Here is a 57285-nt window from a genome sequence, read left to right as displayed (position 1 = left end):
GATCGGGTGGGTTATCCACAAGCAGCAGCCCTGGCCGCCGCGTAGCACCGGGGCCTATGGAATCGGCCTTTGCCGTCTCCAAAAAATCAGCGGCGGGGTGCGGCGCCCACGGGCGCTTCGGCGGCCGATGACGAAGCGCTCTGGGGCGCAGAATCCTTCGGGCCGCCTTCAAGCAGGGCGTTCGAAGCCGCCTCCAGCCGCTCCTGCGCCAGCGCCTGAAATTCCGGGCGGCCCATGCCGGGCGGGATCGGCTCGAGGAACTGGATCACCGCCGTACCGGGCCGGCGGACGAGGCTGTTGCGCGCCCAGAACTGGCCAGTGTTCAGCGCCACCGGCAGGCAGGGCACCTTCAGGGCCGTGTAGAGATGCGACAGGCCCTGCTTGTAGGCCGGCGGCGCCCCGACCGCGCGGCGCGTCCCCTCCGGGAAGATGATGAGCTGCCGGCCATCCCGGATGGCGTCGGCCGCGGCCGCATTCATCAGGCTCATCGCACGGGCGCCCTTGGAGCGATCGATCGCCACCATGCCGCTGCGCGACAGGTACCAGCCGATCAGCGGGATCAGCAGCAGCTCGCGCTTGAGGATATAGGCGAATTCCGGAAACACCGTGCAGAGCGCCAGGGTCTCCAGGGCCGATTGGTGCTTGGCCGCGACCAGCAGCGGCCCCTTCGGGATGTTCTCGAGGCCGCGGAACTCGACCCGCATGCCGGCGACCACGCGCAGCAGCCACAGGGTAATCCGGCCCCAGAGCCGGGCGAGCCGCAGCACCGCGCGGCGGGAGACCAGCGTGGGCAGGCCGCCCAGCGCCAGCAGCGTCGTCACCGCGTAGAAGCAGACGTTGAAGGCGAGGGAGCGCAGGGCGAGCATCGGAATCCGCTTCGTGACGGCTTTCCTCTACCGCGCGGAGGCGCCCGCGGCCAAGCGCGGACGGTCCGACACCGGACCAAGCGATCATGCGCCTCCGGCATGCCGTTCGGGCCGGGAGAACCCGGCGCAGCGTCCGGCGACCAGCCAGTAGACCAGGCCGGCGCTGGCGCCGACGACGAACAGGATCAGCGTCAGCCGCGCCTCGGCGGCGAGAAGCCCCGGGTCGGCGCCCGTCGCCGCCGGGCGCACAGCACCGCGGACGAGCCAGGGCAGGGCGGCGGTCAAGAGGCCGCCCCCGGCGCCGTACCAGAGGAAGCCGCGGCGCGAAAACATCTCGCCGGCGAACCCGACCAGAGCCGGCGGCACGAACAGCAGGACGAACAAAGCCTGGGCGAGGCCGGCGATCAGCAGTGCTAGCCCCTCCGGCGGCAGCCCCGCCGAGAGATCGGACAGGGCCATGTCGACGCTCGCGAGCGCCCCATTGGTCAGCCAGGCATTGGCGGTCGGATCGACGAGGAGCGCCAGCAGGAGAATCGCTGCGCCGGCCGGGACGGCGAGGAGGAGCGCGAAGGCTCCGAGGAAGAGGCGGCCGAGCACGTGCATGACACGCCTCTACACGGGACTCGGTGTGCCGTCACAAACGAAGCCGCGCCCGACCGGTCAGGGTCGGGCGCGGCTCCAGGATCGCGTCATCGCTGAGGGCCGGGCTCGCCTCAGCCGTGAGCTGCGGCCGTTCCGCCATGGTCGCCGTGGGAGGACTTGCCCCGCAGGCGGCCGAGCCAGAGCGAGAAGTGACGGATCACCACGTAGAAGACCGGGGTGAGGAACAGGCCGAAGAAGGTCGCGCCGATCATCCCGAAGAACACCGCCGTGCCCAGGGCCTGGCGCATCTCGGCGCCGGGGCCGGTGGCGATCACCAGCGGCAGGGTGCCGAGGATGAACGCGAAGGCGGTCATCAGGATCGGGCGCAGGCGCAGCCGGCAGGCTTCCACCGCCGCCTCCACCGGGCCCCGGCGCTCGCGCTGCTCGATGTCGTGCGCGAACTCGACGATCAGGATCGCGTTCTTGGCAGCCAAGCCGATCAGCACGATCAAGCCGATCTGGGTCAGGATGTTGTTGTCCTGACCCCGGAACTGCACGCCGGCAAGCGCGGCGAGCACGCCGGTGGGCACCACCAGCAGGATCGCCAGCGGCAGAGCCCAGGATTCGTACTGCGCGGCCAGCACCAGGAAGACCAGCAGCACGCCCAGGGCGAAGACGGCGCCGGCGGTGCCGCTCGCAGCCTTCTGCTGGAAGGCGATCTCGGTCCAATCGTAGGCGTAGCCCTCGGGCAGCACCTTCTTGGCGATCTCCTCCATGGCGGTCAGGGCCTGTCCGGTCGAGACGCCGGGCTTGGCCACGCCTTGGATGGGGACCGAGTAGTACAGGTTGAACCGCTGGACGATCTGTGGGCCGGTCACGTCGCGCACCGAGGCGAGGGTGCCCATCGGTACCAGCGCACCCGTGGAGGAGCGCACCTTGATCTGCGAGATGTCCTGGATCGAGGAGCGGAAGGCGGCGTCGCCCTGCAGGCGCACCTGGTAGATGCGCCCGAGCGTGTTGAAGTCGTTCACGTAAGTGCCGCCGAGATCCGCCTGGACCGACGAGAACACGTTGGCGAGCGGCACGTTCAGCATCCGCGCGATGGTGCGGTCGATGTCGAGGAAGAGCTGCGGCGTCGCGTTGTCGAAGGTCGTGAACACCCGCTGCACATCGGCGCTCTGGTTCGCCTGGCCGATCACCTCGCCGGCCGCGGCCATGAGCGGGCCGATCTCCGAGGATTGGCGGCTCTCGATCTGCATCTTGAAACCGCCGCCGTTGCCGAGGCCGCGCACCGGCGGCGGCGGGATCACGATCACCCGGGCTTCCTGGATGTCGGAGGTGGCTTTCAGCACCTCGCCGGTGATCACCCCGGCGCTACGCCCCTGACCGGCGCGTTCCTTCGCCCCCGTGAGGGTGAGGAACATCACGCCGGCATTGGTGGTGTTGGTGAAGGTCGCTCCGTCGAAGCCAGCAATGATCACCGCGTTGGCGACGCCGGGCACCGTCCTGGCCTGCTTGGCGGCCCGCAGAATCACGTCGGTGGTGCGATCGAGCGAGGAGCCGGAGGGCAGCTGGACGACGCCGATCAGGTAGCCCTGGTCCTGGTCCGGAATGAAGCCCGTCGGCGTCGTCTGCGCGAGGTGCAGGGTCCCGGCGATCACCGCGGCGTAGACCACCAGCATCGCCGCCAGTCCCACGAACCCGCCGGTGAGCACGCGGATCGTCCGGCCGTAGAAGTCCGACGTGGCGTCGAAGGCTCGGTTGAAGCCGTTGGCGAGCCAATTGACGAACCGGGTCAGGAAGAACTTCGGCTCCTTGCGCGCATGGTGCGGCACGAGCAGCAGTTTACACAAAGCCGGGGACAGGGTCAGCGAGTTGAACGCCGAGATCAGGGTCGAGGCCGCGATCGTCAGTGCGAACTGCTTGTAGAACTGGCCCGAGATGCCCGGGATGAACGCCGTCGGCACGAACACCGCGGCGAGCACGAGGGCGATGGCGATGACCGCGCCGCCGACCTCGTCCATGGTCTTGTGCGCAGCATCGCCCGGGGACAGCCCCTCGGCCATGTTGCGCTCGACGTTCTCCACCACGACGATGGCGTCGTCGACCACGATGCCGATGGCGAGCACCAGACCGAACAGGGTCAGGTTGTTGAGCGAGAAGCCGAACGCCGCCATCGCCGCGAAGGTGCCGATCAGCGAGACGGGGATCGCGATGACCGGGATCAGGGCAGTGCGCCAGCTCTGGAGGAACACCAGCACCACGATCACCACGAGGCCGACCGCCTCGAACAGCGTCTTGTAGACCTCCTGGATCGATTCCTCGATGAACTCGGTCGGGTTGTAGGCGATGCGGTATTCGACGTCCGGCGGGAAGTTTTTCTTGACCGTCTCCATCACCTGCTTGACCGAGGTGGCCGCCTCGAGCGCGTTAGTGCCGGGCCGCTGGAACGCGCCGATGCCCACCGCGGGGGTGTCGTTGAGGTAGGAGTTGGTGGTGTAGTCCTTCTGGCCCATCTCGACGCGGGCGATGTCCTTGACCCGGACGAGGCGCCCGTCCTGGGCCTTGATGATCACCTCGGCGAACTGTTCCGGCGTCTTGAAGCGGGCCTGTGACTGCACGACGAGCTGGAACGCCTCGCCCTTGGCGGCGGGCGGCCCGTTGAGCTGGCCGGCGGCCACCTGGACGTTCTGCTCCTGCAGGGCCGTGGTGACGTCGGTGACCGAGAGGCCGTAGGCGGCGAGCTTGTTCGGATCGACCCAGATACGCTCGGCATACTCGTTACCGCCGAACACCGTGATGTCGCCGACGCCGTCGAGGCGCAGCAGCTCGTCGCGGATGTTCAGGTAGATGTAGTTGGCGAGGTAGTTCTGGTCGTAGGTCTTGTTCGGCGAGAGCAGGTGCACGACCAGCATCAGGTCGGGCGAGGCCTTGCGCACGGTGACGCCGAGGTTGCGCACGTCCGGCGGCAGGCGCGGCTGCGCCACCGACAGCCGGTTCTGCACCAGCACGTTGGCGATATCGAGGTTGGTGCCGACCTTGAAGGTCACGGTCAGCAGCATGTTGCCGTCGTTGGTCGACAACGACGTCATGTACAGCATGTTGTCGACGCCGTTGACCTCCTGCTCGATCGGGGTCGCGATCGTGGCGGCCACAGTCTCGGCGTTGGCGCCCGGATAGGAGGCGCGCACGGTCACGGTCGGCGGCACGATCTCCGGGTATTGCGAGACCGGCAGGCTCTCGTAGGCGACGAAGCCGAGGATCAGGAAGACGATCGACGTGACCGACGCGAAGATCGGCCTATCGACGAAGAAGTGGGCGAAACGCATCGGTCAAACCTCTGAGGCCCGCCGGTCACCCGGTCGGGGCCCTGCGTCGTCGGTGCGGCGCACGCGGCGCGGCGCGCGCGGATGCAGTCGTATCGAGCCGGTCCGGCTCACGTCTTGCTCGGGGGCAGCTCGACCGTCTCTGGGGTGACCTTGGCCCCCGGACGGACGCGGGCGATGCCGTTGACCACCAGGCTCTCGTCGCCCTTCAGGCCGCTGCGGATCACCCGGTAGCCGTCGACCTTCGGGCCCAGCACCACGTCCTTCTGCTGGATCACGTTGTCGGGCCCGAGCACGTAGACGATGCGCTTGTCCTGGTTGGCGGCGACCGCCTCGTCGGGGATCATCACGCCCTGGAACGGCTTGGTGGCCGGCATCGACACGATGCCGAACAGGCCGGGCTTGATGTATTGGTCGGCGTTCGGGACCGTGGCGCGCAGCAGGATCGTGCCGGTGGCGTTGTCGACGCGGTTGTCGACGAAGTCGAGGGTGCCCTTGCGGGTCGGCTTCGCCTCGCCGGACAAGGCGATCATGATCGGCACGCCCTTGCCCTGCTGGGTCTGGCCCATGCCGATGCCGAGGCTGCTCTGGTACTTCAGGAACGACTTCTCATCGACGGTGAAGCTGAACCAGATCGGGTCGAGCGACACGATCGTGGTCAGCATCGTCTGGTCGGCGCTGACGATGTTGCCCTCGGTGACCAGCCGCCGGCTGATCCGGCCGTTGACCGGCGCCTTGACCTCGCTGAAGTCGTAGTTGAGCTGCGCATTGTTCAGCGCCGCCTGGGCGCTGTCGACATCGGCCTGGGCGGTCAGCGAGGCCTGCCGGCGCTGGTCGGTGACCTGCTCAGAGATGTTGCCGCTCCGGGAGAGGGTCTGGGCGCGCTCCAAGTCGGTCTGCGAGAAGGACTGGCGCGCCTTGGCGGAGGCGAGGGCGGCCTGGGCCTGCTCCAGGGCCGCCTTGTAGGGGCGCCGATCGATCACGAACAGCAGATCACCCTTCTTCACCGTCTGGCCGTCGGTGAAGTTGATCTTCTCCAGGTATCCGGTGACCCGGGCCCGGACCTCGACGTAATCGATCGCGTCGAAGCGGCCGGTATACTGGTCCTGCTCGACGATCTCGCGCACCACCGGCTTGGCCACGGTGACCTTGGGCGGGGGCCCGCCCGGTGCCTGGGCGTGTGCGATCGGTGCGAGAGGACCCGCAACCAGGAAGCCGGCAGCGAGACCGGAGAGCACGGGGAGGAGGCTGGAAAGCCGGCTGCGCATCGGGTCCTGCTGTCCGTTGGCCGACCCGTCGGTCGAACCGAAGCTTGACGATGAGTCCTGGTGGACGCGCCCTAACCCGCGCGCCCTATTGCTTCTTGTGCGAGAGCGCACATCGCGGCCCGAAGAGGGCGGATTGTTTTATACGGCTACTCGATTGCTTCGCCGGCCGCGTACCAATCCTTAAAGCCGCCCTTGTAGTGCTCGGAGATGTCGAGTCCGGCCTTCCGGGCCGCCATAAGAGCGTGGACCGAGCGGACACCGGAGCCGCAGGACAGGACCGGTCGGCGGCCATCCGAGGCGATCAAGGCCGCCACGGCCTGCGGATCGAAGGTGGAGAGCGGATGCGAAACGGCGCCGGGAATGTGTCCAGCCTCGTATTCATGGTCCTCGCGCACGTCGATGATCAGCATTGTGCCATCGCTCAACCCGCGCTTGACCGTCTCGCGATCGAGATCGACCACCTGCATCGACTGGATCTCCGTTCCGCCCAACCCGGGGCCGACCCTAAGGGCTGACGCTTTCCCTTATTCGTCAGGCCGGAGCGGCGCAACTCGCGGCGCTGCTGCCGGTCCGGTCAGATCGCCGCGAGCGTCGGGCCGACGGCCGCGAAATGCGCGTCCCAATTCGGCGGCGCATAGCCGTCGAGCCGCCCGGCGAGCTCGGCCCGCAGCGGCGCGTCCGGCTGGGCGAGCGCCTCGATCGCCGCCAGCCAACCCGGGCCGTCGAGGGGATCGCGGAACAGGGCGAAATTGCCGGCGATTTCCCGATGGACCGGGATGTCCGAGGCGACCACCGGCAGGCCGGAGGCCGCCGCCTCGACGATCGGAATGCCGTAGCCCTCCGTGAACGAGGGCATCAGCAGGGCGGTGCAGCTCCGGGTCAGCGCCGCGAGGCCGTGCGTCGAGAGGCCCGTGACCTCGACCGTATGGGCCCGCACGCCAGGGCAGCGCTCGAGCATGTCGATGGCGCTCTCGGCCTCCCAGCCCCGGCGCCCGACCACGACCAGACGCGGCGTCGCGGCCCCGTGCCGCTCGGCCAGGACGCGCCAGAGCTGGAACAGCAGCAGGTGATTCTTGCGCGACTCGATCGTGCCGCAGACCAGGAAGGTCGGACGGTCGGGCTGGAACCGCGGCCCCGCACGCCCGAAGGCCGGCTCGACCCCGAGATGGCCCACCGCCACCGGCGGCCGGCCGAATCCCTCGGCGGACAAGTGATCGAGGGTGCGGGCGCCGGTATCGGCGGAGTTGACGAGAATCGCGGCGGCGTGCCGGCCGATGGTGCGCATCCGGACCCGGTGGCGGTCGGCCTCGCCGGCGCGCCCGTATTCGGGATGGGTGATCGGGATGAGGTCGTGGACGAAGAACGCGGCGCGCACGTCCCGCCGGTCGTAGAGCCAATCGAACCGGCCCGGATTGTCGAGGCGCAAATGCGAGGTGTGCAGGTAGAGCGCGTCGCGGGGCAGGACCGAGAGCGGGCGCCCGCGCAGGGCGATGTCGGCCGCCGTCCGGGCCTGGATCCGGCGCCGCTGCGTGCTGCCGGCCCGCGATGCCGGAGCGGACGAAGCAACCGCCACCGGGGCACCAAGCCGCGCCGCAAGCCCGCAATAGATTGGATCCGCCAGCGCGTCCCGGTCCTCGACCCAGCCGGCCGCCACGGCCTCGACGATGGCGAGGGCGCGCGCGCGGTCGAGCACCCGCGGTCCGTAAGCCGTGGACACCACGCCGACGCTCGGCCCCGGGCGGCCCAGGAAGTGACGCGCATAGGCGAGATCGACCCGGTCGATCCCCGACGGGCTCGCGTGGCGCAGCCGCGTGACGAGGCGCGTGAGATCGAAGGCGATCGGTCGGTCCGTCATGGTCCTCGAAGGCGTGGCGCGAGCGTTCGGCGCGCTGGGAGCAGCGGACGCTCCCCGTAACCGTCTCAGGCAAAGAGGGCCAGCGCCGCCGATCCGGCGTGAAGGGCTTGCGCGGGCGGGGCGCGACGGCTAAGAGCGCCGAGCCCATGGGGCATCGGAGTGTAGCGCAGCCCGGTAGCGCACCTGTCTGGGGGACAGGGGGTCGTCGGTTCAAGTCCGGCCACTCCGACCATAATTTTTTCGGACCGCGCGACCATGATGGCGCGGGCGACGATCCCTCGATTTTCAGTCCTCGAAACGCGGCTTCGCGGAAAAATCTCGCGCCCGCGTTTCAGAGCCTATTTGACTGCGTGATCGCAGTCGCGTGACGGTTCTGACTGACGTGTATCCCAATTGTCCCCTCATCTTGAGGTGCTGCGCAGCAGCCTCGAAGGAGCCCTCCAACCTGCCGCGCGATCCCTGGAGGGCTCCTTCGAAGGCTTCGCTCCGCTACGCCACCTCAGGATGAGGTCGAGAAGAGGAAAGACCGGTCAAACAGGCTCTCAGTCCGGCAGCGCGTAGGCCGAGCCGTCCGCGGCCCGCAGCGGTGCCTCCACGTAGCGCCCGTGCTTCGGCACCGCGACCCGGTCGAAATCCGCGGCCAGAGCTTGGAGCGCCCGGCGCATTTCGGCGCCCTGGAGCGGGCGGCCGTGGCCGGTGATGACGCGCTCGGGTTCGAGGGCGGCGAGCGCCCGAACCGAGTCGCGCGCCGCGCCCCAATCGATCGTCAGATACATCGGCGGCCCGTGCAGTTCCGGCTCCTGCAACGCCACCGCGTAGGCCGATTCCTGCGCCGTGGTGACGAAGGCATCGCCGACGATCAGGGTGCGGTCGGACTCGCGCCAGAACGAGACATGGCCCGGCGCGTGGCCGGGCGTGTGGATCCAGCGCCAGCCGGCCATCGGCGGCACGGAGCCGTCTTCCGGCAGGAGCTGCAGGCGCGCGGATACGTCGACCGGTTTCGTCGGGAAGAGCGGCGACAGGCGGCCCAGTAAGCCACCGCCGACGCTGGGATCGGGAGCCGGGTAAGCCGCGCTGCCGTCGAGATAGGGCCGCTCCAGCGCGTGCGCGAAGACCGGGACGTCCCACTCTTCGGCGAGGTCCTCCAGCACGCCGACATGATCGAAATGGCCGTGGGTCAGCACGATCGCGGAAGGCCGCGCGCCCGCGCCGAACCGTTTTTCGGCGGCCGCCGTGATCGCGCCCTTGCCGCCCATCACGCCGGCATCGACCAGCACCCAGCCGCGGTCGCCGGCCCCGGGCTCCCCGACGAACACGGCGTTGACCAGAACGAGCCGCCGATAGGCGACGTCGCCAGTGATCGCGTGGGTGGAATCATCGCGCTCGGCATCGCGCACCGGATCGTCGGCGCGGGCCTTCGGGTCGACGGGGATCTGCTGGGCCATGCGGGGCGGCTTCCATGCGGGTTGCCCGAGGAAGCCGGCCTCGGCCGAGCCCGCTCAGGTCGTTGCGGCGGCAGAGGTTTTGCCGCTGCGGCGACGGCCCCTCCGGCGTGGAAGGCTGCGGCCGCTGGTCTACCGCCAACCGGGCTCGTAGAAGCATGTTCCCCGCGGATCCGGGGGGCCGCCTCGCCGCAGCGGCATCGCGCGTCGCGATCCCGACCCCATATCGTCGCCATCGACGCTCCCGTCGCAGGTCCCAGCATGGCACCGAGCCCGCTCACCCTCATCGCGTCCGCCGCCATCGTCGCCCTGGTCGCCACCGGGACGGGGGCGATCGTCCTGCAGCAGGGCTCGCACTTCAGCCATCCGCGCCGGGTCGGCGGCAGCTTCGCCATGGCGGATCTCGACGGCAAGCCGGTGAGCCAGGCCGACCTGCTCGGCAAGCCGGCGGCCCTGTTCTTCGGCTTCACCCACTGTCCGGAGGTCTGCCCGACGACGCTCACGACGCTGTCCGGCGCGCTCGGCCGAATGGGCCGCGACGCCGAGCGCATCAACGTCGTGTTCGTCACCCTGGACCCGGAACGCGACACCCCCGAGAGCCTGCGGGAGTACCTGACCGCTTTCGATCCGCGGATCCGCGGCTTCGTCGGGACGCCCGAGCAGGTGGCCCGCATGGCCGACGCCTACCACGTCGCCTACAAGCGCGTGCCGGTCCCGGGCGGCGACTACACGATGGAGCATTCCGCCACCGTCGGGCTGTTCGACAAGACCGGCCGCATGGTCGGGGAGATCGGCTACGGCGAGGACGAGGACCGCACTCTATCCAAGCTGATCACCCTGGCGCTGCCGGGCCAGTGCGCCCCCGGGGGCGGCGCCGCGCTCTGGGAGACCAACGGTCCCACCAACGCCTGCGGCCCACGAAGCTGAACCTCGGCCGACTCCGCGATCAATTGTGTGGTCAGGCAAGCGTGACTAGAGGGCGGGGCGGGTCATCGGACCGGCGATTCCCGGAGGTTCGAGCTTGATCACGCGACGCGCCCTGACTGCTGTGGGCCTGCTGGCCCTCTCGCCCCTTGCGCGCCCGGCCCTTGCCGCGTCCGGCGGCCCGCGCCTGGACCCGCCGGAGCCGATGGATTTCGAGCGCCTGAAGGGACTGGCCCGCACCCTGCGCGACCGGCCCTACGCGCCGCCCCCGGAGGCGCCGGCCTCGCCGGCCCTGGACGCCCTGACCTACGGGCCCCTTCAAGAGATCCGCTACCCACCGGCGCACGCGCTGTTCCCGGAAAGCCCGTACCCGGTCACCTTCTTCCACCTGGGCAACTTCTTCCGGCATCCGGTGAAGATCTTCTCGCTCGAGGGCGGCCAGGCCCGCCAGGTGCTGTATTCGCGCGATCTCTTCGCCTACCCGCCCGGCAATCCCGGCACGAATCTGCCCGACGGCTCCGGCTTTGCCGGCGTCCGCTTTCAGAAGGTCCCGGCCGACCAGCCCGGCGCCGACGGCGACTGGCTGGCCTTCCTCGGCGCCTCATATTTCCGCGCCGCCGGCGACGGGGCGCAATACGGCGCCTCGGCCCGGGGCATCGCCATCGATACGGCGCCGGGACCGGGCAAGACGGAGGAATTCCCGGTCTTCACCCGCTTCTACGTGTCGCCCGCCTCGGACGGGGCGGTCACCATCCTGGCGCTGCTCGAAGGCCAGAGCCTCACCGGCGCCTACCGGTTCACCGCCCGGAAGGAGCCGCACGTGGTGATCGACGTCGCCTGCACGCTCTACATCCGCAAGGCGGTCGAGCGGTTCGGCGTCGCGCCGCTGACCTCGATGCTCTGGTATTCCGAGGGGATGAGCCGGTTCCTCGCCAGCGACTGGCGGCCCGAGGTGCACGATTCCGACGGGCTGCTGATGCAGACCGGCGCCGGAGAGTTGATCTGGCGCCCGCTCAACAACCCGCCGCGCCTCAGCGTCAGCGCCTTCGCGGACAAGTCACCGAAGGGGTTCGGCCTGCTCCAGCGCGACCGGGCCTTCGACACCTACATCGACGACGGTTTCGAGGAGAACCGCCCGCATATCTGGGTCGAGCCGCAGGGCGATTGGGGAGCGGGCAGCGTGCAGCTCGTCGAGATCCCGACCCACCAGGAGACCGACGACAATATCGGCGCGATGTGGGTGCCGTCCGATCCGCCGGGCGCCGGGGCCGAGCGCAGCTTCGCCTACCGCCTGCACTGGCCGGTGACCGAGCCAGTCGCCACCAATCTCGCCCGCTGCGTCGCCACCCGGGCGACCAAGGCGTCCTGGCTCTCCGAGGCGGACCGGCGCCCGGGCCGGGCGAACCTCGTGCGCCAGTTCGTCCTGGAATTCGAGGGCGCGGCGCTGGCGGGTCTCGATCCCGAGAAGGCCCTGGTGGCTCTGACGCTATCGCGCGGCAGCGCCGAGGAGGTCGGCGCGACCTGGGCGCCCTACGGCAAGCCGAGCCCCTGGCGGGTCTTCCTGAAGATTTTTGCGGACGGCCCCGAGCCGGTCGAGATGCGGCTCAAGTTGAAAAGCGGCGACAGGCTGCTCTCCGAGACCTGGGCCTACCAGTACTATCCGGAGGCGCCCGGGACGGTGCTGTAAGGCGAAAGGCCTCTGCGGCGCATTGCCGGCGCGGGGCGGCCGTCCTTACAAGGCTCTTCTGGGACGGCACCGCGCCGTCCCGTCCTCGCATCCGAGGCCGTCATGAACGGCGAACCACCGCCCGGCCTCAACCTACCCGAGGCCTTGACCCGGCTGCTGAAGGCACCTCGGAGCGCGATCTGGCCGACGCCCGAGGATAGGCATCGCCTGCGCCTCGGCCGCCAGCGGCCCCGCGAGCCGAGCCGGGCCGTGATGGGCGTCTGGATCTGGGCGATCCTGTACAACGTGATCGGCTTCGCGATCCTCGCGACCCTGTGGCGGACGATGCACTGACCCGATGACAACACCCGAGCCGACTTACTCCCGCATCCTCTGTGCCGTCCTGACCGCGCTGCCTCTGCTGGCCGCACCGGCAGCAGCGCAGGCGCCGGAAAGCGCCCTGAACGCGGATGACGGCACCGGGGCCGTAAAAGTCTGCGCGCCGGTGGCGATGCCGCGCTGGCGCTCGATGAGCCCGGTCCCGAAGACCTGGACATTCCTGGATTGCATGGGCTTCTCGGGGGAGATGGGCGCCAGCCATTTCCAGCTCGGCTGCCTGTTCGCCAACGTCACGCCGCATGCGCAAAAATACGCCTGGGGGCCGATGGTGGCGATCGAGAAGGCGGCGCTCGCCAAACCGCAGCCGCCGATGCCCAATTGCGGCTGGTAAGGCGTCGGATCAGCCCCGACCGGCCAGGCTGTCCGGCCAGTCCAGCACAAGGGTGAGGTGAGCCCGGAAGACGATCGCGCCGTCCTCGTTCCGCACCTGCGCCTCCAAGTGAAGGCCGATCAGATCGGATGCCGAGGGCGCCCTCTGCTTGACCCGGAGCGAGTCGTTGGCGACCTCCACCAAGGCTTCCGCGGCGGATCGACAGGCCTCGTGACGGCCGCAGAACTCAAGGCCTTCCTCGCCCCGGGAAAGCACTTCGTCTTCGATGAAATCGGTGAAATAGCGCACGGCACACCGCATCCGGGGGCAAACGAGTTACTAGCCGCATCGGATCGTTACTGTCGCTAACTTGGGTCAAGGCATCCTGCGCCATCGCTGCGCGGGGCGGAACGTTGTTCGGCGGATCACAGCGTGGCCGCGAAGCGTCCACCGTGGATATCAAATCTGTTTCCAGCGTTGAGCCAGAACAGATTTGATACGACGGCGGCCCATCGTCTGAAAGCGTACATAGACCCTGGGGAAGCTCAATTTCACTTGTGGTCGGCCTGTGGCCGTTTACCCCGACTCCAACGTGAGCAGACACGCTTGAGCGCCGATGACCGAAAGAGCGTCCGCGCCCTAGCCCCGACTTTGGAGCGGAGCCTTGGATCGACCGAAGCAGGAGGGCGTCCGCAATCGTCTGCTCCGTCTCATGGCACCCGATGATTTCGCCCGCCTCGCGCCCGCGCTGGAATCCGTCTCCGTGCCGTTGCGCGAGCTGCTGATCCTGCCGCTCGAGCCGATCACCTACGCGTATTTCGTCGAGGAAGGCATCGTGTCGCTGGTCGCCGACACGGTCGAGGGCCGGATCGAGATCGGTGTCGTCGGCTATGAAGGGATGTGCGGCGCGCCGCTCGTGCTGGGGACGGACCGCACGCCGCACACGGCCCTGGTCCAATCCGATCTCGTTGCGCTGCGGCTCCCTGCGGCGGCCCTTCAGGCGGCGCTGGCCGAGAGCCCGGCCCTGCGCAGCCTGCTCGGGCGCTACGTGCAGAGCCTGATCGTCCAGGTCGGGCATACGGTCTACGCCAACACGGATCTGACCATCGAGGCACGGCTCGCCCGGTGGATCCTGATGACCCATGACCGGCTGCAGAAGGACGAGCTGATCCTCACGCACGAATTCCTGGCGATGATGCTGGGCGTGCGGCGTCCCGGCGTCACGACGGCGACGCATGTGCTGGAGGGATCGGGCATGATCCGGGCCCGGCGCGGCCGAATCATCGTCACCGACCGCGACAAGCTGGAAGACCTGGCCGGAGACGCCTACGGGCCGGCCGAAGCCGAGTACGATCGGCTTTTCGCCCAGGACTGATGCACCGGCGATCGAGACCCCGCCCGACATTGCGGGACCGCTCCACGATGGGCATGCTGACCGGCACGGAATCGGCGTGATTCCGTCTGGACTGGCTGCACCGGACCGTCAGCGGCGGACGCGAAGCGTTTCTTAAAGCCCGGGCCCCAAACTGAGCGAAGAACCGGTGTGGCCGGCGCACCACGCGCGCACCCTGTTCGGGCATTTGCCAACACCGATGCGCGTCGACGCACTTTGACGTGGGTTAGAGATCGGTTTACAGGTGATGAGGCGCGACAAGCAATAACCATGCCGCAAGCAACGTAGCTCGGCTGGTCAATCACGCTGAAAGGGCATCGGGGCCTCTGATGAGTTTGGTGCAACGGCTGGAAGTGCGTCAGGGCCAGGCCCTGGTGATGACGCCGCAGCTCCTGCAAGCGATCAAACTCCTGCAATTGTCGCAACTCGATCTCGCCGCCTATGTCGAGGCCGAGCTGGAGCGCAATCCACTGCTGGAACGCGCCGAATCCGAGGGTTCCGCGACCGCCGACTCCGCCGAGGCGAACGGTCCGTCCGACGAGGCCGCCTCCGGCGACGGCTCCGATGGCGCCGAGTCCGACTCCTGGCTTGCCCCTGAACTCAACCCGAGCCGCGGCGAGATCGAGACCGATTTCGATACCCGGCTCGACAACGTCTTCCCGGACGACGCCCCGACGCAGATCCAGGAATCCTCCGCGGGCGACATGCTCTCGCTGACGCCCCCGCCCTACGGCAGCAGCGGCGGCAGCTTCGATTCCGACGCGCCCGATTTCGAGGCCGCCCTGACGGCCGAGATCTCGCTCCGCGATCACCTCGCGAGCCAGCTCGACTTGGCGACCCGTGAGCCGATCGAGCGGCTGATCGGCGGCTTTCTGATCGACGCGGTCGACGAGGCCGGCTACCTGCGCGAGACCGTCGAGGGCGTGGCCGAGCGCCTCGGCGCCGAGGCCGCCACGGTGGCCCGGGTGCTGACCCTGGTCCAAAGCTTCGACCCGCCCGGCATCGCCGCCCGGGACCTCGCCGAGTGCCTGGCGATCCAGTTGCGCGAGCGCGACCGGTTTGATCCGGCCATGCAGGCCCTGGTCTCGCGCCTCGACCTCGTGGCCAAGCGCGACTTCAGCGCCCTGCGCCGCCTCTGCGGCGTGGACGACGAGGATCTCGTCGACATGCTGGGCGAGATCCGCCGGCTGGACCCGAAGCCCGGCCGGGCCTTCGGATCGAGCGGCGTCGAGGTGCTGATCCCCGACGTGTTCGTGCGCGCGGCGCCGGACGGGTCCTGGCTGGTGGAGCTCAACGGCGAGGCCCTGCCGCGCGTGCTGGTCAATCAGAGCTACTATGCGCGCGTCGTGCGCGGCGCCTCGGCCGAGGGTGACAAGGCCTTCCTCTCCGAGGCCCTGCAGAACGCCAACTGGCTCACCCGCTCCTTGGAGCAGCGCGCCCGCACGATCCTGAAGGTCGCCACCGAGATCGTCCGCCAGCAGGACGGGTTCTTCGTCCACGGCGTCACGCATCTGCGCCCGCTGAACCTCAAGACGGTGGCCGAGGCGATCGGCATGCATGAATCGACCGTGTCCCGGGTCACCTCCAACAAGGCGATCGGCACCAGCCGCGGCACCCTGGAGATGAAGTACTTCTTCACCGCGGCGATCCCGGGCGCGGCCGGCATGGCTGCCCATTCCTCCGAGGCCGTGCGCCACCGGATCAAGCAGTTGGTCGACGGCGAGACGCCGGACGACGTGCTGTCCGACGACGCCCTGGTGCAGAAGCTGCGCAGCGAGGGCGTCGACATCGCCCGCCGGACCGTGGCCAAATACCGGGAATCCCTGCGGATCCCGAGTTCGATCGAGCGCCGCCGGGAGCATTACGCCCACGGCTCGGCCCATCACGGGGCGCTGGCTCTGCGCTGAGATCCCCCGGAACGGTCTTGCGTCGCGGCGGCGTCCGGCCCATCCGGTGCGCGCCGAATCACGACGCCTGGACCCGCGATGACTCCTCCCGCCACGCCCCCGCGCAGCCTCACCGCCATCGTGCTCGCGGCCGGGAAGGGCACGCGGATGCGCTCGGACCTGCCGAAGGTGCTCCACCGGATCGCCGGGCGGACCATGCTCGGCCATGTGCTGGCCGCCGTGCAGGCGGCGGGCGCCGGCCGGATCGCCGTGGTCGCTGAGCCCGGCCGGGAGGATGTCGCCGCCGAGATCGCCCGGGAGGCACCGGGCGCGCAGGTGTTCCCGCAGGCCGAGCGCCTGGGCACCGCCCACGCGGTATTGGCCGCCCGGGCCGTGCTCGAAACCCCAGACGACGACGTGGTCATCGCCTTCGGCGACACGCCGCTGATCAGTGCCGAAACCTTTTTGAGACTCCGTGCGCCGCTGGCGAACGGCGCAGGCGTCGCCGTCCTGGCGTTCGAAAGCCCGAATCCGACCGGCTACGGCCGGGTGCTCACCGAGGGCAGCCGGGTCCTGGCGATCCGCGAGGAGAAGGATGCGAGCCCGGCCGAGCGGGCCGTGACCCTGTGCAATGCCGGCCTGATGGCCCTGTCGGGGCAACACGCGCTGATGCTGCTCGGGCGCATCGGCAACGACAACGCTGCCGGCGAATACTACCTCCCGGACGCGGTGGCGCTCGCCGTCGCAGAAGGTCTCTCGGTGACAGTCGTACCGGTGGACGAGGCGGAGGCGCAGGGGGTCAACGACCGGGTGCAGCTCGCAATCGCCGAGGCCGCGATCCAGGCCCGGCTGCGCCGCAGCGCCATGCTGGGCGGCGCCACGCTGATCGCACCCGAGACGGTGTTCCTCAGCCACGACACGATCCTCGGACGCGACGTGGTGGTGGAGCCCCTTGTCGTCTTCGGGCCGGGCGTCCGCGTCGGGGATTACTGCACGGTACGGGCCTTCGCCCACCTCACCGACACGTCCCTGGAGGCCAGCGTCAAAATCGGGCCGTTCGTGCGCCTGCGCGGCCATGCCGTCCTGGAGACGGGTGCGGAACTCGGCAACTTCGTTGAGTTGAAGAACGCCCGGATGGGCCCGGGCGCCAAGGCCGCGCATCTCACCTATCTCGGCGACGCGGAGATCGGGGCGAAGGCCAATATCGGCGCCGGCACGATCACCTGCAACTACGACGGCGTGCTCAAGCATCGGACCACGATCGGCGCCGGCGCCTTCATCGGCTCGAACTCGGCACTCGTCGCCCCGGTCACGATCGGGGAGGGCTCCTACGTGGCCTCCGGCTCGGTCATCACCGATGACGTGCCGGCGGACGCCATGGCGGTCGCCCGCGGCCGCCAGGCGGTGAAGCCGGGCTGGGCGAAGCTGAAACGGGCGGCTTTGCTTGCCGAGAAGGCTTTGCGCGGCGGGCGTTGAGTCCCGCGGATCCGGGGCCTGCGCTCGATCGTGCGATGATCGATTGCGACCCGTGTCGGTCGCCCGGCATTTTCGGCTCGGGGTGCCGACGGACCTGGGCTTTCCCCGGGGAAGCGGACGTTCCGTTTCCGCCTCAACTCGACTGATTAGGCAGAAAGCCAGCGGCCAAGCATGCGACCGAACGGGAACGTGAAAAACCCCGCGATCAAGAGAGCCCCCGTGATCAGCGACAACGCTGTGTAGCGATGGGAATCCACCCGATGCAGGCGGGCGTGCCAAGCCAGCATCGGAGCCTGGGTGAGTGCGATCACGGACAGGATGTGGATCGCACTCAGACCACCCTGGCTGCCGCCGCGGATGCCGAAGCTGAGCAGAGCCGTGGCGGTCATGGACACGACCCATGCATAACCGAGAATACGGTGTCTGCGCACGCCACGCCGCCCGAGGAGCAGCATCGGGGTGAGAGCAAGGGCCGCGGAAACCGTCACGATGTGTAGCCAAATCAGCGTCGGAACCCTGGTCCAGTCTGCATGGCCGCGAACGACTGCGACGAACACAGCCAAAAGCAACGTGAGCGAGCCATAGGCCAGTAATCGCTCAAAAAATGTTGTCTTAATTGACCGACTATGGACGCGCTCTATTGTCGCCGAAGTAACATCTGTCTCGGTTTTCATAGTGCTTCCACACCATCGGCCGGAGGTATGCTTAACCTATCTTTACCGACGGGCGTAGGGGTATTTGCGCTGGGCGCCGCTACGACCAAAGCATGCCGACCCATGGGCGATCCCGTAAGTCCGTTTCCAAAGTTAAAGAGGCCGTTCAGTTTCCGACCTTTGCCGGCCGTGCGAACAGGGGTCGGCCCGTCCCGATAGCCACCACTCGATTCGGCCGCGCCAGGATAACCGCCGGCGCCCCGGCAGGGAGAAGCTTGAACCGATAGCGATGCCTGCGGGCAGGCCTGCGCTTGACGCGCATCGGCACACCTGGGACACGGCCGCCTTCCCGGACATCGGCCCGCACGATGCTGCTCAACCGCTTGTTTCCCGTCTGCGCCGTCCTGGCCGCGGCCACGGCCTATTTTGCGCCGAACGTGTTCCTGCCGGTGCTCCCGCACGTCGCAATCCTGCTGGCCGTGATCATGTTCGCCCTCGGCGTGACGCTGACGCCCGCGGATTTCGGCCGTATCCTGGCCCGGCCCGCGCCGGTCGCGGCCGGCGTGGTCGTCCATTACCTCGTGATGCCCGCCGCCGCCTGGGCCATCGCCCACGCCCTCGGCATGAGCACGGAACTCACAACCGGCATGGTGCTGGTCGGCAGCGTCGCCAGCGGCACGAGCTCCACCCTGATGGTCTACATCGCCGGCGGCGATGTCGCCTTGTCGGTGACGGTCGCCGTAGCCTCGACGCTGGTGGGCCTCGTAGCGACGCCGCTCCTGGTGCGCTTCTACGTCGATGCCGCCGTGCCGGTGGATGTGGCGGGGCTCCTCGCCAGCCTTGTGGAGATCGTGGCCGCGCCGGTGGCCCTGGGGCTGGCGCTCAACCGACTCGCGCCGCGTCTCGTCGGGCGCATCGAGCGGGCTCTGCCCGCCGTGTCGATGATCGCCATCCTGCTGATCATCGGCGCCGTCGTGGCCGGAAGCCGGGCGAGCATCGCCGCGGTCGGGCCCCTCGTATTGCTGGCGGTGGTCCTGCACAACGGCGCCGGGCTGGTCTGCGGCTACTGGAGCGGGCGCCTGCTCGGCTTCGATGAGGGCACCTGCCGGACCCTGGCGCTGGAGGTCGGCATGCAGAATTCCGGCCTCGCGGCGGCGCTGGGCAAGCTCTATTTCTCACCATTGGCCGCCCTACCGGGGGCGGTATTCTCCGTGTGGCACAACCTGTCGGGCTCGGTCCTGGCCGGCCACTGGTCGGGCCGGAACCCGCCCATCGCCACGCGCGGGACCGCGCCTCTATAGTACACGTGCAGAGACGATCACCCGCGCAGCCACATCCATGGAGCCGGGGCTGGCCCTGCGCGGCCCTGATCCGGTACACGTCACGCTCGGCTCGGCGGTGAGCGAACGGCCCGGACCTTGCGCGGCCCGTCCGCGCGCGGCCACCCGGGCGTCAAAGCGAGAGACATCCCATGTGCGGCATCGTCGGCATCGTCGGGCGCGACGCGGTGGCGGGGCAGGTGGTCGAGGCCCTGCGGCGGCTCGAATACCGCGGCTACGACTCCGCCGGCATCGCCACCCTGGAGCACGGGCGCCTGGAGCGGCGCCGCGCCTCGGGCAAGCTCGTCAACCTGGAGGCCAAGCTCGTCCAGGAGCCGCTCACCGGGACCACCGGCATCGGCCACACCCGCTGGGCGACCCATGGCCGGCCCAACGAGACCAATGCCCATCCGCACGCCACCAAGCGCCTCGCCGTCGTCCATAACGGCATCATCGAGAATTTTCGCGAATTGAAGCACGAACTCGAAGCCGACGGTGTCGTCTTCGAGACCGAGACCGACACCGAGGTCGTGGCCCAGCTGGTCAGCCGAAACATGGACCGGCAGATGAGCCCGGTCGAGGCGGTCGCCGCCGCCCTGCCGCGGCTGCGCGGCGCCTTCGCGCTGGGCTTCATCTTCTCCGGGGAGGAGAATCTGCTGATCGGCGCCCGCCACGGCGCGCCGCTCGCAATCGGCTTCGGCCAGGGCGAGACCTATCTCGGCTCCGACGCCCTGGCGCTCGCTCCGTTCACCGACGCGATCACCTATCTCGATGAGGGCGACTGGGCGATCCTGACCCGGGACGGCGCCGAGATCCGCGACCAAGCCGGAGCCCGGGTCGAGCGCCCGCGCCAGAAGATCGCGACGCAGGCCTACCGGATCGACAAGGGCGAGTACCGCCACTTCATGGCGAAGGAGATTCACGAACAGCCCGAGGTGGTGGGCCGCACGCTCGCCCATTACGTCGACATGGCGAACGGCCGGGTGATGCTGCCCGAGGCTTTGCCCTTCGACTTCGCCAAGCTCAGCCGGGTCTACATCACCGCCTGCGGCACGGCGTTCTATGCCGGGCTTGTGGCGCGCTACTGGTTCGAGCAGGTCGCGCGCCTGCCGGTGGAGATCGATGTCGCCTCCGAGGCCCGCTACCGCGAGGCGCCCCTGGAGAAGGACGGTCTGACGCTCGTGATCTCGCAATCGGGCGAGACCGCCGACACCCTCGCCTCGCTCCGCTACGCCAAGAGCCAGGGCCAGCACACGCTCTGCGTCGTCAACGTGCCGACCTCGACCATCGCGCGGGAATCCTCCGTGGTGATGCCGACGCTCGCCGGCCCCGAGATCGGCGTCGCCTCGACCAAGGCGTTCTCCTGCCAGCTCACCGTGCTGCTGTGCCTCGCGATCGCGGCCGGCCGCGCCCGCGGCACCCTCGATGAGGCCGGAGAGCGCCGGCTGGTCGACGCGCTGATCAAGGCCCCGGGCCTGATGGCCGAGGCGCTGGCCCGCGAGCCGGAGATCGAGCTCCTGGCCCGGGACGTCGCGAAAGCCCGCGACGTGCTCTATCTCGGCCGCGGCACCAGCTACCCGATGGCGCTGGAAGGCGCACTGAAGCTCAAGGAGATCAGCTACATCCACGCCGAGGGCTACGCGGCGGGCGAGCTGAAGCACGGACCGATCGCGCTGATCGACGAGAGCGTGCCGGTGATCGTGATCGCGCCCCACGACGCGGTGTTCGAGAAGACGGTCTCCAACATGCAGGAGGTGGCCGCGCGCGGCGGGCGCATCGTGCTGATCGGCGACGCCAAGGGCGCGGCCGAGCACGGGCTCGACACCATGGCCACCGTGACCATGCCGGACCTCGACGCCACCGTGGCACCGATCGTGTACGCGGTACCGATCCAGCTGGTGGCCTACCACACCGCGGTGTTCATGGGGAAAGACGTGGACCAGCCCCGGAACCTCGCGAAGTCGGTCACCGTCGAGTAGCCACCGGGATCTGCGATGACCGAGAAAGATGCCGCTGCGATCCGCTGGCTCGAAGGGCAGAAGGGCGCGATGCTGGCCCTGCTCGAAGAGCTGGTGAACATCGATTCCGGCTCCTACGACAAGGCCGGGGTCGATGCGGTGGGCGCGCGCATCGCGTTCTTCCTGGCCGAGCACGGCGTCTCGGTCACCACCATCCCGATGGAGGATTACGGCGACGCGCTACGGGCGCAGGTCGCCGGGTCCGGGGGCGGCAACCGGCCAATCGTGCTGATGGGCCATCGCGACACCGTCTTTCCGAAGGGCGAGGTCGCCCACCGGCCGTTCCGGATCGCGGAGGGCCGCGCCTACGGGCCGGGCGTCGCCGACATGAAGGCCGGGCTGGTGATGAACGCCTTCGTGCTCGCCGCCTTCCACCGGGCCGGCGGCGCGCCGGTGCCGCTGGTCGGCCTATTCACCAGCGACGAGGAGATCGGCTCGCCCGCCTGCCGGCCGATCATCGAGGAGACCGCCCGGGGTGCCCGCGCGGTGCTGAACGCGGAGCCCGGCCGCCCGACCGGCAACGTCGTCACCGGCCGCAAGGGCGGCGTGTTCATGCACCTGGAGGTCCATGGCCGGGCCGCCCATTCCGGCGGCAATTATGCCGACGGGCGCAGCGCCATCGGGGAGCTCGCCCACAAGATCATCGCGCTCCACGCGATCACCGATCTCGACCGCGGGATCACGGTGAATATCGGGCTGATCTCGGGCGGCCAGTCGGTGAACACCGTGGCGCCGCGCGCCACCTGCGAGATCGACCTGCGCTACGTCACGCCGCCCGACCGCGACGCCGCCATGAGCCGGATCGCCGCGATCGTCTCGGATTCAACCGTGCCCGATACCCGGGCGCAACTGACCATCAAGGGCGAGTTCCTGCCGCTCGTGCAGGACGACGCCTCGCGCGCGCTGTTCGAGACCTACGCGCGGGTCAGCGCGCAGCACGGCGCCCGGATCGCGGGCGAGTTTGCCGGCGGCTGCGCGGATTCCGGCTTCACCGCCAGCGTCGGCTGCCCGACGCTCTGCGCGGTCGGACCGGTCGGCGGCAAGGCGCACTCGCCGGAGGAATATCTGGAGGTGGCGAGCCTCGTCTCACGGGCCCGCGCCATCGCCGAGACCATCGCGGCGGCCGCGAGGGCCTGAGCCGCCGCGGTTCCGGACTGCGATCAGCCCTCCACCAAAGCCAGCGCCGCGTCGGTGTAGCGACGTCCGCTGATCGCCCCGGGCGGCGTCGCCGCGTCGATGGCGGCGAGGTCGTCCGCGCTCAGCACGATCGCCGCCGCGGCGGCGTTCTCTTCGAGGTGCCGGATCTTGCGGGCACCCGGGATCGGCACGATGCCGTCGCCCCGGTGGAGCACCCAGGCCAGGGCGAGCTGCGCGGGCGTGACGGCCTTGTCGGCCGCCAGGTTCGCCAGCGCATCGATCAGCCTCTGGTTGGCCGCGAGGTTCTCCGCCTCGAAGCGCGGCAGGGTCCGGCGGAAATCGTCCTCGGCGAGGCTGCCGCGGTCGCGGATCGCCCCGGTGAGCAGGCCGCGGCCGAGGGGGCTGTAGGGCACGAAGCCGATGCCGAGCTCGGTGCAGGTCGGCAGCACGGCCGCCTCCGGCTCGCGGCTCCACAGGGAGTACTCGCTCTGCACCGCGGCGATCGGATGGACCGCGTGGGCGCGCCGGATCGTGGCCGCGCCGGCCTCGGACAGGCCAAGGGCGCGCACCTTCCCGGCGCGCACGAGATCGGCCATCGCGCCGACCGTGTCCTCGATCGGCACCGCGGGATCGACCCGGTGCTGGTAGAACAGGTCGATCACCTCGACGCCGAGTCGCTGCAGCGAGGCATCGCACACCGCGCGGACATGCTCGGGCCGGCTGTCGACGCCGATGATCCGGTCCCGGCCCTGGCCGGTCTCGGCGATCTTGAAGCCGAACTTGGTGGCGATGACGACCTGGTCGCGGACCGGCGCTAGGGCCTTCCCCACAAGCTTCTCGTTCTCGAACGGCCCATACATCTCGGCGGTGTCGAAGAAATTGATGCCGAGATCGACCGCCCGGCGGAGGGTGGCGATGGCCTCCGCTTCCGGCTGGCCGCCATAGGCGAAGCTCATGCCCATGCAGCCGAGGCCGAGGGCGGAAACGAAGAGTTCGGAACCGAGTCGACGCTGTTGCATGTGAGTCTCTCGTGAGGCCCCTGGTCGAAGCCGGTCGGACTCTGCACGGAGGCCGGCCCTAGGATAATCCGTGTTTTGCAGCGCAACCTGTCCTATCCTGCGCAACAGTGAAACGCACCGATCTCCCCGCCCTCGCGATTTTTTCCGCCGTCGCGGCGCGCCGCAGCTTTCGCGGGGCGGCCCGCGATCTCGGCCTGTCCGTCTCGGCGGTGAGCCACGCGATCAACGGTCTCGAAGCGAGCCTGGGCATCCGGATCCTGGCCCGGACCACCCGCAGCGTCGCCCCGACGGAGGCCGGCCAGCGCCTGCTCGACGGGCTCGAACCGGCGCTGGCGGCGATCGCCGAGGCGGTCGAGGCCGCCACCGCCGCGCAGCAGCGGCTCTCGGGGACGCTGCGCTTCTCGGTGCCGCACTCGGCCGCCGAGATGCTGCTGCTGCCGCTCGCCGTGTCGTTCACGCAGGCGCATCCCGATGTCGTCATCGAGATCCGGGCGCAGGACGACCTGCGCGACATCGTAGCCGAGGGTTTCGATGCCGGCGTCCGGTTCGAGGAGAGCCTGGAGCAGGACATGATTGCGGTCCCGCTCGGGCCGGCGCAATGCGCGGCCATCGTGGCGGCGCCGCCCTATTTCGCGGATCGGCCGCGGCCGATGACGCCGCAGGATCTCCACGACCACGCCTGCATCAACCGCCGATTCGCCGGGGGCGCCCTCTACCGCTGGGACCTCGAGAAGGACGGCGCGGCCCTGGCCGTCTCCGTCTCCGGAAGCCTGATCCTCGACGACATGCGCCTCATCGCAGAGGCGGCCAGGATGGGCGCCGGCCTCGCCTACCTGTTCGAGGCGCAGGTGACCGACGACCTCGCCTCCGGCCGGCTGGTCCGCGTGCTGGAGGATTGGTGCCCGCGCTTCCCCGGCTTCTTCCTTTACTACCCGTGCCGCCAGTTGATGCGGCCGGTGCTCCGGGCCTTCCTCGATTTCGTGCGGGCCGAGGGCGTGGGCGAGCGATCACCGGGGGCGGTTGCCGTTTAGAACGAACCGCCCCCGTGCCGTCTCACGCAGCGGTACGATACCGCTCTGCCGGCTGGACCTGGCCGAGGTTCGGGATCATGGCGGTCCGCGCTCCGTCAAAGGCGTCCCACTGCGACGCGTCGGGCAGGGGCGGGATGGTCACGGTCTCGCGCCGGTCGAAGCCGACCAGGGCGGCGTCGACCAGGTCGCCCGTCTCCATGACCGCCGGCAGGGCGTTCACGTCGATGCCGGCGTGCTGCCAGATCTCGGTCCGGGTCGCGGCCGGCAGGACCGCCTGCACGTAGACGCCCTTCGGCCCGAGCTCGGTGTGGAGTGCCTGGCTGAGATACTGCACGAACGCCTTTGTGGCGCCGTAGACCGCCATGCCGAATTCCGGGACGAAGCCGACCACCGAGCCGATATTGACGATGGCGCCGCTGCCGGACGCGACGAAGCGGGGCGCCACGGCGGCGGCGAGGCGGGTCAGGGCAGTGACGTTGAGGGCGATCAGGTCTGAGATCTGATCCGGCCCCTGTCCGACGAAGCCGCCGGGAAGCGCCGCGCCGGCGTTGTTCACCAGAACGCCGATCCGGGCATCCTCGCGCAGGCGGGTTTCGACGGCGGCGAGGTCGGCCGGCCGGGTCAGGTCGGCCTGGAGGATGTCGACCGCGACGCCGGCCTCCCGGCGCAGGCGCTCGGCCAGCGCCTCCAGGCGGGTGGCGTCCCGGGCAACCAGGACGAGATCGTGGCCGCGCCGGGCGAAGCGGTCGGCATAGACCGCGCCGATGCCCGAGGAGGCGCCGGTGACGAGGATGGCAGGCTTGCTGGACATGGACGAGATCCCTATCTCTAAACATGATCATCATCATGTATCGTAAACATGATGATGATCATGATTGAGGTCAAGCGAGCCTCGTCCCGCAGGCGTGAGATTGCGCACATGAAGGTGAGCCGCGAGCAGATGGTCGAGAACCGGCGCCGGATCCTCGAAGCGGCCGGGCGGCTGTTTCGCGCCCGCGGCTTCGAGGCGGTGACGGTGGCCGAGGTGATGCGGGCGGCGGGCCTCACCCATGGCGGCTTCTACGGCCATTTCCGGTCGAAGGACGACCTCATCGCCGCGACGCTGGCCGAGCTGGTGGTGGCTCCGGAGCCCGAGCCGACGGCGCTGTCCGACTTCGCGGCGCGCTATCTCAGCCCCGGCCATCGCGACAATCCCGGAGACGGCTGCCCGGTGGCGGCGCTCGTCTCCGAGACGATTCGGCAGGCGCCCGAGGCGCGGGCGGCGATGACCGAGGGCCTGCGCCGGCAGATCGCCCGGCTCGCCGACGGCGCCGATGCGGTGGATCCGAAGGCCGCCCGCCAGGCCGCGATCGGGAGCTGGGCCGCCATGGTCGGCGCGGTGATCTTTGCCCGGATGAGCGACGATCCGGACTTGTCGGACGAGGTGCTGGCGCAGACCCGCGCCTGGATCGCCCGGGGCGCCTGATCAGGCCTTGTCGGTGAACCGCACCGCGCAGCCCGGATGGGCGGCGACGAGGCGTGCACCCCGCTCCCGTCCCAGCACCATGCAGGCGGTGGAGAGCCCGTCCGCCAACAGCCCCGTGGGGGCCGTGACGGTCACCGACGACAGGCCGCCGGGGGAATGGCCGGTGGCCGGGTCGAAGATGTGGTGGTCGGCCCGGTCGTCCGAGAAACGCATGTTGTAGTCGCCGGAGGTGGCGGCGAAGCCGGTGAACGGGGCGATCACGTCGGCGAGCGTGGCCGGGTCGCGCGGGTCGGCGAGGCCGAGCCGCCAGGGCGTGCCATCGGGATGCGCGCCCAGCGCGCCGAACTCGCCGGTATCCACGAAGGCGTCGGCGATGCCGTGAGCGCGGAGCGCGGCCATCACGTGGTCGGCGGCGTAGCCCTGAATGAGGGCGTTCAGGGTGAGGGCGGTGCCCGGTTCCAAAAGAATCCGGTCGGATTCGAGCCGCACCCGGCGCCAGCCGATCCGGGTCAGGGTCGTCCGAAGCCTCTCGGCATCCGGCCGCTCGCCCCGCGCAGCGGCGCCAGACCAGAGCGGCCAGAGCGGCTGAACGGTCGGATCGAAGGCGCCGCCGGTCTCGGCCGCCAGGGTGAGGGCGAAGCGCAGCAGCGCGACGAGGTGCGGATCCGGCGCCGTCAGGCCGCCGTCGCGGTTGAGGCGCGCGAGCGCGCTGTCGGCCCGGAACAGGCTGGCCGCCGTCTCGACCGACCGCATGGCGGCGAACCCGTCCGTGAGCGCGGCCTCGATCGCCGTCGGGTCGGGGCCGGCGCCGGTGAGCGCCACGGTGGTGCCGAAGGCGAGGCCCGCCCGGGTCCGGATCGCCAGCCCCCGCGACGCGGCAACCGCCCGGAAGGCCGCGACACCGCCGAGCCCGGCAAGGCCCAGGGCACCGAGGAGGACGCGGCGGCGCGTCCCGGTCATGCCACCACCACGGAGCGCGGCGTGGTCCTGCGCTGCCGCTTGCGGGCCAGAACCTGCGGCACGCACTGCGCCGGATCGTGGATGATCGTCACGCAATCCATGCACTGGAAGCACTCGGCGTAATCGACCCGTCCGGAGGGCGCGATGGCGCCGTAGCGGCAGCGGACCTTGCAGAGCTGGCAGGGCGATCCGCACTCGGCCCGGCGCGGGATCCAATCGAGGATCCGGACCTGTCCCAGCAGGGCGAGGCTCGCGCCGAGCGGGCAGAGGTAACGGCAGAATCCCTTGTAGACGAAGAGGTTGAGGACCAGCAGCCCGGCCGCGTAGGCCACGAACGGCCAGCTGCGCACGAAATACAGGGTGATGGCGGTCTTGAACGGCTCGGCCTCGGACAGGCTGTCGGCCAGCGGCGATCCCACCGCGGCGGCCACCAGGATGCCGGCGAGCAGGACGTATTTCACGTGTCTCAGCGCCCGGTCGAGGCCCGGCGGAACAGTGACCTGCCGGATGCGCAGCGGCCGGCCCAGCAGCGCGACAAATTCTTGCAAAGCGCCGAACGGGCAGAGCCAGCCGCAGAAGGTCCCGCGCCCCCAAGCCACGAGCGCGGCGAGCGCGAAGGCCCAGAGCACCAGCGAGGGCGGGTCGTAGAGCAGAAAGGTGAAGTCGTGGGTCGCGGTCGCGGCGCGCACGAGGCCGACGAGGGTCACGATCGAGAGCTGCGCCTGGCCGTACCAGCCGACGAAGCCGAGCGTCACCGCCAGGAAAGCGAGGCGGAACGCCGTGAACCGGCGCTGATCCGCTACCAGCCCGCGCTGGCGCGCCAGCACCGGCACCAGCACCGCCAGCATCACGGCCAGCGCCGCGAGTTCGGGTGCGCGCGCGCGCCACGGGTCGGTCCAGCTCGGGCCGTCCTCCGGCTTGACCCGGGTGAACAGGTCTTCCGGCAGCGCGGTCTCGACCGAAAACGTTCGGGCAATCTTCTCCGACAGGATCTGCCCGCGCTCGCGCACGATGGTCTCGGTCAGCGCCCAGGGCGCGGACGGGTCGAAGCCCGCGGCCTGGTCGATCCGCAGGATCGTCCAGTTTCCGGCCGGCAATCCCTCGGCTTGGCCCGCGTCGCGGCGTTCCACCGCCATGTCGCGGGCGCCGACGATCAGGCCGCCCTGGCCGATCGCCAGCCGGTCCGGGACGGCGCCGAGCACGAAGCGCTCGCCCACCGGGTTCTCGGGGGCGTCAACCGGGCCGGCACTCAGCACCATCACGGCATGGTTGTCGGGGCCGAGTTCGCGCATCAGCGCATCGAACCGGGCCTGGCCCAGCAGGTTGCGGCCGATGGTGGGCGCATTGAGATAGGCGACGTACAGGTCGGTCAGGATCGCGTCCGGCGGTCCGTCGCCGGACGCCTCGGTCCCGGTCCCCTTGAAGGCGGCGGTGGCATCCGCGTTCGTGACGGTGAGCCGCTTCACCCAGCCGCGGGCGAGCAGGTCGGGCAGGCTCAGCGGCTCGTAGAGATCGGGCTTGGCGCGGACGGTGAGGCCGACATTGCCCGCCCCGAAGCCGAGCTTGCCGCGGGCCACCGCCAGCGCCGAGGCCAGGATCGACTGGTTGATCACCCGGGTGGAGGCGGTCGCCATCGAAATCCCGTCGACGGTGGTCTGCGGCGCGGCTCCGGCGGCCCGGGCATTCGGCCGCCCGACCCGAATCGCCTGCTTGGCCGAGAGCCCGGCATATTGCTCGACGAAGGCGAAGAGCGGCTCGGAACCGAGCCCCTCCAGAAAAACCGGCTCCCGATGCGTGATCACCTTCACGTCCCGGAACGTCCCGTCCGGCGCCAGGGCGATCAGCAGGTCGGGCGGTGTGCCGCCGAAGCCGGGGATCGGCGCGAGATCCACCGACTCGAACGCGTAGGCGAACACCTCGTAGGCGCCCGCCTGCTGCTTCAGGATCGGCCAGATTGGAAGCGCCGCATCCTTCTCGCCGACCACGAGCGGCGGCGGGAAGTTCTTCTCGATGGCCGCTCGATCGAGCTGGCCGGCCTGGGCCGGGAGGATCGCTAGGAGGAGGGCGAGGAGGGCGAGACAGAGCGGCCAGGCGCGCGTCTCACTTCCCCCTCCGCGAGCGACGAGATCGAGACAATGCCTTTTGAGGGCCGCGACGCGCGCCCTCTCCCGTGCGGGAGAGGGTTGGGGTGAGGGATGCGCCCTCTCCGGAAAGACCTGTCCCCTCACCCTGTCCCTCTCCCGCACGGGAGAGGGGACCCGCGCCTCGTTCGGCAATGTCTGAAATCCGCTCAGAACTGGAGCTGGGGAGAGCGCGAGACCTCGGTCCCAAACCCTCACGGCGTCGCCCCGGCGGCGCGGGAATCCGGTGCCTGTGCATCGGGGATCGGCCGCGCGGCGGCGCCCCAGGGGAAGCGGCCGACCTTCACGGTGCGGATCGGCTTGAACGTCGCGGTGTCGATCACCGTCACGTCGCCCGAGACGCCGTTGGTGGTGTAGAGCCGCGTACCGGCGGCGTTGAGCGCGAGCTGCCAGACCCGGCGCCCGACCAGGATGTAGCTCTCGACCTTGTAGGTCCGGGTATCCACCACCGCGACCCGGTCCGACGGCCCGAGCGCCACGAAGGCGTGCCTACCGTCCTTCGAAAGTTGCACACCGACCGGCTGGATCCGGTCGGCGGCGATCCCCTTCACGGCGAAATCGACGGTCTCGATCACCGTGCGGCTGGCGACATCGATCACCGACACCGTGCCGCCGATCTCCGACGAGGCCCAGAGCCGCGTTCCGTCCGCCGTGAAGGCCGCGTAGCGCGGACGCTGGCCGACCGGGGTGGCGTCCACCGCCTCCAGGGTCTTGGTGTCGATCCAGTGGACCATGTTTGTGGTCTCGGAGGTGGTCACCGCCATGCGGCCGTCCGGGCTCACCGCGACACCCTCCGGCTCGATGCCGACATCGATCTGCGCCAGCACCTTGCGGGTCTGGGCGTCGACCACCGTAGTGGTGGCGTTCTCCTCGTTGGCGATGAACAGGGTGCGCCCATCCGGGGCGAGGGCGAACTGCTCCGGATCCTCGCCGGAGGGCAGGTCGTGGCGCACCTGGCCGGTATCCGGGTCGATCACCTGCACGGCGTCGGAATCGCTGGCGCAGACATAGAGTGCGCGGCCGTCCTTCGAGAAGGTCACGCCCCGCGGGCGCCGGCCCACCGGGAAGGTGCGCAGCACCTCCAGGCTGTCGCCGTCGATCACCGAGATCGTGTTGTCGCGCTCGTTCGAGACGAAGATTTCTTCGGCCGACGCGGGCGCGGAGAGGCAGAGGAGGGCGAGACCAAGCGCGAGCGTCTTCATGGCGACCGTCCGGCAAAGGCTCGGCAGGCACTCTCGGGCTCGTCGAGGCCGAGCGTGTCGAGTTCCGTCCGGTGGTGGAGGAAGCCTTCGATCGGGGCCGTCGCAGTCACGGCCCCCGGCCAGAGCAAAAAGACCGGCTGGCGCAACTGCCCGTCCCAGGCGCGAAAGCTCAGCGGCCGGCCCTTGAAGCCGCCGACCTCGAAAGTCGCGGCAGTCAGGGTGGCGCGCACGGCAGCCGGATCGCTGCTGCGGGCCTTCACGGCCGCCTCGCCGATGGCATGCACGGCCATCCAGCCGGCCCAGTCCACCGGCCGCATCGCCCGGCCGGCGAGTTTGCGGAACCGCCCCTGAAGCTGGACCGCCGCCCAGGCCTCCACCGGCCGCCCCCAGGCTGCTGACGAGAGGCCCTGCGTGCCGACCACCGGGCGCGGCGTGGCTGTGTTGTAGTTCAGGCTCGCGCCGAACTCCCCGGCCTCGTCGGCCACCGCCACCACGTCGTGCTCGGCGCCGCGGGTCGGAATCGCGAACTCGCGCAGGGCGGTGTCGCGCACGTCGCCGCCCTTGGGGTCGTAGGCGGCCTCGGCCACGATCCGCGCCCCGAACTTTTTTGCGCTGCGCTTCAGGGCCTCGGCGTAGAGGGCATCCCCGGGGGCCGGGCCGGCCACCAGCAGGATCCGGGACCAGCGCTTGAACGCCAGGAACTGAACCAGCGCGTCGGTGAGCATCGCCCGCGAGGGTAGGACGTGGAGGAGGTTCTTGCGGCAATCGGCGTCGCGCAGCCGCGTATCCGGCGCGCCGATGTTGAGGAACACGCTGCCCTGCGCCTCCGGCAGGTCGGCCAGCGCCAGAACGTCCGCGGACGGCGCATTGAGAACCACGAAGGTTCGGTTGGCGAGTTCCCGGAACGCCGCCCGGATATCGTCGCCCGGCGCCACGACCTTCGTGGCGAGGCTGAAGCCGAGCCCGATGAAGCGGCCGGTGGCGCTCGAATCCTTCAGCCCCAGTTCGGCACCCCGGGCGCCCTCGTCGTCGGGGATCGGATCCTCGTTGTTGAGCGGCGCCGGCCGCTCGACCCGCCGTTCCAGATAATGGATCGCCAAAGGCGGCCCGAGTGCGGGCGTCGCGGCCTCAGCGAGACCGGAACAAGCGAGCAGGGCGGCCCCGAACAGGCCGGCGGAGAGGGGCCGGCGGCTCAGAGCGTCTCGTCGCGCGCCGGAGGCCGCCATGCCGTCTCGTCTCCTCCACGCCGCATCACGCCATGTTTTGAGGAACCCTACGGCCGGAACAGAGCAGGCCGATATTGGACCAAGGTGCACAATCCGGTCTTGTTGCAGTGCAACGGAAGTCGTCCGCCGATCTTCCGGTGCCTATTCGTACCAAAGCACAATGGGTCGGGCCGCCGACACTTGCTAACCGTCCTGGAAAGACGATGGGAGGCGGCGCATGCGCAGGATCAAGACGGCGGCGGGCGGGACGCTCGTGGCCCTGGGGCTCGCGCTGGCGGCCGGGTCCGCGCTCGGACACGGCGATGTCCAGCCGCAACCGGTCAAGACCGACGGCCTGAAGCCGCTCGGCACCGAATGGGTCGCCGAGAACCCCTACAAGGGCGATGCGCACGCGATCCAGCTCGGCGCCTCTGGCTTCAACCAGAATTGCGCGCGCTGCCACGGCCTGGAGATGATCTCCGGCGGCCTCGCCCCGGACCTGCGCTACCTGCCGCAGGGCAAGGAGGGCGACGAATACTTCGTCGAGCGCATGAAGCACGGCGCCGTGATCAACGGCGTGACCAAGATGCCGGCCTTCGACGGCGTGATCTCTCAGGAGGGTCTCTGGGCGATCCGCAGCTACATCGAGTCGAAGCATGAGGAGTAGTCGGGCGCGGCTCATCCTGGCCGCCTGCGGCCTGCTCCTGGCGGCCCGGTTCCAGCCGGAGGCCGCGGCGCGGCCCCTCGACCAGGTCGTGGCCGACGGCACCCTGCGGGTGGCGGTCTACGGCGACAACGCGCCGTTCTCCGAGGAGGCGGCGGGCAAGCCGCGTGGCATCGACGCGGATCTCGCCCGGGCCATCGCCGACAAGCTGAAGGTGAAGCTCGACCTGCGCGTGGTCGATGCCGGCGAGAACGTCGACGGTGACTTCCGGCTCAACCTCTGGCGCGGCGACCTCGCCGGGTCGCCGCTCGCCGACCTGATGCTGCATGTGCCGACCGACCGCCAGCTCGCCCTGCGCAACGACCAAGTGTTCTTCACCGCCCCGTATTTCGACCAGGAGATCGCCTTCGCCTATCGCAAGGGCGCCCTGGAAGGGTTCGACCGGCTCGACGATATCGGCGACAACACCGTGGCGGTGGAGGGCGCGAGCGCCGCCGACCTGATGCTGCTCACCGCCCAGGGCGGCCGGTTCCGGGCCGGGCTGAAGCACTTCAAGAGCTTCGACGAGGCCGCGAAGGCCTATCTCGCGGGCGAGGCGCCGATCCTGGCCGGGACCCGGGCGGCGATCGAGGCCGCCCTGTTCGCCGCCAAGGCGCCCCGGGAGGACAACCCGATCGGCACGGTCCCGTCCCAGGGCCTGGTCAAGACCCGCTGGGAGATCGGCGGGGCGGTGAAGACCGACTCGCGCGACCTCGCCTACGCAGTCGGGGACGCGATCACGGCGCTCAACGCCGATGGCCACCTCAAGGCGATCTGCGAGACCTACGGGGTCACCTACACGCCGCCCAAGGGTTACTAGGCCAGCCTCGCCGAAGGCGAATGTCCAAAGCTGAGGCGCACCGAATGGCGGCCCGATCTCAACAGATCGGCCGCTCTTCGCGCTTGATCTGTCGAATACAGACATTTCCGCAGTGCATCCGCCGGACGCATTGGACCAATGGCCAATAAGACTTTCCTGAGAAGCCTTTTACGCTGAATCCCAAGGGGGCGCCCCGCGACTCGGGCGGATGGCGCGAAACCCCGGACGCTCCGGCCGCAGGGACCGGAGGCGCTTACGGAGGACACGTCATGAGAATGCGGACCCGGTTCCTCGCCGCGGTGGGCGTCTCCGCCCTCGTGGCGGGCGGCGCCATCCCGGCCCTGGCCCAGGGCGTCACCGAACAGGACATCATCAACGACGCCAAGACGCCGGGCGACGTGGTGACCTACGGCCTCGGGCCCCAGGCCCAGCGCTTCAGCCCGCTGAAGACCCTCAACCGGGACAACATCAAGGGCCTCGTGCCGGCCTGGTCGTTCTCGTTCGGCGGCGAGAAGCAGCGCGGCCAGGAGAGTCAGGCGCTGATCAAGGATGGCGTGATCTACGTCACCGGCTCGTATTCGCGCATCTACGCGATCGATTCCCGCACCGGCGAGAAGAAGTGGGAATACGACGCCCGCCTGCCGGAGGGCATCCTGCCGTGCTGCGACGTGGTGAACCGCGGCGCCGCGCTCTACAAGGACAACGTTTATTTCGGCACCCTCGACGCCAAGATGATGGCCCTCAACGTCAAGACCGGCAAGGTGGTCTGGCGCAAGGACATCGACGACTTCAAGGCCGGCTACAGCTACACCGCCGCCCCGATCATCGTGAAGGGCAAGATCATCACCGGCGTCTCCGGCGGCGAGTTCGGCGTGGTCGGGCGGATCGAGGCGCGCGACGCCGAGACCGGCGAGATCGTGTGGAAGCGGCCCGTCATCGAAGGCCATATGGGCGAGCTGAACGGCAAGCCCTCGACCATGACCGGCAAGGTCAACGAATCCTGGCCGGGCGACATGTGGAAGTTCGGCGGCGGCGCCACCTGGCTCGGCGGCACCTACGATCCGGAGACCAACCTGGTCTATTTCGGCACCGGCAATCCCGGCCCGTGGAACTCCTGGCTGCGCCCGGGCGACAACAAGTGGTCGGCCTCCCGCCTCGCGCTCAACCCCGATACCGGCGAGATCGTCTGGGGCTTCCAGACCACCCCGCATGACGGCTGGGACTTCGACGGCGTCAACGAGTTCGTGCCGTTCGACCTGAACAAGGGCGGCAAGACCATCAAGGCCGGCGCCACCGCCGACCGCAACGGCTTCTTCTACGTCCTCGACCGCACCAACGGGAAGTTCATCTCGGCCACACCGTTCGTGGACAAGATCAACTGGGCCAAGGGCATCGATGAGAACGGCCGCCCGATCTACAACCCGGAGAACCGCCCGGGCGACCCGAGCCAGGCCCAGGGCGACGAGAAGAAGGGCAAGTCCGTGTTCTCGGTGCCGAGCTTCCTCGGCGGCAAGAACTGGATGCCGATCGGCTACAGCCCCGACACCAAGCTGTTCTACGTGCCCTCCAACGAGTGGGGCATGGATATCTGGAACGAGCCGGTGAACTACAAGAAGGGCGCGGCCTATCTGGGCGCCGGCTTCACCATCAAGCCGGTCTTCGACGACCATATCGGCTCGCTCAAGGCGATCGACCCGACCAACGGCAAGATCGTCTGGGAGTACAAGAACAAGGCGCCGCTCTGGGCCGGCGTGCTCACCACCGCGGGCAACCTCGTCTTCACCGGCACGCCCGAGGGCTTCCTGAAGGCCTTCGACGCCAAGACCGGCGAAGAGGTCTGGAAGTTCCAGGTCGGCACCGGCGTCGTGTCCTCGCCGGTCACCTGGGAGCAGGACGGCGAGCAATGGGTCGGCGTCACGGCCGGCTGGGGCGGCGCGGTGCCGCTCTGGGGCGGCGAAGTCGCCAAGTCGACCGCCGGCATCAACCAGGGCGGCAGCTTCTGGGCGTTCAAGCTGCCCAAGACGGTCGCGTCGCGCTGAAGCGCCGTCACCGGACGCTATAAAGCATCCCACCGACAGCGTGCCGGCCTCGTCTCGGGGCCGGCACGCTCAGGTCCCGGGGTTCGGGCGGTCATCTCAACACCCGCTTGCGCCCCGGGGCCGCTTCGATCAGTTTTCACGAATCCAGAGCATCGTCCCGAAAGGTGGCTGCCGCCTTTCGGAAAAGACGATGCAACACCAAAAAAGTTAGTGTCTCGTTTTGGATATGGTATCCAGGACGAGACGCTGGCAGGTCCCGCATGCGGATCTCGAGCGAGGAACCGCACCACCCGTGCATCTCCTGATCGTCGACGACCATCCGCTGTTCCGTGATGCCCTGGCGGCCACGATCCGCCTCGCCCATCCGGACGCCGTCCTGCACGAGGCCGATGGTATCGAGCCGGCCTGCGCCGTGCTGGCCGAGAACCGGAACATCGACCTCACGCTGCTCGACCTGTCCATGCGGGGCGTCACCGGCTTCGACGGGCTGATCACGATCCGGGCGCGCTTCCCGCGCATCCCGATCCTGATCGTGTCGGGCCACGAGGATCCGCGCATCGTCCGCGAGGCCCTGCAGCACGGGGCCGCCGGCTTCGTGCCCAAGGCCATGGACAAGACCACCCTGACCCGGGCGATCACCGAGGTGATGAGCGGCGCCCTGTTCCTGCCGCCTGGCCTCGCCGAGGCCAGCGCGCCGGCGCCGCATGCGAAAAAGGCGCCGCTCGCCGAGCGCCTCGCCCGGCTCACGCCGCAGCAATTGCGGGTGTTGATGATGATCCGCCAGGGCAAGCTGAACAAGCAGATCGCCCACGAGCTTCAGGTCGGCGACTCGACCGTGAAGGCCCATGTCTCGGAGATCCTGCGCAAGCTCGAAGTGATCAGCCGGACGCAGATCGTGATCGACACGGCCGCCCTCGATTTCGACCAGATCCACAACGCCCACCCGGCCTGACGGGCCCGGTTTCCGTATCAGGCGACGCGCTCGACCAGGGCGCGGACCTCGGCGCGCTCCATCGGCTCCACATCCACCGAGCGATGGATCGACAGGCCCTCGATCAGGGCGTCCAGAGCCTTCGCCGTGTCGGCCGAAAAGTGCTGGCGCAGGGCGGCTCGGCTCTTCTCCATCCAGGCCTGCATGACCAGCCGCAGCGGCGGGTTGCGGGCGGCGAAGGCGTAGAGCTCGTAGCTCAGCAGCATGTTTCGCGGCGTCGCCCAGCTATCGTCGACGATGAGATCGACCACCGCCTCGCAGGCCTCGGCGCGGTTCGCGGCCGCCGCCAGCCGCTCGGTGAAGCGCGCCGAGACCGTGTCGGCCAGCAGGGTGAAGGCCTCGGTGATCAGCTCGACCAAGCCGGTGAAGTGATAGGTCATCGAGCCGAGGGGCACGTCGGCCGCCGCTGCGACCCGGCGATGCGTCGTCCCGGCGACGCCGTGCTCGGCGATGACGTCGAGGGTCGCCTGGACAATGCGGGTGCGGCGATCCGGGTCGTAACGGCGCTGGGACGAGGGCACACAAGGCTCCTGAGAGGGGACGACCGGTTCCGCGACGGTTGGCATCCGCGCCCGATGCGTACATATGTACGCATCGCCGAGATGGTTCGGAAGTTCCCGATCCCGGCTTCGGCGCAAACCTGAACCGGGGAGGATGCCGATGCGGACCGAGCGCGAGAAGATGCTGGCGGGCGAGCTTTACGACGCGCTCGATCCCGAACTGGTCGCGGCCCGCGCCCGGGTGCGGGATCTCTGCCAGCAGCTCAACGCGACGCGGGATGCCGACGAGGCCCTGCGGCGGGACCTGTGCCAGCAGATCTTCGGGGTCGGCGGCGACACGGTGTGGATGCAGCCGCCGTTCTTTTGCGACTACGGGTCGAACATCGAGCTCGGCGAGCGGGTCTATTTCAACTTCAACTGCGTCGTCCTGGATGTCTGCCGCGTCCGGATCGGCAGCTTCACCCTGTTCGGCCCGGCCGTTCAGATCCTGACGCCCCTGCACCCGTTCAATGCGGCCCTGCGGCGGGTCCAGGAATTCGGCAAGCCGATCGAGATCGGGTCGGATGTCTGGGTCGGCGGCGGCGCCCTGATCCTGCCCGGCGTGACCATCGGGTCCCGGACGGTGATCGGCGCGGGCAGCGTCGTCACCCGCGACGTTCCGGACGGGGTCCTGGCCGCCGGCAATCCGTGCCGGGTGATCCGGCCGATCAGCGACGACGAGCGGCACTCCTACGGATCCGCGCCCTGAAAAAACGGCGCGGGACCCCGGCCGTTCGATCCCGGGGCCGTCCCCGGGATCGAGTCCGCGCGTTGCGGAGCTAGGCGCCGAGGCCGCCGACGCAAAGGTATTTGGTGTTCAGGTAATCCTCGATGCCCTGGTAGGAGCCCTCGCGGCCGAGGCCGGATTCCTTCACGCCGCCGAAGGGTGCCACCTCGGTGGTGATGATCCCCTCGTTGATCCCGACCATGCCGTATTCCAGCGCCTCGGCGACCCGGAAGGTGCGGCCGAGGTCCCGGGTATAGAAGTAGCAGGCCAGGCCGAACTCGGTGTCGTTGGCCATGCGGATCGCCTCCGCCTCGTCGCGGAACCGGAACAGCGGCGCCAGCGGCCCGAACGTCTCCTCCCGGGCCACCGCCATGTCGGGGGTCGCGCCGGTGATCACGGTCGGCTCGAAGAACTGGCCGCCCAGCGCGTGGCGATGTCCGCCCGCGATCACCCGGCCGCCCTTCTGGACGGCGTCGCGGATATGAGCCTCGGTCTTCTCCACCGCGGCCATGTCGATCAGCGGCCCCTGGGCGACGCCCTCCTCGATGCCGTTGCCGACCTTCAGGCGGTTGGCCGCCTCGGCCATCTTGTCGGCGAAGGCGTCGTAGATCCCGTCCTGCACCAGGAAGCGGTTGGTGCAGATGCAGGTCTGGCCGGAATTGCGGTACTTGGCGAGCATCGCGCCGGCCACCGCCCGGTCGAGGTCGGCGTCGTCGAACACGATGAACGGCGCGTTGCCGCCCAATTCCATCGAGACCTTCTTCACCGTGTGCGAGGCCTGCTCGAGCAGCACCTTGCCGACCTCGGTGGAGCCGGTGAACGTAATTTTTTTCACCAGCGGGTTGCTGGTCATCTCGCCGCCGATCGCCCGGGCCGAGCCGGTGAGGATGCTGACGGTCCCGGCCGGGAAGCCGGCCTTCTCGCACAGCACGCCCCAGGCGAGGCCCGAGAGCGGGGTCTGCGAGGCCGGCTTGATCACGATCGGGCAGCCGGCGGCCAGCGCCGGGGCGATCTTCCGGGCGATCATCGAGGACGGGAAGTTCCACGGGGTGATCGCCGCGACCACGCCCACGGGCTCCTTGGTGACGAGGATCTTGCGGTCGCCCCAGGGGGAGGGGATCACGTCGCCGTAGACGCGCCGCGCCTCTTCGGCGAACCACAGCACGTAGGCCGCCGACATCGCGACCTCGCCGCGGGATTCGGCGAGCGATTTGCCCTGCTCGGCGGTGAGGATCTGGGCCAGATCCTCCTGGTTCTCGGTGACCAGGGCGGCGAGCTTGCGCAGCAGCACCGCGCGCTCGTTGGCGGTCTTGGCGCGCCAGGCCGGATAGGCGTCGTGGGCGGCCTGGATCGCCTTGCGGGTCTCCTCGGCGCCGGCATTCGGCACTCGGGCGATCACCGCGCCGGTGGCGGGGTTGGTGACGTCGATGGTGCCGGACCCGGCCTTCGACCAGTCCCCGCCGATCAGGCAGGCTTCGACCAGGAGGGTGCGGTCCTTCAGGGTGAGAGTGTCGGACTCAGGCATTCAACGGTTCCTTCGGCGGCTGCGGCCTGTCCGGCTGAGACAGGGCCGTCCGCGACTTGAGGGGCACGCTCTGGGCCGTATTCCTCGCCTGCGCCTCGGCTTTTGTCTCGAAGACATGGGGAGCCAGATCGCGGCTCGCCAACGAGGCACCGAGTTTCAATCGCAAGAATGCGCTCGTGGTGTAACGCGATGCTGTCTCGTAGTAACGATTCTCCAGATAAGCGATCGCCGAGAAATAAGCATCGCTCACCGTCGGGTCGATCTCGAACCCGTCGTAATTGGCGATCAGGTGGACCTTGCGGCCGATCTCCTGGCAGGCACGCTCGTATTCTCGGCGCACCAGTTCCACGTCGTCGATGGTCCGGACCTGAAAACCTTCGAGGTTCGAGAACAGGATGTTGCGCTCTCGATCGTAGCTGATTCGCTCGGCGAGCGAGAGTCCGAGGAGCCAGGGCTCCAGCCCCATCACGGCGTCCCGGAACAGCCGCGGATCCATGGGCTTCGGGTCCTGCACGATCGGCGTGAAACCCATCTGCCCGAGGATGTCCCGCTCGATGTCGATCCCGGGGGCGACCTCGGCGAGCTCCATGCCGGCCCGGGTCCGGCGGAACACGCAGCGCTCGGTCACGTAGAGCACCGGCTGGCCGCGCTCGGCGGCGTAGGCGCCCGAGAAGGTCACCTGCTCCACGGCGGCGATGAACTTCTTCGAGCGCCCCTCGGTGACAATCCGGATGCCGTCACCCTCGACCACCACCTCCAGCCCGTCGGCCGTGAAGGTGCCGGCAAAGACCAGGCTTTTCGCGTTTTGCGAGATGTTGATGAAGCCGCCGGCACCGGCGAGCCGCTTACCGAAGCGGCTGACATTGACGTTGCCCTCGGCGTCGCATTGCGCGAGCCCCAGGCAGGCGAGGTCGAGGCCGCCGCCGTCGTAGAAATCGAATTGCTGGTTCTGGTGCAGCACTGCCGCCGGGTTGAGGGCCGCGCCGAAATCGAGCCCGCCCTGCGGCAGGCCGCCGATCACCCCGGGCTCGGCGGTGAGCGTCAGGTAGCGCAGCACCCGCTCCTCGGCGGCCACCGCGGCGACCCCCTCGGGCATGCCGATGCCGAGATTGACCACGCCGCCCGGGGGCAGCTCGAAGGCACAGCGCCGGGCGATGACCTTGCGGGCGTCGAGCGGGATCGGCGGGATCCGGTCGAGGGGCACGCGCTGGCGGCCCGTGAAGGCGTGGTTGTAGGCGGTGCCGTAGGTCTGGCGGTGGTTCTCCGGCTGGCTCAGCACCACGCAATCGACCAGCACCCCGGGCACCTGCACCTCGCGGGGGGCCAGCGAGCCGGCCTCGGCCAGGCGCTCGACCTGGGCGATGACGAAGCCGCCCGAGTTCTTGGCCGCCATGGCGGCGGCGAGGTTGTCCAGCGTCAGCGCCTCGCGCTCCATGGTGATGTTGCCGGCCGGATCCGCCGTGGTGCCGCGGATCAGCGCGATGTTCACCGGGAACGCCTTGTAGTGCAGCCAGGACTCGCCGCCGAGCTCGACCACGCTGACGAGATCTTCCTGGGTGACGGCGTTCAGCTTGCCGCCTTCGAGCCGCGGATCCACGAAGGTGCGCAGGCCCACCTTGGTGATGTGGCCCGGCGTGTGCGCTGCGATCTCCCGGTAGAGATGCGAAACGACGCCGAGCGGCAGGTTGTAGGCCTCGATCTGCCCGTCGATCGCCATCTTGGCGAGCTTGGGCACCAGCGCCCAATGGCCGCCGACCACCCGGCGCACGAGACCGGGGATCGCCAGCCGATTGAGGCCGCGCTCCTTGCCGTCGCCCGGCGCCGCCGCGAACATCAGCCCGAGCCCGTGCGGCCCCTGGCCGGCCTCGAACCGCCGGGCGAGCGCCAGGATCAGCTCGTCCGGCGTGCCGATGCCGACGAAGCCCGAGACCGCGACCATGTCGCCGTCCTGGAGGATGGCCAGGGCCTCGTCGGCGCTGACGATCTTGTTCTTCAGGCTGCCCATGCGGTTATCCTCGGAGCCTGGATTCTGAAACCGCCGCTATCGGAGTAACAGTTGAGCAGCCGCCCGATCCCACCCATCCCCCTCATCCTGAGGTGCCGGGCGATCGCAGATCGTTCGGCCTCGAAGGAGCCCTCCAGGGATCGCGGCGACCTCTGGAAGGCTCCTTCGAGGGCGACGCTGCGCGCCGCCACCTCAGGATGAGGGGGAGATTTGGATCGGCCACAGGCAGCGAGCCCGCGTCTCGGCGAGCCTCGGACCGCGACGATCCGATCCGTGGACCATGACAGACAACTACCCACGCGCACCCAGCCAATCGGCGATGCCGGAACCCAGCAACTTCTGGGCCTTGCCGCCGACGAAGACGCCGACATGGCCGCCGGGCAGGCCGAGTTCGGTGTAGTCGTCGGTTCCGATCTTGTCCTTGAGCGCCTGGGAGGTCGCAGGCGGGATAATGTGGTCGTCCTGGGCGAAGACGTTCAGCACCGGGCAGGCGATGTGCTTCAGATCCACCGTGCGGCCGCCGAGCACGAAGGTGCTCTGGACCAGCTTGTTGTCCTGATAGAGATCCTTGAGCCACTGCTTGGCGGCCTCGCCCGGATGGTCCGGCCGGTCGGCGATCCACTTCTCCATGCGGAGGAAGTTCAAGAACTTCTTCTTGTCGTCGAGGGCGTCGAGCAAGTCGAGGTTGTACTTCGTCATGGTCCGCATCGGCGTCATCATCGAGAACACCGAGCCCATGAACGCCCCGGGCAGCGAACCCTGCGCGTCAATCAGGCGGTCCACGTCCTCCGGCGACAGGGAGCGGGTCCAGACGTTGATGAAGCCGTGGCCGGCCCGGGTCTCGCGGGTGTCGGCGTGGAAGTCGATCGGCGTGATGGTCAGCACCATCGCGTTGACCCGCTCCGGGTAGAGCGCTGCGTAGCAGGTGGTGAAGACGCCGCCCTCGCAGATCCCGAGCAGGTTGATCTTTTCGCGCCCCGCGGCCGCGCCGACGAAGGCGACGCATTCGGCGAGGTAATCGTCGACGTAGTCGTCGATGGTGACGTAGCGGTCGGCCCGGCCGGGATTGCCCCAATCGACCACGTAGAGGTCGAGGCCGAGATTGAGCAGGTTGCGGACCAGCGAGCGGTCCTCTTGCAGGTCGGCCATCGTGTAGCGGCCGATCAGCCCGTACACGATCAGCACCGGCGGCAGGCCCTTGCTCTCGGCCAGCGGCCGGTAGCGGTAGAGCGAGACCTTGTCCTGGCTCCAGACCAAATCCTTGGGCGTGGTGGCGATCTGCACGTCGGCGTCGCGCACGTCCGAGAACAGCTTGGCGCCCGCGCTGATCCGGCGGCCGAGATCGGCGACCTCGGCCAGCATCTCGGCGGGGTTCAGAGGCAGCGGGGGGACGGGGGCCTTCGGGGCGTCCTGCTCAGCCATGGGCCGACTCCGCTTCCTGCGCGACCGTGCCGTTCATCTTCGAGACCCGGGCGGCCTCCCGGCGCTCGCGGCGCAGAGCCCGAACCTCCCGGCGCAGCTCGGTCAGGCTCTTGTGCACGTCGTCGAGCTCGGCCCGGGTCGGCTGCCCGTAGAAGTCGGAGAGGAAGGCCGAAAGGTCCTGCTGGGCGAGCCGCAGGTCGGTGGACGCCTTCAGGACCACCCGCTGCGAGGCCAGGAACGCCTCGGAGCGCTGGACCTCCAGCAGCACGGCGTTGGCGGTCTCGGTCCAGCGGGTCATCATCTCGCGGGCGGAGCTGAACCCCTCGCCGCGCTCGGCGCGGGCATTGGCCTCCTTGGCGAAGGTGCCGGCCGCCCGGGTCCAGGCGTTCAGCATCACCGCCTGATGCTCGGCCTGCGCCCGGCGCAAGGCCGCCCAGGCGGTGAGCAGGGCGCCGTAGCGCCGCTCGGTCTGCCACAGGTCGGCGAGTTGCGGACCCTCGGACATCCGGGTCAGCGCGGCGTCGAACTCTGCCGAGCCGCCGAGCCAAGCCTGCGGATCGAAGATTTTTGCGAGCACCGCCCCGGCGGTCGGGTCCGCCGCGTTGGTCCCGCCCTGCACGGATGCGGCCAGAGTCTGCGACAGGGCTGTGGCGGAGGCCCAGGCCTGGGCGAGGTTGCTCTGCGCCGTGGCGAGGCCGGCGAGATCGGTCTGCGGCGCATTCGGCCAGGTGAAGCCCGGCGTCGCGCCGGGGGTGAAGAACCCCGCGCCGGCCCGGGCCCAGAATTCGCCCATCGCCTTGAACGCGTCGAACTGGTCCATGGCGGCGTTTCTCCCGGCCGTTCCGGCTTTGCGATGCCGGTATGAGCTTTTTAGTCCAACGTGTGCCCGTCGGACCCCACCGAATTCCACCCCAACCCCCTCATCCTGCGGTGCCGGACGATCGGAGATCGTTCGGCCTCGAAGGAGGCCTCCAGAGATCGCGGCGCCGTCTGGAGGGCTCCTTCGAGGCTTGCGCGTCCGCGCAAGCACCTCAGGATGAGGTCGAGAGTTGAAGGCCTTCCAAGGATCAGGCCGCCGGGCGCGCCTCGCCGAGCGCCTCGGCGTAGATCGCGTAGGCGTCGTCGTAGGTGACTTCGCGCGGGTTGTTCACGAGGAGCCGCGTCTGCTTCATCGCGTCGGTGGCCATCCGCTCCAGATCCTTCTGGGCCACGCCGACCTCGGCGAGCGAGGCCGGGACCTTGCAGTCGCGGCAGATCGCATCGAGGCTTTCGACGAAGCGGGCGGCGGCCTCGGCCGGCGGCAGGTCGGCGGCGGCCGGGTCCAGGATCGGCGCCAGCTCGGCGTAGAGCGCCTCGGCGTGGGACAGGTTGAAGCGCATCACCCCCATCAGCACCAGGGCGTTGGAGAGCCCGTGCGGCACGTGGAAGATCGCGCCGACCGGATAAGCCAGGGCGTGCACGGCCGCCACCGGCGCGTTGGCGAAGGCCATGCCGGCGAGCATCGAGCCGAGTAGCATGCCGGAGCGCGCCTCCAGGTTGCGGCCGTCCGAGCAGGCGGTGCGGATATTGGCCGAGAGCAGGGCCAGCGCCTGCTTGGCGAGCTGGTCCGAGATCGGGTTCTTCTTGTTCTTGCTGGTGAACGCCTCAATGGCGTGGACCATGGCGTCGATGCCGGTGGCCGCGGTGACGGCGGCCGGCAGGCCCAGCGTCAGCTCGGGATCGAGCACCGCCCAGTCGGGCAGGAGTTTTGGCGCGACGACGCCCTTCTTCTCGGTGGTCGGCGTCGTAACGATCGAGATCGGCGTCACCTCGGAGCCGGTGCCCGCGGTGGTCGGCACCAGGATCAGCGGCAGCCGGTCGCCCTTGGCCAGGCCGACGCCGTAGATCGAGTCCAGCGGCTCGTCGGATTTCGCCAGATAGGCGACCAGCTTGGCGGTATCGAGGGCCGAGCCGCCGCCGATCGACAGGACGAGATCGGTGCCGAGTTCCCGGGCACGCTGGGCCGCCGCCTCGATCACCGTGGAGGGCGGGTCGGCGACCACGTCCTCGTAGATGTCGAGGGTGATGCCGGACGCCGCCAGGGCGGATTCGGCGGCCTCGGTGAGGCCGGCCTTGCGCACGCCCTTGTCGGTGACGAGCAGCACGCGCTTGGCCCCGAAGGTGCCGACGATCTCCGGCAGCTTCTTGGAAGCGCCGGCCTCGAACAGGACGTTCGGGGTGGTCTGGAAGGTGAACGGGTTCATCGCGCTGCCCTGTTGTCGTGCCGGGATCAATTCTTCGAAGCGTTCACTCCGCCGGCTCGAAATCCTTCACCTTTTCGCGCAATTCTTCGACGAGAACGCGCGTATTCTCCGAATAATCGATCGGCACCGCGACGAGGTGCACGCCGCCTTCGGCGAAAGCGCGGTCCAGGGTCGGGACGAGGTCGTGCACCGCTTCGACCCGGTGGCCCTTGGCCCCGTAGGACTGGGCGTAGAGCACGAAATCCGGGTTGCCGAAGGTCATCCCATAGTCGGCGAACTTGTCGACCGCCTGCTTCCAGCGGATCATGCCGTAGGCCGAGTCGTCGAGGATCAGCACGACCAGGTTGAGCTTGAGCCGCACCGCGGTCTCCATCTCCTGGCTGTTCATCATGAAGCCGCCGTCGCCGCACACCGCCATGACGCGGCGCTTCGGGTAGAGCATCGCCGCCATCATGGCCGAGGGCAGGCCGGCGCCCATGGTGGCGAGCGCATTGTCGAGGAGCAGCGTGTTGGCGACGTAGGTGCGGTAGTTCCGGGCGAACCAGATCTTGTACATGCCGTTGTCGAGGCACACGATCCCGTCTTCCGGGATCACCCGGCGCACGTCGCGCACTAGGCGCTGGGGCGTCACCGGGAAGCGGTCCTCGCCGGCCCGGTCGGCGATGTGGCCGAGGATGTGCTCGCGCAGGTGCAGCAGGGCGCCGGCGTTGGGCAGCTTGCCCTCCAGCTTGTCAGCCAAGAGCTTCAGGGTCGGCCCGAGATCGCCGACCACCTCGGCATCGGGATAATAGACCTGCTCCACGTTGGCCGGCATGTAGCCGATGTGCAGCACCTTCTGGTCGGCCTGGCCCATGAAGAAGGGCGGCTTCTCGATCGTGTCGTGGCCGATGGCGATGATCAGGTCGGCCTTGTCGATCGCCTCGTGGACGTAGTCGCGCTCGGAGAGCGCCGCGGTGCCCATGTAGAGGTCAGTGCCGCTGGCGACCGTGCCCTTGCCCATCTGGGTGGTGAAGAACGGGATCTGGGTGCGGTGGACGAAGCCGCCGAGATCGCCCGTGGCGCGCGGCCGGCTGGCGGCGGCGCCGAGCATGACCAGCGGCCGCTTGGCCTGAAGGATCATGGCGGCGGCCCGCTCGATCGCGGCCGGGTGGGCGACCGGGATGTCGATCGGGTGCGACGGCACGAGGTTGGCCTCGGCGTGCTCGGCCGCGATGTCCTCGGGCAGCTCCAAGAGCACCGGCCCGGGCCGCTCCTCGGTGGCGACCCGGAAGGCGTCGCGCACGATGGTGGGGATCGAGGAGGCGGAGACGATCTGCCGGGCCATCTTGGTGATCGGCTTCATCGAGCTGATCACGTCGACGATCTGGAACTTAGCCTGCCGGGAAGAGAGAATGCCCTTCTGCCCGGTGATGATGATCATCGGCATCGCGCCGAGATGGGCGTAGGCGGCGCCGGTGGAGAAATTCAGCGCGCCCGGGCCCAGCGTCGAGAGGCACACGCCCGGCCGGCCTGTCAGGCGGCCGTGGGTCGCCGCCATGAAGCTCGCCGCCTGCTCGTGGCGGGTCAGCACCAGCTCGATCTTGGAGGTGCGCAGCGATTCGACAACGTCGAGGTTCTCTTCGCCGGGGATGCCGAAGATACGGTCGACGCCCTCGTTCTCGAGAGCCGCAACGAGAAGATCTGAGCCCTTGGGCATGTGATGTCCCACCTGATGCGACGCCCGACGGCGCCGTTCGGTCCGCCCCCGATACACCCGCCACCATGTCGGTTTGATCCGCACGGACCGGGCCGGGACAGACGCCCTCCGAATAAGCGATCGGTTAGAGGGCTGGCCTGTAATGTGGTCAAGACCCGTCGCGAGCTGAATGGTCACAGAGTCGGGCCAATCCTATCGTGTACGGGGATAAAGCCGGCTCGGAACGACTGAGTACGGTCAAGGTTGTCGTGCGTTCGGTTCGGCGGGACATCATGGACCAAGTACGCAGCGACGACACGCGGCACGATCCGGTAGGTCCGACCTCCGGGGCGCCGGCCGAGGACATTGTGCTGGCCCCGCTCGCCGACTTTCCGCGGATCGATCTCCGGGCGGGGGTCGAGCCCTGGGACAAGCGCCGCCAAGCCGGCAAGGCCCTGCGAGCCGAGGTGCCCCACGCTGAGCACGCCATCCTGCGCCCAGAGCCCGACCGGCCCGATCCGGTGGGCCTGATCGAGGCGGCCCATGAGGGGCGACAGGCGCATCTCATCCCGTTGCGGGTCGCCCGGATGGCGACCAGCCCGTTCGCGTTCCTGCGCGGCGCCGCACATGTCATGGCCTGGGACCTGTCGCGCGGGCCCCGCAGCGGCATCGACGTGGTGATGAACGGCGACGCCCACATCGACAATTTCGGCCTGTTCGGCACGCCGCAGCAGGACATCGTCCTCGACCTCAACGATTTCGACGAGGTCACGGTCGGCCCGTGGGAATGGGACCTGAAGCGGCTCTGCGCCGGCATCGCGGTCGCCACCGGCGAGGCCGGCACGCCCCCGGATTCCGCCCGCACCGCCGTGATGACGGCGGTGTCCGGCTATCAGCACACGATGCGGCGGCTGGCGCCGCAGGGCTCCCTCGACGTCTGGTACCAGACCACCCGGGCGGATGCGGAACACCTCGGCGGGATCCGCATGAATGCCGAGGCCCGCTCGGTCGTTCGCCGGGCGGTGGACAAGGCGCGGCGCAAGAACAACCGCAGCCTCCTGGCCCAGGTGGCCGAGCGGCGCATCGACGGTGGCTGGCGCTTCCGGACCGATCCGCCGATCCTCACCCCGGTGGACGACGCCACCCGGCAGAGCATCGTCACCGGACTGGAACGCTACGCCGAGACCCTGCCGCGCGAGCGGCGGTTCATGCTCGACCGCTATCAGGTGATCGACGTCGCCCACCGAGTCGTCGGGGTCGGCAGCGTCGGGACCCGGGCCTACGTGGCCTTGCTCTGCGGGAATTCCGACCAGGATGCCCTGTTCCTCCAGGTCAAGGAAGCGGTCCGCCCGGCCCACGCGCCGTATCTGCCCGGCATGCCCGAGCCCTATGCCGGCCACGAGGGCGAGCGCGTCATCTACGGCCAGCGCCTGCTTCAGGCCGTGGGCGACCCGCTGCTCGGCTGGACCAGCATCGAGGGCCGGCCGTACTACGTGCGCCAGATGAAGAACCTGAAGGGCGCGATCCCGCTGTCCGAGATGTCTGGGCCGCCGCTCCTGACCTTCTCGTACGCCTACGGGGCGCTCCTCGCCCGGGCCCATGCCCGTACCGGCGACGCCGCGGCGATCGCCGGCTATTGCGGCGGTGGCAAGAGCCCTGACCTGCGCGAAGCCCTGGCCGACTGGGCCGCCGCCTATGCGGCCCGCAACGCCGAGGATTTCGGCCTGTTTCGCGACGCCATCGCCAGCGGCCGGCTGGAAGCGGCGGACGATCCCTGTTTGTGAGATCCGGTGACGGTCACACCGCCCCCCGTAATTGCGAGCGCAGCGAAGCAACCCAGGGCGGCGCGCGCACCCAAAACGTGGCGTTTCCCTAGGTTGCTTCGCTACGCTCGCAATGACGGCGTGGGTTGGTGAGACGCAACTGAGCAGCCGTCACAGCATCCCGAAGGCCGGCGCTTCGTTGGCGAGCTTCACCAGCAGGTCGCGCAGCCAGCGATGGGCGGGGTCGCGATCGTAGGAGGCGTGCCAGAGCATCGACACCGCGATGTCGTCCAGCGCCACCGGCACCGGGCTGACCGTCAGCGACAGGGCGCTGGCGAAGGCTGTGGCGAGCCGGGCATGCATGGTGGCGACCACTGGCGCGGCGCGGACCAGGAACGGCACCACCAGGAAGCGCGGCGTCGTCACCGCGAGGACGCGCGAGCGCCCGATCAGCGCCAGCGCGTCGTCCACTACCCCGTGGGCGGTCTCCCGCAGGGAGGTCAGCACGTGCGGGAAGCGCAGGTAATCGTCGAGGCCGATCGGAGGCTCGATCCCGATCAGCTCGGCGTTGAATAGCACCACGTAGCTGTCCCGGTAGAGCAGCCGCTGCTTGTGGTGGATCTGCCCCTCCGAAAACAACCCGATGGCGAGATCGACCCGGTCGGCGTCGAGCTCGTCGAGGATCCGGGCGCGATCGACCGAGCGCAGCAGCAGCCGGATCCCCGGCGCCTCCCGGCGCAACTGCGCGATCAGCCGCGGGCCAAGCAGGACCTCGACGCTGTCGGGCAGGCTCACGGTGAAGCTGCGCTCCACGGTGGCCGGATCGAACCGCTCCTCCCGGTGTACCAGGGCCTGGACCTGCCGCAAGGTCGCCCGCAGGGGCTCGGCAAGCTTCAGGGCCCTCGGCGTCGGCCGCATCCCGTCCGGGGCCCGGGTGAGCAATTCGTCGTCGAATAGGCGGCGCAGCCGGGCGAGGCTCGAACTCATCGCCGACTGGCCGACGCCGATCCGCGCGGCCGCCCGGGTGACGCTGCGCTCGTCGAGCAGGGCGTCCAGGGCGACCAGCAGGTTCAGGTCGATCCGGCTGAGATCGATGTGATCAATGGCCAAGGGCGGGGCGATCGGTTCGAGGGCGATCCCCCTGTATAGCAGAGCTGCGCCCTTACGTCGGAACGGGCTCCCGCGGCTCGGTGTGGTCGAACAGGCGTGGCGGTGCGATTTCGTTCTTGGCGCCCATCCGGTCGACCAGATGCTCGGCCACCCGCAGGGCGTTGGCGATGATCGTCAGCGTCGGGTTCACGGCGCCGATCGACGGGAAGAAGCTCGCATCGGTGACGTAGAGGTTGTCGAGCTGGTGCGCCTTGCAGTGCCGGTCGAGCACCGAGGTCTTGGGATCGTCGCCAAACCGCAGGGTCCCAGCCTGGTGCGCGGTGCCCCCGATCGGAACGTTCTTGCCGAGATAGAGCGACCGGTCGAACAGATGCGGGTGCATGTCGGTGAAGCTGCAGATCTCCTGCAGCTTGCGGCGCAGGCGCTTGTGCGCCTCGACATTGGTCTCGGTGAGATCGAGGTGGACCTTGCCGTCCTTGTAGTAGACCCGGTTCTGGGCGAGCGGGATATCCTCCGAGGTCAGCCAGAAATCGACGGAGTGCTTGGCGATCCAGTCGAACGGCTTGTTGGGGAACCATTGCAGGAAGCCCGGCAGCCCCTCGCCGTGGATCTGGGCGCCGTCGGACTTGCCGACCATCTGGATATGGCCGAGCGGGAAGTCCCAATCGTCCTTCGGGTCCGGGTCGCCGAAGTAGAAGTCATTGAGGCCGAGGGTCTTCTGGAAGCGCGTCGGGTTCGGCATCTTGGAGATCGCCAGAACCGTCGAGTTGTTGTGGCGCATGTAGTTGCGCCCGACCTGGCCGGAGCCGTTGGCGAGGCCGTCCGGGTGCTGGTGGCTGGCCGAGCGCAGCAGCAGCAGCGCCGAGGAGAGCGCCCCGCAGGCCACCACCACGAGGTCGGCCGAGGCCTCGAACGGCGCGTCGTCGCGGGTGCCGACCACGCCGGTGACGCTGCGTCCGGTCGGGTCGGTGACCAAGCGCTCGACATAGGTGCGGGTCAGCAGCGTCAGGTTCGGGCAGTCGCGCAACGCCGGATCGACCACCATGGTCTGCGCGTCGGACTTGCCGTTGGTGGGGCAGGGGAAGCCGTCGAAGGATTCGCACTTGATGCAGGGCGAGGTCGAGACGGCGCGCCCGTCCTTCTCCACCAGCCGCACGCCCACCGGCAGGTGGAACGGGTGGTGACCGGCGCTCTTCAAGTTATCGAACAGCTGCTGGATCCGCGGCTCGTGTGAGACCGGCGGATGGGCATAGGGCTTGCGCGACCAGGGCTCGGTCGGGTCCTCGCCGCGCAGGCCGTGGACGTGGAACAGCTCCTCGGCGGCCTGGTAATGCGGCTCGAACTCGTCGTAGCCCACGGGCCAGGCCGGGGCGATGCCGTCCTCGTGCCGAATGTCCGAAAAATCCTTCTCGCGTAGGCGAAAGAGGATCGAGCCGTAGAATTTCGAATTGCCGCCGACATAATAATGCAGGCCCGGCTGGAAGCTGCTGCCGGTGGAGGAGTACCAGGTCTCCTTGGTCTGGTAATAGCCGTCGACGATCACCGCCTGGCTGTCCCAGTTGCGCGGCTCGCGCAGGAGATAGTCTCCGCGCTCGATCAGGAGGATGCGCTTGCCCGTCTGGGCCAGCCGCCACGCCATCGTCCCGCCGCCGGGGCCGGATCCGACGATGATCACGTCGTAATGCTCACCCGGCATAAGCTCTATCTCCGTCCGGACCGATTGTCCTGGCAGGCAACTCGCGAGCCGGATTTCGGATCGAACTGCGGCAACGTTTAGCATTCCGTGCCGAAGATCCGCGCAACCGGCGGTTAAGCGCTTTTCCCAACGCGCCCTTCAGCTTCGCCTGCGATCCTGCCCCCGAGCCGGCCTGAAGCCGGGGAGGCTGCCATGGTCGTCAAGGATATCGCGCTCGTGCTGGCGCTGCTGATCGCGGCGGCCCTCGCGCTCGGCCACTGGCGGGCCCGGCGCTCCCTGCCGGACGAGGCGGAGGCCGAGCGGCTGCACGACCGGATCTGGCGGATCAGCGAGAGCGAGGACCGCTACCGTGCCCTGGTGGCGGCCACCACCGAGGTGATCGTGCAGCGCGACGCCCGCGGGCGGATCACCTACGCCAACGACGATTACGCCCAGCTGCTCGGCCGCCCGGCCATCGACCTGCTCGGCGCGCAGATCGATCTTGAGATCCTAGAGCGGGGCGAGGTCGAGATCGGCGAGGACGGGGTCCGTCGCATGGAGGCGCAGGTCCGCTCGGTGGACGGCCAAGTGCGGTGGTTCGCCTTCGTCGAGATGCCGGTGGCCCACGGCGACGCGATGCACTGGCTGCGCGCCGGCCGCGACGTCACCGCCCGGGTCGAGGCCCTGCGCAGCCGCGATGCCGCGCTCGAACGCGCCGAGGCCGCCAGCGTGGCGAAGTCGCGTTTCCTCGCCACCGTCAGCCACGAGATGCGCACCCCATTGAACGGCATCCTGGGCATGGCCGAGCTCGTGCTCGGCACCCATCTCGACCTGGAGCAGCGGACCTATGTCGAGGCCGTGCGCACCAGCGGCCAGGCCCTGCTCGGGCTGATCGACGGCGTGCTCGATTTCTCGCGGATCGAGGCCGGCCGCCTCGATCTGGCGGCCGAGCCCTTCGACCTGCCGGCGCTCGCCGAGAGCGTGGTGGAACTGCTCGCCCCCCGGGCGCAGGACAAGGGCATCGAGATCGCCCTCGACGGCACCGAGGACTTTCCCCGGGGCCTCGTCGGCGACGCCGACCGGGTGCGGCAGATCCTGATCAATCTCGCCGGAAACGCCATCAAGTTCACCGAGCGCGGCGGCGTCGGGGTCAGCCTCGGCTTCGCTCGCGCCGAGGGCGGGGGCGGGGAGGCGGTGCTCTCCGTCTCCGACACCGGCCCGGGCATCCCCGAGGACCGCCTGCCGATCCTGTTCGAGGAGTTCGAGCAGGGCGACGGCAGTGCCAGCCGCAGCCACGAGGGCACCGGCCTCGGCCTCGCCATCACCCGCCGGCTGGTGACCCGCATGGGCGGCCGGATCGAGGCCGAGTCCCGCCTCGGCCGCGGCTCGACCTTCCGGGTTGTCCTGCCCCTGCCGGAGGCCGAGGGCGCGCAGCCGAGCCCCGCGCCGCTGCCGCAGCTCGCGGGCCGGCGCTGCCTGATCGTGGCCGATTCACCCTACCAGGCGCCCTACCTCGCCCGCAGCCTGTCCCGGGCGGGCGCGGCCACCGTGATCGTCGGCACCTTGGAGGACGGCCTCGACGCGCTCTCGGGCGCGGCCTTCGACGCGGTGCTGGCCGACCGGGCGCTCGGCGACGCGGCGGTCCGCCAGATCGCCGATGCCGCCCGCGCCTGCGGCGTCCGCTGCAGCCTGGTCCTGCTCTCGCCCTTCGACCGCCGCGGCTTCGGCGCCCCGGGCGCGGCCGGATTCGACGGCTACCTGATCAAGCCGGTGCGGGCGCGCTCGCTGTTCGAACGCCTGCTCGCCCCGCCCGTCGCGGTGGAAGCCACCGCCGCCCCGGCGCCCGCCCCAACCCGGACCGGGACCGGCCAGCGCGTCCTCCTCGCCGAGGACAACCCGATCAACGCCCTGCTCGCCACCCGCGCCCTGGAGCGCCTCGGCGCCGAGGTGGTCCACGCGGTGGACGGGATCGAGGCGCTGGAACGGCTCGCCTCGGACGGCCCGTTCGACCTCGCCCTGATCGACGTGCGCATGCCCCGCCTCGACGGTCACGAGACCGCCCGGCGCATCCGCGCCGCGGAGGCGGCACAGGAGGGGAGAGGGGAGGGGACCCATCTGCACCTCGTCGCGCTCACCGCCAATGCCGGCCGGGACGATGAGATCGCCGCCCGCGCCGCCGGCTTCGATGGGTTCATGGCCAAACCCCTCAATCTGAAGTTGCTGCCGGCCCTGCTGGAGCGCCGCACCGCGCAGGCCGCCTAGCGCGTCGCCTGTCTCCGAAAGCCGGCGGCCGCCGTTCGGGACGAGGCTCGCCCCCGCCGGTCCCGCGTTGACAGGCGGCCGCTCCCCACGCCAACAGAAAGCCCATGTCGACAGCCGCCACCCAGCCGCCCGCACCGCGCTCCTCGAGCGGCGCCCTCGCTGCCTGGGGTATCGCAATCCTCGTGCTCGCCACGGTCCTGCTCGGCGAGCTCCTGCCCGCCCGGCATCCCGCCCCGGCGCGTTCGGTGGCCGACGACCCGGCGTGTCTGGAATGGACCGACGGCTGCCGCGTCTGCCAGCGCCTGGCCGGAGGCCCGGCCTGCTCGCTGCCCGGCATCGCCTGCCAGACGGCCGCGCCGCGCTGCCTGCGCCACCGCGACGGGTGAGGCCGGACGCACCGATCCTCCGCTTCGCGCCGAGCCCGAACGGACGGCTCCATCTCGGCCACGCCTATTCGGCCCTGCTCAACGACGACCTCGCGCGGCGGATGGGCGGCCTCTGCCGCCTGCGCATCGAGGATATCGACCCGGTCCGCTCGAAGCCCGAGCTGGTGGAGGCGATCGTCGCCGACCTCGCCTGGCTCGGCCTGACCTACCCGGAGCCGGTGCGGCACCAGTCCCGCCACATGGAGTCCTACCGGGCGACGCTCCGGCGCCTGATCGACCGGGGGCTCGCCTATCCCTGCTTCTGCTCCCGCGGGCAGATCCGGGCACAGGCCGCGGCTAGCGCCGACAATCTGCACGATCCGGACGGCGCACCGCTCTATCCCGGCACCTGCCGCGGCCTCGATCCGGCGATCCGGGCCGAACGCCTCGCCAGCGGCGAGCCGCATACCTGGCGCCTCGACACGACGGCCGCTCTGCGTTGCGCGGGCCATCGGCTGAGCTATGAAGCCTTCGACGGCGCTGAGACACGCCTAGTCGTGGCCGATCCCGCCCGCTGGGGCGATACCGTGATCGCCCGCCGCGACGTGCCGACCAGCTATCACCTCTCCGTGGTCCACGACGATGCGGAGCAGGCCATCACCCACGTGGTCCGCGGCCAGGACCTCGAGGCGGCCACCGACCTCCACGTGCTGCTGCAGCGCCTGCTCGATCTGCCGACGCCGCGCTACCATCACCACGCGCTGATCCTGGATCCGGGCGGCGAAAAGCTCGCCAAGTCGCGGGGCTCGCAGAGCCTCGCCGATCTCAGGCAGGCGGGGGTGACGCCCGAGGCGATCCGCGCCCGCCTCGGTTTCGCGTAAGTTGATGGCCGCGCTCAGCGCACCGCGGCATCCCGCTGCGCCAGCGCCGTGGCGCTCTTCGATTTCTGCATGGTCGCGTCGACCTGCTCGCGCTGGCGCTTGAACTCGGCAAGCAGCCGCCCGTCGAGCTCGCGACCGCGGGGAACGCGGATCTTCATCGGGTCGACGAAGTGGCCGTTGATGATCACCTCGTAGTGCAGGTGCGGGCCGGTGGAGAGGCCCGTCGAGCCCAGATAGCCGATGATCTGCCCCTGCCGGACCCGGACGCCCTCTTTCACGCCCCGGCCGAACCGCGACATGTGGTTGTAGGTCGTCACGTATCCGTTGACGTGCTGGATCTCGACCCGGTTGCCGTAGCCCGAGGTCATCTCGGCCCGGATCACCACGCCGTTGCCCGCCGCCGCGATTGGCGTGCCGATCGGGTTCGCCCAATCGACGCCGGTATGCAGCTTGGCGTAGCCCAGCACCGGGTGCATCCGATAGCCGAAGCCGGAGCGCATGATCCCGTCCGGGATCGGCTTGCGCAGCAAGAACTTCTTCAGGGACCGTCCCTGCTCGTCGAGATAGTCGATCGTGCCGTCATCCGGGGACTGGAAGCGGTAGACCTTGCGGGTTTCGCCCCCCAGCGTCAGGGCGGCATAGAGCAGGTCCGGCCGGTCGGCCCCGACTTCGTCGTCGTAGGTGTAGAACACGTCGAGGCCGTCGCCGCTGGCGATCCGGCGCTGGAAGTCGAGGTCGTAGCTGAACACCCGGACGATATCCTCGACGGTGGCCCGCGGCAGGTCGTGACGCGCGGCCGTCTCGTAGAGGCTCTGGTACAGGCGCGGCCCGGAGCCCGAATCCTCCTCGTCATCCTCGCCGGCATCCGCCTGGGGCTGCGGCTTGGAGGAGGGGGCTTCCTCGGTCGGCGGCGCCACGGAGACGAAGGCGCTCCGGTCGTTGAGCGCCGCGATGCCCTCGATGCCGTTCTCGCCGTAGAGCACAACCCGGGTGACCTGTCGCGGATCGCCGGGGCGGGGCCCGGGGGCGACCTGCACCCGCATCTGCTGGCCTTCCGGCAGGGCCGCCGTGCGGGTCTTGCCACCGAGCGCTGCCACGATGCCGCGGATCTGCTCGTCCCCGGCGAGGCCCGTGGCTTTGAGAATTCCCTCCAGGGTCTCGCCGCGCTTGAGCGCGATATCGCGCTCCTCCACGAGCGGCGCCTCGTTCGGCTTCAGCTCGACCTTGGGGACCTTGGTGACGTTCTCGGGGACGACCAGCACCTCGATCGATTTGAACGGGTTGGCGTCCTTGGCGGCCGCGCTCTCCGCATCGCCGCCGCCCGCGCCCTGCTGGAGGGTGCGGGACAGGAGGATCTGGGGCGCGATCGGGATGGCGGTCCGGCGCCCGGCCTCGACGGCGATCCGGCGCTCCTCTTCCACCTGAGCGGTGACGTCGTCGTCGGTGAGCGCCGGGGCGTTGGCGTCGATGGCAGCGTCGGCGAGGTCGCGCTTGACCACCGTCACCTCGGCCCCGGGCGCGTCTGCGGCGGCGTCGGGCGCGCGCTCCAGAGGCTCGTCGGAGACGAACTTCATCGGGTCGAACCGCGGCAGTTCGCCGGCATAGACCCCGGTGGTCATGGACAGGGGAGTGGTGATCCGCACGAAGGCCTTGGCCTTGATGATCTCGCGATCGCCGAGGCGGACGGTCACGGGGGCGCGAAAGCTCTGCTTGGCCGAGGCGATCATCAGGTTGCGCACCAGCCGGTCGCCTTTGCGGGCGAGGTTGGCGCCGCTCTCGCTCGGCTGCGGCCGCGGCATGATCGTGGCCTTCTCGGGGATCGCCGCGAAGGAGACGTCACCCTGCAGGGAGACATGGAGCGCCGCCGCGATCAGGCCCGCGCCGGTCAGGCCGGTCAGCGTGCTGGCACAGAGCCAGCGCAGGTTGACCGCCCGGCGATCGATCTGGGTTGCGTCCGCACCGAGGAGATCGAGGGGCGCCTGGACCCCGCGGCCGACGCCGGGGGCGAGGGCGGCCACATCGCCGATCTTGAGCCGCTCGCGCTTCACTCGAAGGTCCCGGAAAGACGACGGCGCACGGCGCTCTCGCTTAATGATGAAGGATCGGCGGCCGAGCAGGCGCGGACCGCTCACGCACGACAGTTTCTCTCGGGGGGCAGCATGTCGAGATTGAGGCGCCTTACCTCTCTACTGGGCTCCCGTGCCGGAGGGTATTCCAGCCCGCCGAACCGAGAGGGGAGGGGGGTGATCCGAACCAACCTCCAAAAATGTTCCCAACGGTGTTGACGGCCCCGTGGGGTCTGTCTATACCCCTGGTCATCGGCGCCGGCCGCGAAAGTGGACCGGGCGCTGAAGCATCTTCTGACAGGATCGGCGATTGGCCGGCGGGTTTGCCGGGCGATGGTCTGTTTTTGTCCGATGCTGGTTTCGGGGTCGGGTTCGCTTCGGCGGTTCGGCCACGGGGTTGACAGGGGGATCGGCGGGCTCTAGACGCCCTCCACCGCTGAGGCGGCCGACCGGATGGTCTGGCCGGTATCACGGTTCTCCCAGTCGGACAAGCGGGTGATCGGGGTTTCTAGCCCGGATCGTCGTCTCGTCTGTGAATTTGCCGGTTCGCCGGTGGGTTCGGGTCTTTGACATTGTTGGAATTGAGGAAGGGAGACGCGGACGGCGTTTGTCCTTGCGGTCGAAGCTTTGGCTTCGACAAGTGAGAGACTAGTGCCGATCGTCGTGTTTCTCTTTTTGAGCTCACCGATCTGGTTGCGCTGTGAAGCGCTGCTTGGTCGATTGTGAGGCTCCGTCTGAGTAACTACGTGATCGGCCAGATCAATCTCTTCAACGTGAGAGTTTGATCCTGGCTCAGAGCGAACGCTGGCGGCAGGCTTAACACATGCAAGTCGAGCGGGCACTTTCGGGTGTCAGCGGCGGACGGGTGAGTAACGCGTGGGAACGTGCCCTCTGGTTCGGAATAACTCAGGGAAACTTGAGCTAATACCGG

46 protein-coding genes, 1 tRNA gene and 1 rRNA gene are annotated in these 57285 nt (G+C 69.3%); 23 read left to right on the top strand and 25 right to left on the bottom strand.

The genetic code is table 11. From position 1 onward, the window contains the following. Positions 1–86 precede the first annotated feature (86 nt). From BM228_RS15785 to BM228_RS15760, 6 genes are all read right to left on the bottom strand, one after another. Positions 87–866: a lysophospholipid acyltransferase family protein gene (locus BM228_RS15785; protein ID WP_092042161.1), complete on the bottom strand. Its 780-nt coding sequence runs from the start codon at positions 864–866 to the stop codon at positions 87–89. Between the two features lie 84 nt (positions 867–950). Further along, a complete protein-coding gene (locus BM228_RS15780) occupies positions 951–1469 on the bottom strand; it encodes a hypothetical protein (protein WP_092042159.1) in 519 nt (172 codons plus the stop codon). A gap of 110 nt (positions 1470–1579) precedes the next feature. Next, a complete protein-coding gene (locus BM228_RS15775; RefSeq protein WP_092042158.1) occupies positions 1580–4777 on the bottom strand; it encodes an efflux RND transporter permease subunit in 3198 nt (1065 codons plus the stop codon). A gap of 107 nt (positions 4778–4884) precedes the next feature. Continuing rightward, positions 4885–6042, bottom strand: coding sequence for an efflux RND transporter periplasmic adaptor subunit (locus BM228_RS15770; RefSeq protein WP_092042156.1), 1158 nt, complete (start codon positions 6040–6042; stop codon positions 4885–4887). 146 nt (positions 6043–6188) lie between these two features. Continuing rightward, positions 6189–6509 carry a rhodanese-like domain-containing protein gene (locus BM228_RS15765; protein WP_092042282.1) on the bottom strand — a complete coding sequence of 107 codons (321 nt, stop codon included), beginning with the start codon at positions 6507–6509 and terminating at the stop codon, positions 6189–6191. 107 nt (positions 6510–6616) lie between these two features. Continuing rightward, entirely contained in the window at positions 6617–7897 is a 1281-nt protein-coding gene (locus BM228_RS15760) for a glycosyltransferase family 4 protein (protein ID WP_092042154.1), read from the bottom strand. Positions 7898–8052: 155 nt separating this feature from the next. Between BM228_RS15760 and BM228_RS15755 the strand changes: the two genes are divergently transcribed. Continuing rightward, positions 8053–8129, top strand: a tRNA-Pro gene (locus BM228_RS15755). Positions 8130–8439: 310 nt separating this feature from the next. Here the strand turns inward: BM228_RS15755 and BM228_RS15750 are convergent. Next, positions 8440–9342 carry an MBL fold metallo-hydrolase gene (locus BM228_RS15750; protein WP_092042153.1) on the bottom strand — a complete coding sequence of 301 codons (903 nt, stop codon included), beginning with the start codon at positions 9340–9342 and terminating at the stop codon, positions 8440–8442. Positions 9343–9600: 258 nt separating this feature from the next. Here BM228_RS15750 and BM228_RS15745 point away from each other — a divergent pair, with 258 nt between their 5' ends. From BM228_RS15745 to BM228_RS15730, 4 genes are all read left to right on the top strand, one after another. After that, the gene (locus BM228_RS15745) at positions 9601–10266 is read left to right on the top strand and encodes an SCO family protein (RefSeq protein ID WP_092042151.1); all 666 of its coding nucleotides are present in this window, start codon (positions 9601–9603) and stop codon (positions 10264–10266) included. A gap of 94 nt (positions 10267–10360) precedes the next feature. Then, complete coding sequence (locus BM228_RS15740) at positions 10361–11950, top strand: OpgD/OpgG family glucan biosynthesis protein (RefSeq protein ID WP_092042149.1); 1590 nt, start codon at positions 10361–10363, stop codon at positions 11948–11950. Positions 11951–12052: 102 nt separating this feature from the next. Then, positions 12053–12283: a hypothetical protein gene (locus BM228_RS15735; RefSeq protein ID WP_092042148.1), complete on the top strand. Its 231-nt coding sequence runs from the start codon at positions 12053–12055 to the stop codon at positions 12281–12283. A gap of 4 nt (positions 12284–12287) precedes the next feature. Next, on the top strand, positions 12288–12659 hold the full coding sequence (locus tag BM228_RS15730; protein ID WP_092042146.1) for a hypothetical protein: 372 nt from the start codon (positions 12288–12290) through the stop codon (positions 12657–12659). Between the two features lie 9 nt (positions 12660–12668). Here BM228_RS15730 and BM228_RS15725 read toward each other — a convergent pair whose 3' ends face one another. Then, entirely contained in the window at positions 12669–12947 is a 279-nt protein-coding gene (locus tag BM228_RS15725) for a DUF6894 family protein (protein ID WP_092042281.1), read from the bottom strand. A 355-nt stretch (positions 12948–13302) separates the two neighbouring features. Here BM228_RS15725 and BM228_RS15720 point away from each other — a divergent pair, with 355 nt between their 5' ends. From BM228_RS15720 to glmU, 3 genes are all read left to right on the top strand, one after another. Beyond that, on the top strand, positions 13303–14013 hold the full coding sequence (locus BM228_RS15720; RefSeq protein WP_092042145.1) for a Crp/Fnr family transcriptional regulator: 711 nt from the start codon (positions 13303–13305) through the stop codon (positions 14011–14013). A 347-nt stretch (positions 14014–14360) separates the two neighbouring features. Further along, a complete protein-coding gene (rpoN, locus tag BM228_RS15715) occupies positions 14361–15938 on the top strand; it encodes an RNA polymerase factor sigma-54 (RefSeq protein WP_092042143.1) in 1578 nt (525 codons plus the stop codon). 78 nt (positions 15939–16016) lie between these two features. Then, positions 16017–17393, top strand: coding sequence for a bifunctional UDP-N-acetylglucosamine diphosphorylase/glucosamine-1-phosphate N-acetyltransferase GlmU (glmU, locus tag BM228_RS15710; protein WP_092042142.1), 1377 nt, complete (start codon positions 16017–16019; stop codon positions 17391–17393). Positions 17394–17539: 146 nt separating this feature from the next. On the opposite strand, the gene BM228_RS15705 is transcribed toward glmU, so the two are convergent. Beyond that, on the bottom strand, positions 17540–18067 hold the full coding sequence (locus tag BM228_RS15705) for a DUF2306 domain-containing protein (RefSeq protein WP_208612044.1): 528 nt from the start codon (positions 18065–18067) through the stop codon (positions 17540–17542). A 347-nt stretch (positions 18068–18414) separates the two neighbouring features. Between BM228_RS15705 and panS the strand changes: the two genes are divergently transcribed. The 3 genes from panS (at position 18415) to BM228_RS15690 (ending at position 22520) form a co-directional block, all read left to right on the top strand. Continuing rightward, entirely contained in the window at positions 18415–19347 is a 933-nt protein-coding gene (gene panS, locus BM228_RS15700; protein WP_092042140.1) for a ketopantoate/pantoate/pantothenate transporter PanS, read from the top strand. 170 nt (positions 19348–19517) lie between these two features. Beyond that, positions 19518–21344, top strand: a complete 1827-nt coding sequence (glmS, locus tag BM228_RS15695) for a glutamine--fructose-6-phosphate transaminase (isomerizing) (protein WP_092042139.1) — start codon at positions 19518–19520, stop codon at positions 21342–21344. Between the two features lie 15 nt (positions 21345–21359). Next, the gene (locus tag BM228_RS15690) at positions 21360–22520 is read left to right on the top strand and encodes a M20 family metallopeptidase (RefSeq protein ID WP_092042137.1); all 1161 of its coding nucleotides are present in this window, start codon (positions 21360–21362) and stop codon (positions 22518–22520) included. 23 nt (positions 22521–22543) lie between these two features. Here BM228_RS15690 and BM228_RS15685 read toward each other — a convergent pair whose 3' ends face one another. Continuing rightward, positions 22544–23539 carry an aldo/keto reductase gene (locus BM228_RS15685; RefSeq protein ID WP_092042136.1) on the bottom strand — a complete coding sequence of 332 codons (996 nt, stop codon included), beginning with the start codon at positions 23537–23539 and terminating at the stop codon, positions 22544–22546. Between the two features lie 107 nt (positions 23540–23646). Between BM228_RS15685 and BM228_RS15680 the strand changes: the two genes are divergently transcribed. Continuing rightward, a complete protein-coding gene (locus tag BM228_RS15680; protein ID WP_092042134.1) occupies positions 23647–24570 on the top strand; it encodes a LysR family transcriptional regulator in 924 nt (307 codons plus the stop codon). 22 nt (positions 24571–24592) lie between these two features. On the opposite strand, the gene BM228_RS15675 is transcribed toward BM228_RS15680, so the two are convergent. Continuing rightward, positions 24593–25381: an SDR family NAD(P)-dependent oxidoreductase gene (locus tag BM228_RS15675; protein ID WP_092042133.1), complete on the bottom strand. Its 789-nt coding sequence runs from the start codon at positions 25379–25381 to the stop codon at positions 24593–24595. 108 nt (positions 25382–25489) lie between these two features. Between BM228_RS15675 and BM228_RS15670 the strand changes: the two genes are divergently transcribed. Continuing rightward, on the top strand, positions 25490–26035 hold the full coding sequence (locus BM228_RS15670; RefSeq protein ID WP_092042278.1) for a TetR/AcrR family transcriptional regulator: 546 nt from the start codon (positions 25490–25492) through the stop codon (positions 26033–26035). On the opposite strand, the gene BM228_RS15665 is transcribed toward BM228_RS15670, so the two are convergent. From BM228_RS15665 to BM228_RS15645, 4 genes are all read right to left on the bottom strand, one after another. Next, on the bottom strand, positions 26036–26995 hold the full coding sequence (locus BM228_RS15665; RefSeq protein WP_092042131.1) for an FAD:protein FMN transferase: 960 nt from the start codon (positions 26993–26995) through the stop codon (positions 26036–26038). Next, positions 26992–29046, bottom strand: coding sequence for a 4Fe-4S binding protein (locus tag BM228_RS15660; RefSeq protein ID WP_092042276.1), 2055 nt, complete (start codon positions 29044–29046; stop codon positions 26992–26994). Before BM228_RS15660 ends, BM228_RS15665 begins: the two co-directional genes overlap by 4 nt. Positions 29047–29330: 284 nt before the next feature. Further along, entirely contained in the window at positions 29331–30338 is a 1008-nt protein-coding gene (locus BM228_RS15650; protein ID WP_092042129.1) for a YVTN family beta-propeller repeat protein, read from the bottom strand. Beyond that, positions 30335–31564 carry an ABC transporter substrate-binding protein gene (locus BM228_RS15645; RefSeq protein ID WP_092042127.1) on the bottom strand — a complete coding sequence of 410 codons (1230 nt, stop codon included), beginning with the start codon at positions 31562–31564 and terminating at the stop codon, positions 30335–30337. The genes BM228_RS15650 and BM228_RS15645 overlap by 4 nt, the downstream gene beginning before the upstream one ends. 217 nt (positions 31565–31781) lie before the next feature. Here BM228_RS15645 and pedF point away from each other — a divergent pair, with 217 nt between their 5' ends. From pedF to BM228_RS15625, 4 genes are all read left to right on the top strand, one after another. Further along, entirely contained in the window at positions 31782–32210 is a 429-nt protein-coding gene (gene pedF, locus BM228_RS15640; RefSeq protein ID WP_092042126.1) for a cytochrome c-550 PedF, read from the top strand. Continuing rightward, a complete protein-coding gene (locus BM228_RS15635) occupies positions 32200–33066 on the top strand; it encodes a substrate-binding periplasmic protein (RefSeq protein ID WP_092042124.1) in 867 nt (288 codons plus the stop codon). Before pedF ends, BM228_RS15635 begins: the two co-directional genes overlap by 11 nt. Positions 33067–33335: 269 nt before the next feature. After that, positions 33336–35105, top strand: a complete 1770-nt coding sequence (locus BM228_RS15630; protein ID WP_092042123.1) for a PQQ-dependent methanol/ethanol family dehydrogenase — start codon at positions 33336–33338, stop codon at positions 35103–35105. A gap of 292 nt (positions 35106–35397) precedes the next feature. After that, positions 35398–36057: a response regulator gene (locus BM228_RS15625; RefSeq protein WP_092042121.1), complete on the top strand. Its 660-nt coding sequence runs from the start codon at positions 35398–35400 to the stop codon at positions 36055–36057. Between the two features lie 17 nt (positions 36058–36074). Here the strand turns inward: BM228_RS15625 and BM228_RS15620 are convergent, their stop codons facing one another. After that, positions 36075–36617 (bottom strand): TetR/AcrR family transcriptional regulator, encoded by a 543-nt coding sequence (locus tag BM228_RS15620; protein ID WP_092042120.1) that lies wholly within the window; start codon positions 36615–36617, stop codon positions 36075–36077. A 139-nt stretch (positions 36618–36756) separates the two neighbouring features. Here BM228_RS15620 and BM228_RS15615 point away from each other — a divergent pair, with 139 nt between their 5' ends. Further along, positions 36757–37344, top strand: coding sequence for a sugar O-acetyltransferase (locus BM228_RS15615; protein ID WP_092042275.1), 588 nt, complete (start codon positions 36757–36759; stop codon positions 37342–37344). 70 nt (positions 37345–37414) lie between these two features. Here BM228_RS15615 and BM228_RS15610 read toward each other — a convergent pair whose 3' ends face one another. From BM228_RS15610 to BM228_RS15580, 6 genes are all read right to left on the bottom strand, one after another. Beyond that, entirely contained in the window at positions 37415–38887 is a 1473-nt protein-coding gene (locus BM228_RS15610) for an NAD-dependent succinate-semialdehyde dehydrogenase (protein WP_092042118.1), read from the bottom strand. Then, positions 38880–40892, bottom strand: a complete 2013-nt coding sequence (locus BM228_RS15605) for an acyl CoA:acetate/3-ketoacid CoA transferase (protein WP_092042116.1) — start codon at positions 40890–40892, stop codon at positions 38880–38882. The genes BM228_RS15610 and BM228_RS15605 overlap by 8 nt, the downstream gene beginning before the upstream one ends. 291 nt (positions 40893–41183) lie before the next feature. Next, positions 41184–42254 (bottom strand): class III poly(R)-hydroxyalkanoic acid synthase subunit PhaC, encoded by a 1071-nt coding sequence (phaC, locus tag BM228_RS15595; protein WP_092042273.1) that lies wholly within the window; start codon positions 42252–42254, stop codon positions 41184–41186. 52 nt (positions 42255–42306) lie between these two features. After that, the gene (locus tag BM228_RS15590) at positions 42307–43134 is read right to left on the bottom strand and encodes a poly(R)-hydroxyalkanoic acid synthase subunit PhaE (protein ID WP_092042113.1); all 828 of its coding nucleotides are present in this window, start codon (positions 43132–43134) and stop codon (positions 42307–42309) included. Positions 43135–43381: 247 nt separating this feature from the next. Then, complete coding sequence (locus BM228_RS15585) at positions 43382–44557, bottom strand: iron-containing alcohol dehydrogenase (protein WP_092042112.1); 1176 nt, start codon at positions 44555–44557, stop codon at positions 43382–43384. 43 nt (positions 44558–44600) lie between these two features. Beyond that, positions 44601–46253: an acetolactate synthase large subunit gene (locus tag BM228_RS15580; RefSeq protein WP_092042110.1), complete on the bottom strand. Its 1653-nt coding sequence runs from the start codon at positions 46251–46253 to the stop codon at positions 44601–44603. A 272-nt stretch (positions 46254–46525) separates the two neighbouring features. On the opposite strand from BM228_RS15580, the gene BM228_RS15575 reads away from it, so the two are divergent. After that, entirely contained in the window at positions 46526–48016 is a 1491-nt protein-coding gene (locus tag BM228_RS15575) for a DUF2252 domain-containing protein (RefSeq protein ID WP_092042108.1), read from the top strand. Between the two features lie 150 nt (positions 48017–48166). Here BM228_RS15575 and BM228_RS15570 read toward each other — a convergent pair whose 3' ends face one another. Together BM228_RS15570 and BM228_RS15565 are read right to left on the bottom strand one after the other, a co-directional pair. Further along, the gene (locus tag BM228_RS15570; RefSeq protein WP_092042106.1) at positions 48167–49105 is read right to left on the bottom strand and encodes a LysR family transcriptional regulator; all 939 of its coding nucleotides are present in this window, start codon (positions 49103–49105) and stop codon (positions 48167–48169) included. 52 nt (positions 49106–49157) lie between these two features. Beyond that, complete coding sequence (locus BM228_RS15565; RefSeq protein WP_092042105.1) at positions 49158–50801, bottom strand: GMC oxidoreductase; 1644 nt, start codon at positions 50799–50801, stop codon at positions 49158–49160. Between the two features lie 192 nt (positions 50802–50993). Here BM228_RS15565 and BM228_RS15560 point away from each other — a divergent pair, with 192 nt between their 5' ends. The 3 genes from BM228_RS15560 to gluQRS all read left to right on the top strand — a co-directional run bounded on the left by BM228_RS15560 (position 50994) and on the right by gluQRS (position 54288). After that, positions 50994–53042, top strand: coding sequence for an ATP-binding protein (locus BM228_RS15560; protein ID WP_092042103.1), 2049 nt, complete (start codon positions 50994–50996; stop codon positions 53040–53042). A gap of 104 nt (positions 53043–53146) precedes the next feature. Beyond that, the gene (locus BM228_RS15555; protein WP_092042102.1) at positions 53147–53428 is read left to right on the top strand and encodes a hypothetical protein; all 282 of its coding nucleotides are present in this window, start codon (positions 53147–53149) and stop codon (positions 53426–53428) included. Further along, positions 53425–54288: a tRNA glutamyl-Q(34) synthetase GluQRS gene (gluQRS, locus tag BM228_RS15550; protein WP_244537162.1), complete on the top strand. Its 864-nt coding sequence runs from the start codon at positions 53425–53427 to the stop codon at positions 54286–54288. Before BM228_RS15555 ends, gluQRS begins: the two co-directional genes overlap by 4 nt. Positions 54289–54302: 14 nt before the next feature. Here gluQRS and BM228_RS15545 read toward each other — a convergent pair whose 3' ends face one another. Continuing rightward, positions 54303–56336: a M23 family metallopeptidase gene (locus BM228_RS15545; RefSeq protein ID WP_092042098.1), complete on the bottom strand. Its 2034-nt coding sequence runs from the start codon at positions 56334–56336 to the stop codon at positions 54303–54305. Positions 56337–57123: 787 nt separating this feature from the next. Between BM228_RS15545 and BM228_RS15540 the strand changes: the two genes are divergently transcribed. Continuing rightward, positions 57124–57285, top strand: a 16S ribosomal RNA gene (locus tag BM228_RS15540); the annotation flags it as partial.

Origin of the sequence: Methylobacterium pseudosasicola (assembly GCF_900114535.1) — a bacterium.
GTDB lineage: Bacteria > Pseudomonadota > Alphaproteobacteria > Rhizobiales > Beijerinckiaceae > Methylobacterium > Methylobacterium pseudosasicola.
Note: the sequence above shows the minus strand (reverse complement) of the source record. Positions and strands in the feature narration are given on the sequence as shown.

What these genes read in the sequence shown, in the direction of transcription:
- glmS (WP_092042139.1), top strand. Translation starts at nt 19,518, where the DNA reads ATGTGCGGCATCGTCGGCATCGTCGGGCGCGACGCGGTGGCGGGGCAG.
- phaC (WP_092042273.1), bottom strand. Translation starts at nt 42,254, where the DNA reads ATGCTGGCCGAGGTCGCCGATCTCGGCCGCCGGATCAGCGCGGGCGCC.
- BM228_RS15735 (WP_092042148.1), top strand. Translation starts at nt 12,053, where the DNA reads ATGAACGGCGAACCACCGCCCGGCCTCAACCTACCCGAGGCCTTGACC.
- BM228_RS15775 (WP_092042158.1), bottom strand. Translation starts at nt 4,777, where the DNA reads ATGCGTTTCGCCCACTTCTTCGTCGATAGGCCGATCTTCGCGTCGGTC.
- BM228_RS15780 (WP_092042159.1), bottom strand. Translation starts at nt 1,469, where the DNA reads ATGCACGTGCTCGGCCGCCTCTTCCTCGGAGCCTTCGCGCTCCTCCTC.
- BM228_RS15650 (WP_092042129.1), bottom strand. Translation starts at nt 30,338, where the DNA reads ATGAAGACGCTCGCGCTTGGTCTCGCCCTCCTCTGCCTCTCCGCGCCC.
- BM228_RS15565 (WP_092042105.1), bottom strand. Translation starts at nt 50,801, where the DNA reads ATGCCGGGTGAGCATTACGACGTGATCATCGTCGGATCCGGCCCCGGC.
- BM228_RS15690 (WP_092042137.1), top strand. Translation starts at nt 21,360, where the DNA reads ATGACCGAGAAAGATGCCGCTGCGATCCGCTGGCTCGAAGGGCAGAAG.
- pedF (WP_092042126.1), top strand. Translation starts at nt 31,782, where the DNA reads ATGCGCAGGATCAAGACGGCGGCGGGCGGGACGCTCGTGGCCCTGGGG.
- glmU (WP_092042142.1), top strand. Translation starts at nt 16,017, where the DNA reads ATGACTCCTCCCGCCACGCCCCCGCGCAGCCTCACCGCCATCGTGCTC.
- BM228_RS15580 (WP_092042110.1), bottom strand. Translation starts at nt 46,253, where the DNA reads ATGCCCAAGGGCTCAGATCTTCTCGTTGCGGCTCTCGAGAACGAGGGC.
- BM228_RS15605 (WP_092042116.1), bottom strand. Translation starts at nt 40,892, where the DNA reads ATGGGCAGCCTGAAGAACAAGATCGTCAGCGCCGACGAGGCCCTGGCC.
- BM228_RS15750 (WP_092042153.1), bottom strand. Translation starts at nt 9,342, where the DNA reads ATGGCCCAGCAGATCCCCGTCGACCCGAAGGCCCGCGCCGACGATCCG.
- BM228_RS15745 (WP_092042151.1), top strand. Translation starts at nt 9,601, where the DNA reads ATGGCACCGAGCCCGCTCACCCTCATCGCGTCCGCCGCCATCGTCGCC.
- BM228_RS15645 (WP_092042127.1), bottom strand. Translation starts at nt 31,564, where the DNA reads ATGGCGGCCTCCGGCGCGCGACGAGACGCTCTGAGCCGCCGGCCCCTC.
- BM228_RS15615 (WP_092042275.1), top strand. Translation starts at nt 36,757, where the DNA reads ATGCGGACCGAGCGCGAGAAGATGCTGGCGGGCGAGCTTTACGACGCG.
- BM228_RS15555 (WP_092042102.1), top strand. Translation starts at nt 53,147, where the DNA reads ATGTCGACAGCCGCCACCCAGCCGCCCGCACCGCGCTCCTCGAGCGGC.
- BM228_RS15575 (WP_092042108.1), top strand. Translation starts at nt 46,526, where the DNA reads ATGGACCAAGTACGCAGCGACGACACGCGGCACGATCCGGTAGGTCCG.
- BM228_RS15670 (WP_092042278.1), top strand. Translation starts at nt 25,490, where the DNA reads ATGAAGGTGAGCCGCGAGCAGATGGTCGAGAACCGGCGCCGGATCCTC.
- BM228_RS15585 (WP_092042112.1), bottom strand. Translation starts at nt 44,557, where the DNA reads ATGAACCCGTTCACCTTCCAGACCACCCCGAACGTCCTGTTCGAGGCC.
- BM228_RS15685 (WP_092042136.1), bottom strand. Translation starts at nt 23,539, where the DNA reads ATGCAACAGCGTCGACTCGGTTCCGAACTCTTCGTTTCCGCCCTCGGC.
- BM228_RS15770 (WP_092042156.1), bottom strand. Translation starts at nt 6,042, where the DNA reads ATGCGCAGCCGGCTTTCCAGCCTCCTCCCCGTGCTCTCCGGTCTCGCT.
- BM228_RS15675 (WP_092042133.1), bottom strand. Translation starts at nt 25,381, where the DNA reads ATGTCCAGCAAGCCTGCCATCCTCGTCACCGGCGCCTCCTCGGGCATC.
- BM228_RS15560 (WP_092042103.1), top strand. Translation starts at nt 50,994, where the DNA reads ATGGTCGTCAAGGATATCGCGCTCGTGCTGGCGCTGCTGATCGCGGCG.
- BM228_RS15635 (WP_092042124.1), top strand. Translation starts at nt 32,200, where the DNA reads ATGAGGAGTAGTCGGGCGCGGCTCATCCTGGCCGCCTGCGGCCTGCTC.
- BM228_RS15705 (WP_208612044.1), bottom strand. Translation starts at nt 18,067, where the DNA reads ATGAAAACCGAGACAGATGTTACTTCGGCGACAATAGAGCGCGTCCAT.
- BM228_RS15665 (WP_092042131.1), bottom strand. Translation starts at nt 26,995, where the DNA reads ATGACCGGGACGCGCCGCCGCGTCCTCCTCGGTGCCCTGGGCCTTGCC.
- BM228_RS15785 (WP_092042161.1), bottom strand. Translation starts at nt 866, where the DNA reads ATGCTCGCCCTGCGCTCCCTCGCCTTCAACGTCTGCTTCTACGCGGTG.
- BM228_RS15730 (WP_092042146.1), top strand. Translation starts at nt 12,288, where the DNA reads ATGACAACACCCGAGCCGACTTACTCCCGCATCCTCTGTGCCGTCCTG.
- BM228_RS15610 (WP_092042118.1), bottom strand. Translation starts at nt 38,887, where the DNA reads ATGCCTGAGTCCGACACTCTCACCCTGAAGGACCGCACCCTCCTGGTC.
- panS (WP_092042140.1), top strand. Translation starts at nt 18,415, where the DNA reads ATGCTGCTCAACCGCTTGTTTCCCGTCTGCGCCGTCCTGGCCGCGGCC.
- BM228_RS15630 (WP_092042123.1), top strand. Translation starts at nt 33,336, where the DNA reads ATGAGAATGCGGACCCGGTTCCTCGCCGCGGTGGGCGTCTCCGCCCTC.
- BM228_RS15590 (WP_092042113.1), bottom strand. Translation starts at nt 43,134, where the DNA reads ATGGACCAGTTCGACGCGTTCAAGGCGATGGGCGAATTCTGGGCCCGG.
- BM228_RS15760 (WP_092042154.1), bottom strand. Translation starts at nt 7,897, where the DNA reads ATGACGGACCGACCGATCGCCTTCGATCTCACGCGCCTCGTCACGCGG.
- BM228_RS15765 (WP_092042282.1), bottom strand. Translation starts at nt 6,509, where the DNA reads ATGCAGGTGGTCGATCTCGATCGCGAGACGGTCAAGCGCGGGTTGAGC.
- rpoN (WP_092042143.1), top strand. Translation starts at nt 14,361, where the DNA reads ATGAGTTTGGTGCAACGGCTGGAAGTGCGTCAGGGCCAGGCCCTGGTG.